The sequence below is a fragment of the Hymenobacter sp. HDW8 genome, from assembly GCF_011305775.1.
In the GTDB taxonomy this organism is placed as follows: domain Bacteria; phylum Bacteroidota; class Bacteroidia; order Cytophagales; family Hymenobacteraceae; genus Hymenobacter; species Hymenobacter radiodurans.
In genome coordinates this window covers 2,239,557-2,297,227 of sequence record NZ_CP049907.1, presented here as the reverse complement: position 1 = coordinate 2,297,227, position 57,671 = coordinate 2,239,557, and the positions used below count along the sequence as shown (strand labels likewise).

Genomic DNA, 57,671 nt, shown 5'->3' with positions numbered 1-57,671 from the left:
TGCACATTGTCGGCGGTAGTGTAGCGACGGTTGCCGTTAGCTTTCAACCACGTAAGCGGCCCAACAGCTGAACCCCAGGCGGCTGAGTCGGAGCTCATGGCATTGTTGGGCGTCAGATTGCTCGGGCCACCCGCTGGGCCAACATAAATAATGTCGCGCTGTCCCCGCACGGAGTTGGAGTTGGTAAGCGAACCAGCTACCAAGTTGTTCTTGAACACTAGCTCATTAGCCGCGATGCGGGCCGCCGTTACACCATTGTCAATCAGCACGCCGGTTGGGTAACCGATAATAACGGAGTTTAGAATGCTGGTAGAAGTGTTGCGGCGTAAATGGGCTCCGGCGGTGTATTGGTTGCTGATGTTTCCTATTCCGTTAGGGTTTAGGAGAGGACCAACGGCCGTAATGTTAGAGAAGACTGGTGCAGTCCGGGGCAGGTTATTGGAAGAATTTCCGTCGTTATCCGACTCGAAGGCTTTCGAACCCGATTGGTCGGCCTGCAGTGGGTCGCGCAGGGATACCCCAAACTGCACTTTGCCTGAGTAGCCAAAGTCGGTATCGAAGTCGTCATCAAAGGCGCGGTGCGACACCAGATACTTCGCGTTCACGGTGCCCCCAAACCATTCAAAGGAGTCATCGCCATTGTAGCTGATTTGGATATGGTCGATGGTGGTGCCACTGCCCACGCCGGCCAAGGTAAGACCGTTCACTTCGTTATTGGGCGAGAAGGCGATGCCGCTGAATTCGATGCGCACATACTGTAGCGTACCGGAGTTGTCGGCAGTATTGGTACCTCCATAACGGGTAGTAGGGCCGCCTTCAATAATAGGGCGGTCAACGGGGTTTACGGGCGCGTTGCCAGCAATGATAAGTCCACCCCAGTCGCCGTAGTTACGGGAGCCTTTGGGTTGGTTTGAGGTAAAGACGATTGGCTTAGCGGCTGTTCCTTTCGCTTCAATTTTGGCCCCCGGCTCAATTATTAAAGCGCCTTTGGTGTCCTTATCTCCTTTGATGATGGTGCCAGGCTCAATGGTAAGAGTGGCGCCGCTGCGCACATATACGAACCCTTTGAGTAGATATTTATTTGTCGCTGTCCAGGTGGTGTTGGTGGTGATTTCGCCCTGCACATCCACCGATTGGCCAGTGGGCGGGGTGACGGGAGGCGTTGTGCCGCCGGTGCCGCCCGTGGGGGCGGATTTGGGGCTGGTGTTGTGTTTTCCTTCTCGCAGGCTGCCAGAGTCAGCATCAGTGCTGCCGAGCAGGCCAGCGGGGTGATGCGTAATAGCTTTTTCTTACTCATACAAAAGGTGAATTGTTGGCTAATGGGAGTTAGATAAAGCGTTTGGGAGACTAGGGGAGGGGAGTGCGGGGCGCTTTGCCATCGAGGTTGAAGCGCAGGCCAACGGTATAGTATGTGCCGCGGCGGTAGCTGCTCAGGGAAGGATCGGCGTCTACCTCATACTTCTTGTCGCGGTTGAAATCCTGGAGCAGGTTCACGCGCTGATTGAACACGTCTTGAATACCAGCGTTAAGAGACCAGTTTTTGGAGATGGCCTTCGTAAGCGTGAGGTCTACGGTGTGGCGCGGCATCTCCACAACATCGGGGTACTGGTCGCTGCCAGCAAACAGGATGCGGGGGCCAAATACGTTATAGAGGGCGGCTAGCTGCCAGGTGTTATCCGTCGTTTGGTAATACAGACCCGTATTCACCACATAAGGCGATTGACCTTGCAACGCCCGCTTACGGTCCCAGGCAACTACGTCGGGGCCTAGTTTTACCTCGCTTTTGATCAGCGACGCATTGAATACGGCCGTCAGATTGGTGAAGGCATTAGTGCTGAAAGCCTCATCCAAGAAGTTTAGGTTCTTCTTGATGTCTAGTTCCAAGCCGTAGGCATAAGCACTTGGCGCATTAGCGAAGGAGTAGGCTAGGTTGGACGTAGCAACTACAATGTTCTCAATCGGATTGCGGAAGTTCTTATAAAAGGCCCCCACGTGAATTAGCTCCCCATCGGAAGGGTAAAATTCATAGCGCAGGTCCACGTTGTCGATGGTGGCAACTTTCAGGGGGCTTTCTGGGCTTAGATACAGCGACCCGTAGTTGAGGACGTTGAAATCGAAATCGTAGTAGAAGAACGGTGCCGACTCGCGAAACTCTGGCCGGTTCAGGCTACGACCATAAGAAGTGCGCACCAGGCTTGTTTCCGAAAAGTTATAGCTCAGATTGGCTGAAGGCAGCAGGAAGTTGGTGGTGTAGTTCTGGTTTACCGGCTGCCCATTCAGACCAGTCTGAATTTTCTGCACGTTGCGTTCAAATCGCGCTCCGGTCAGCAACTTAATCTTTGGCGTCACCGGCACATTCACCGATAAGTAGCCGGCCTCCAGCTCATTGCTAGCTCCGTACTGATAAGTAGAGTTGATGTCTTCATCCAGGCGAAAACCGCCTGATGCGATGTTCTGGGGGCAAATATGTTACCGATGTGCTGGTTGCGGATTGTCTGATCGGTGGCGGTGCTGTTGAGCGAATAGCCAAAAGCCCGCGCCTCAAAGTTCCGGTCGCGATACTCCAGATACGTACCTGCGCCTAGCTCCACTTCCCGCTCACCCAGCAGTAGTTTGTGCTTGCCGTTGACGTTGATGGTGTAGATGTCCTCATTCAGCTTCTGAAACAGACGACCTGCATTATTCACGTCTACCTGACCAGCGGCCGGCGTCAACACCGTCTCAATAGGAGTTTTCGACTCCGTGTTTCCCGCCGGCTGAACAGAGTAAGCTACCCGACGTAAATCGGGCTCGTTGCGGCTAGAGTAACCGTAGCCACCTACCCATTCGAGGCTAGTCTTTTCGTCGTTGAAGCTATGCGTGCCTGCCAGTTGGCCCGTGTAAGTGGTGCGGCCCTGATAGCCCATCGCGTAGCTTTTGCGTACCTGCGTGCCTTCATTATCGTAACCGTCGCGGGTAGTGAGTTGGTTGCGACCAAACTGATTGAAGAGGTTGCGAAACTCTAGCTTGTCCCCATTGTCGAGCATGAGGCTGAAGTTCTGCACTGCTCCCAAGCGGACGTTGTTGGTCGATTGATCATCGCGCAAACGGTCCGTGCGTTCACCGCTGGCATCATACACATTGCGGTCGATGCTGTAGTTCGTGAACGTATTAGAGTAGTTGAGCGAGGAAATACTACCGATTTCTAAGCCACCTATATTAATCTGATCCAGGTAAGAGGCGTTGAAACGCACATCCGGCATCGCCCGGGTTTTGAAGATCGGGAAGGTGTTGTCCAGTTGTTTCGCGTAGAAATCACGCTCGTACTGCTGGTAGGCCGAACCAAGTACCGGGAAGCCTCTCGGTAGCTCTCGCTGCCAAGCCCCAAAGCCCAGCCAGTCGGTATTGCTGCCCTTATCGGTATAAAAGGTGTTACCAGTCGTGCCGTTGCGGTAGCCGCCGGAGTAGTTCACCGTCAGCAGACGCTCATTGAGTACCGGCTTGCGCAAGTACACTTTCACCAAGCCGCCCGCGAAATCACCGGGTAGCTCCGGCGACGGGTCTTTGAAAACGAGTACTCGGTCGAGCAACGCACTCGGTACAATGTCGAAGGAAAATGATTTCTTGTCCGTCTCCGAGCTGGGGGCGGTTACATCGTTCAGCCAAACTGAGTTATATCGTTCACTCAGACCTCGTACCTGAATAAAACGATTATCTACGATGGTCACGCCCGGGATTCGGCGCACCACCTCAGCGGCGTCACGGTCTTGGGTTTTTACAATTTGCTCCGAGGATATACCGCTTACTACCTGAGTGGCCTCTCGGATTTCGGATATAACGGATACCTCCGTATTGGTGCGCCGCACGCCCCGCACAACTACTTCTCCGAGCTGTTTGGTGTCCTCTTCTAAGGTCGAGTTTACCGTCGCTGTTTCACCCGCTTTCACTACCACCTGCGGTATTTCGCGGTTTTTGTAGGAAACGGAAGTAATAATTACTGTGTAGGTGCCAGCGGGCACGTTCGAGAGAATGAAGCTACCGTCTACATTCGTTTGCTCGGCTAGCGTCGTGCCTGCCAGCCGGACTGTTCCGCCAATAACTCCTTCCTGGGTTGTGGCGTCCTTTATGGTGCCTTTAAGGATACCGTTTTGGGCAAACCCTACTGTTAGGGTAAAAACGGTGAAGAACAGGGCTATAAAAGCCTTTTTTGAGCAGATGTTTCCCATATCGGCCACAAAAGTACCGGGGGGCTATTAGCTCAATATTTCCTGCATGTTATATAATCGTTAACCACATCTGCTACTAGCCAATGAGTCGTTTCCATATCTCATCGTCATCCTTAATCTGAAGCAAGTCTCTAAAATAAGGTTTCTGAACTAGATGGTACCAGATAGAAAATCAGGAAGTTAGTAACGGATTGGTGCTGCCAATAGCTAGCTGGGCATCAATAGTGCGTTCTTTACATTTGTTCTCATTCATTCTTTTCTCCCGATTCTCCATCTATGCTTCAATCCATGACCGGTTACGGTATCGCGCGCCGCGAAACCGACCACTATTCGGCTACCGTTGAAATCAAATCGCTCAACTCTAAAACCCTGGACCTGAGCCTTCGTTTGCCGCGCTTTCTGCAAGACCGAGAATTAGAGATTCGCAATCTGGTGACCAAAAGTCTGGTGCGGGGAAAGGTGAATCTGAACTTTGACTTTGCGCGCCCTACCGCTGTGCGTAGCACTTCAATGGTTAGTCGGCCGGCCTTGATGGCGGCATTTGAAGAATTGAAAGCTGCTGCGCAGAACTTAGGCGTTCATGCTGGTGAGGAGACGTTTTTGGCCGCTTTGCGTTTCCCCGGAGTAATATTGTCGGCTAGTGAGATGCAGGCTGAGCCAGAAGAGGAAGTCGCCTGGGAAGAGTTATTGCCCTTAGTGCATGAGGCATTGGAGCATCTCAACCAGTTTCGCCACAATGAGGGACAAGCGCTGACTATCGAAATAGTCAGTTATGTCGATCGTATCCGTATCCTGCTCGCCGACATAGACCGGCACGATCCTACACGCATCGAAAACGTGCGTCAGCGCTTACAAACTCATCTTGGTGAGCTAACCAAGCATGAGCATTTCAATGCCATCCGCTTTGAGCAGGAGATACTCCATTATATAGAGAAGCTTGACATTGCCGAGGAGAAAGTCCGCCTCATTAGTCACTTACATTACTTTACTGAAACCGTCTACTTGCCCGAACTCAGCGGTAAAAAGCTGGCGTTCATTGCTCAGGAGATGGGCCGCGAAATAAACACAATTGGCTCCAAGGCTAATGACTCAACAGTGCAGCATTTGGTCGTTAGTATGAAAGAGGAGCTTGAAAAAATCAAGGAGCAGATCAACAATATTCTTTAAGAGATTTAGAACTATTGAGGAGTTTGGATACATGTAATTGCACTTTTATAATATTTATTAGTATATAAATTTACTAATAATTAAATGAATCATAATAGACGATTTATGACAGAGTTAAAAAATTTATTAATGGTCAAATCTTTGTTTAAAGCACAATTTCGAAGGTTACCTACTTGAATAAGTTCTAATAACATGCCTTTAATAATTATTTTTCCATGAGAGGCTTGCTTCTTCATAAATGGTTCGTAAATTGTGTTATCCAAACAGAGTTACTTCTGATTTCACGGATAAGTGCTCTATTTTGAGTTTCACATTTTTTCGGTTCAAGGCTATGAAAAAAGTCTTACTATTACCTGTTCTGTGCCTCTTCCTGCTCCTGACGGCAGCACGGCCAGCCGCTGAAGTTGAGCTAATCAAGAAGCGTGTATTAAGTGAGCGAGTTGAGATCCTGATTCCAAAAGGATTTGAGGTAATGAGCGAGCAGCAGATGGAGTTCAACTACGCAAAGTCGCAGAGCCGGCCGAGCATGATCTTCACTAACAGCAAGGAAGCTAGCCTAGCCTTCAACTACACCGATAATGCCGCCGATCAGGATATGATCGAGATGTATGCGGCTACGTTTTATAAAACCTATACGAAGCAGTTCAAAGACGCCAAATGGTTTGAGAATGGCGTGAAGGAAATCAACGGCCGTAAGGTTGGCTACATGGAGCTGATGAAGCCCGAGCTAGGCCATGAGGTTTACACCCTGATTTTTTTCACTGACGTGGAAGACAAACTGCTCATGTGCACTTTCACCTGCGCTGACCGTCAGAAGCCAGAGTGGGAAGCAGTGGCCAAGCAAATCATGGCTTCTGTAAAAACCAACTAGTACGCCTGTCGGCTTACGTATAAAGAACGCCGCCGCTCGGCTGGACTTGCACAATGTGAGTCTAGTCGAGCGGCGGCGTTCTTTGCTTTAACAATAGCTAGATAAATCGTTTGGTTTCTAAAGAAGCATTAGCTCTAGCAGCATGAGCATAATACCAAGCTGCTGAAGCTTTCATTTGTTGTTCTTGAGTGTACTTCGCGTTATTCCGCAGTAGCTCCCAGGCTATTCAAGAACGCGCTTACTAAACCAAAAACTCCAGTAAAAGCAGAGAGGGGCAGCGTCTCAGCACGATCTTCCACATCATGGTACGCTTTAATCCCACCTCGGGTGTACAGGAAGAAGGCAGGTACACCACGATCTGAAAAAGGGAAATGATCGGAGTTGGCTGCGCGGCCTCGGGCAGCAATGTCCGAAACGAAGTGATGCTTTTCGTTGAGGCGCGTTAGTGATTGGTAAGCAACAGGCAGCAGACGGCCATTCACTACAGTTAGGCCCTCATCACCAGTGCCCAGTAAGTCTAGGTTGACCAAAAATTTGATGTGCGTGAGTGGGACCAAAGGATGCTCTACAAAGTAGCGCGAGCCAACAAGTCCGGCTTCTTCTGCCCCAAACGCAATAAATACGACGGAATATGCGGGCCGATTAGCCGGTTGCGTGTAATATTCGGCTAGTTCCAACAGCATAGCTGTACCACTGGCATTGTCATTCGCACCCGGAAAGTAGGCCTGCTTACCCATACGCCCTAGATGGTCGTAGTGAGCAGTAACAACGAGAAACGAGTCGGGCTGGACGCGCCCAGGTATATAGCCCACAAGGTTTTGACTACGGTAATCGCGCTGAAGGTGAGCATCTACCTGAATCGTAGCCTGGGGGGCTTTTTTGGGCCAACGGTCAGCCAGAACAAGCAGGCGAGGCTGTGGTTCCTGTGATGCGGCCAGGAAGGCCGTAAGCTTGGAAATCAATGTCAGGCGGGCAGCGGCTTGGTTTAGGTGTTGGGTGAAAGCGTCGGGGAGGGTGCGCAGGCGGTCTGCATCGCGCTGGCGCAGGACCACAATTTTGCCCCCCAGATTCTGTTCCAACCAACGTTGCCCGGCGGTTTCATGGGTGAAGATAAGTGTATCTAAAATCAGAACAGGCCCCGAAATGCGGCCTCCACCGGAGGTAGGCTCAGCAATAAAGTCGACACCGGGGCGTAGATTTTGCCCCCCAGCCTGAAGCCGTAATGCTCCGGGGAAGGTATTGACATCAAGGGGGAATTGTTGGATGAAATCAGGCGCTAATGGCTGAAGCTTGAGCTGCCGGAAACGCTGGCGCAGGTAGTGGGCCGCTTTCTGATCTCCTTGCCGCACGTACCCTCTACCCTGCATATCCGGCCCCGTAAGACTGCGAATAGTCTGGCGGACACGTTCCATGTCCTGTGCCAAACCCGAGGCAGAATCATACAACCAGAGAAACGCCAGAAGTCCTATGTGCCGCGCACGCACCATAAACAGAGAGGCATTTCGTCGTCGGTTAGCCAACATAAGTAGCGTTTAAATACTGCTGACTTAGTCCTGATGCCCCTATCCTGTCCAATGTATAGGAAAGTAGCAGGGCATTTATTTCATCCAACGGCCAGCAAAGTGCGCGAAAAAGCCCCCCAGTAAGGCGCCGATACTGTCGCTGAGCAAATCCGACCATTCACCGTGCCGACCAAGGTTCATGCTGGACTGCAGAATCTCAATCAGACCGCCAAAGAGCGTGCTTCCAATAATAACTATGGGCATAGCCATAGACTGTAGCTTTGGAAAGCGACTCTGCCGCCGGATGGAGAAAAAGGTGAGCAACGCCAACACCGCAAATACGAATGCATGAGCAGCCGTGTCGAAAGAGAGTAGCTCCCAACGCGGCGTGATCGGCATATCCTTGCTCGGAGTAAGAGTCAGAAGCAAAATGAACGCCGCCCACGTCCCCGGTAAGGCCACATAGGCCCGGCGCGGAGATGCAGGCGGCGCTGAAGTAGACACTGCCAATGCAATAATAAATTAAGCGCCTACAAGCTCGCCGTATGCTTCAGATGTCAGCAACGCTTCTACTTCGGCGGGGTTAGCAACGGAGATCTTGATAATCCAGCCCTCACCGTAAGGGTCAGAATTAACGGTTTCGGGGCTACCGTCGAGCTGGCTATTTACTTCTAGTACGGTACCCGAAATAGGGCTAAACAGGTCAGAAACGGTTTTTACAGCCTCTACTGTTCCAAACACCTCATTCTGCGCTACCTCTTTATCAAGAGTGTCGATGTCCACGTACACAATGTCGCCAAGCTCTTTTTGGGCGTGGTCGGTAATGCCGATATAGGCTACGTCGCCTTCTATACGCACCCACTCGTGCTCTTTGGTGTACTTCAGATTTTCGGGAAGATTCATAAGGAACAAAATTGAAGAGGTGGAGACGGCAAAAGTAAGAGTTAAATGGTCAAATGACCAGAATGGTTTTAGTGCTAATCTGCTCTATCCATTCAGGCCGTTCAAGTTCCAACTCTCGGTAGACTATTGACCCAAGCTGTAGCGCAGTTGTATGCCACCCTCGGTAGACGACGTTTTGAAGGCGTTCTGCACGCGTGGATCCGAGATGTTGCGCGTAAAGAAGAACTGCAGATTCAGGCGCTGATTGAGCACATAGTCGATAGTTGGGCGTAGCTGGACCTGCCGGTTGCCATTTGTAGTCAAGCTAACTGGCCGCCCTAAGCTAGCCGTTTGAGTAGGATTGCCGGGGTCAACGACATCCAGAATAGTGCGCTGAATGGTGGTGTTTTCGCGAATGGAAAGATCGAGGCGCGCGGTCAACTCATTATTGAGTACGCGCTGGTTGTTGCCTGAGCCGAAAGGCAGTTTAAGCCCATTCGTGACGTAGCCAAAGCCAATCACTAACTCTTGTGTGTGCAGTTCTGTGATTTGCGCATTGGTAGTATTCAACCCAATATCACGCTCGGTGCGGTATTCTACCCGGCCCGTAACCTTCTCCAAGGTCTGAAAATCAACACCAATCAGCGGACTCAGTCGCTCAGCAATAGTCACCTGCCCAATAACGTAATAAGGAATAAACTGCTTCAAATCGTTGATTTTCGTTGATAGGTCTTCAGGCTCAAGCTTGTTTTCATATGTGCTGGCTGTGCCGTAGCTGCCTACGCTATAGATGGAGCTGTAAGCATGGCGCAGTGTGACAGAGCGGAAATAACGCTTCACGAAAGGCAACTCAGCCAGACCGTTGTAGTCAATGCGCCAGTTGGGAATCGGTATTTTGAGAAAGGGAGTAAACTTTCCATCATTCGTATTGCTCGATGACTTACCGCGGTAAGCATCCAAGAAGGCAGGCAAAAGCACATCTTGTGAGTTGTAGCCATACTTGCCCTCTTTGCTGATAGGCGTCGTCAGCCGCTGCTGAGCCGCCGTTAGCCGTTCTTGGATTGGCCCCCGGTTCTCGACAAAGCGGTTAAAGGCTTTAGAAATGGTGCCATTAGCCGTCCGGTCGCCGAAGAAGGTTTGAATCGAAACAATGGATGTGCTGAAAGAGCCCGTACCCAGGCGCCGCAGACGCGCCAAATCACCTGTAAAGTTGCCATTGGTGTCTTGAATGGGCAGAAGCGACACAGAATCGACAGCTAAGCGATAGAATACATCTTCATTTCGCACTCTCTGCCAACGGGCATCCAAGCGAATATTGAAATCGCGGAAAGGCTCCAGCGCAGTCTGTACGGTAATGTTATCAGTTCGTAGCGAGCTGAGCGGCGTATTCAACAAGTCGCTACGCTGAGTATACCAGCCACGACTAGCAGCACGATCATACAACTCGTCTAGGTCGTACTGGCGACCAAGCAGAAACGGTACACCGGGCGCATCGAAGTCACTGTTCAACCCGAAAAACTTGGTTCGGGGCAAGTAGCCGGGCAGTAAGGTTCCGTTGCTAAGCGTGTACGTGAAGTTGATAGAGCGAGCAGTCATCAGGGAGCGCAACACTGCCTTCAGGAAGCGCAACTCAGGTCCTTTGGCCGAATCTGCGGGAGCAGGAACGGCTCCATTGGCGGGCTGGGGGGCTTTTTGGGTAGCGGCGCGGGCCGTTGGTGGCTGCGCGTTATTAATAATATTGAGGAAGCGCACTTTGTTGTAGAGCTTCACCAAATCGATGCGGCCGTTGGCGCTAAAGGCACCATTATTTTGAATGGTATTACCCAAGTTGAGCGGGACGGTCGTGGTGTCGGCGAAGTTGGATGGGTTGACAGGGGCCCGTAACGCAGTAGAAGCTGCCTGCCACGTGTAGTTGGCTTCGTAGCGCGTGTCGGCAGTGAGCCAATCAGTGAGCGGAAACTTATCCAGTGGCAGCCGGTAGGTGAGGGCTATAGTCTGATTGAAGTTGGTGGTGCGGCCTCCCCTCTCAAACAAGTTGCGACGTAGCAATTCTCGGTTCCGCTCGGCTTCGGGACTGTCGCCGAGCGTTTGGCCGGGTCCTTCGTCAATCACGCCACGGTTGGTGGCGGTGTAGTCCAAAATGAGGCTTTTGGTCAGATCCCACTTCAGATCATAAATCCTATTGAAGAAGAAGCTCTTTAGGAATACACCCGGAATCCCCTCCGTCGTCGGCACTTGCCCAGGGATAAGCGTACGTTGGAGGAAACGCTCATTATACCGCCTGTCCAGGTCGGCGCGGAAGGCAAAACGGCTGGGAGTTGGCGTGAAGTTCAACTCCTGGAAAATCTTCAGATACGGTGAATCCAGCGCTTTTACATTAGCCAGCGGCGTATAGCTGCGGGGTGTTGTCTGATAGATATAAGCAAGAGCCCCATTATACGTGCGCGTGAAGTCGCGGTCCGTTACGATGTCGGTGTGGCGGCGCTCCGTCAGCGAATAGCTCAGGGCTAGGTTCTCGATATCGTAGGGACGCACCTTACGCTCCGTGTTGGTGCGCTCTTTCCGCACGTTCAGCACGCTGATGCTGCGGCTACTGGTTTGGTCTACTACTTCTTTTCGGTATGCCGAGCGTTCCGTCTCGTTATCAAACTTTTGCAACGACTGGGTTAGCTCCGTGTCTGGGTCGAGCGGGTCGTACTTCGGTACGCGGCTTTCCGTGCCAGCCTGAAGCAATACCGGTACGCGCAGGGCAAGCTTTTCGGGGAAGAATTTCTCCGCTGCTATCGTCGCGTTCAAGTCACCACGACTCACGTTGTCCAGAGAGCGTTGGCTGGGCCGATCTTGCAGGCCGCCAAAGCCCACCGAGGTGAAGCTGCCCGTAGCTGTAATATTAGCTAGGTCGGCCAGCTTGGTATTAAAGCGCGCCGTAGCGGCGTAGCCTGATTCGCGGTCGAAGTCGAATACCCGGAATTCATCGGCCCACAAGCACAGCGACTTCGGAGCGTTGTCGTCGGTGGGGTTAAGAAGACCAATCATTGCTCCCTGCACCGCGCTGAAATCGGGGTTACCTACAATCGTAATTTGAGCCTCAACACCATTTTGGCCAATGACCGTCTTCACGAACGGCACATTAAACGCCACGCCGGCCGCATTACGCTCCGCTTTGGCATCGATGAACTGTTGCAAAGAAATCTGCACCTCATTTTCTAAAGGCCAGATATCACGCTGACCTGTAAGACCGGGGCGCGATAATTTCAACGGTACCGAATACTCGTAATAGTTCTGAGTGTAGTCGGTGCCGATGCGAATGAATCCGCGGACCTGACCATCCTGAATGCTCTGGTCTTGGCTTTCAGCGTGCAGAAACAAGCGCAGCTGCTTATACCGTAGCATGTTGATGCTGATATTTTTATAGGCAGCCTTACCGTAGCCATCGCGCAGGCCTTCCACGCACAAGCGTAACGACTGCTCGTTCTGCTGACGATTGACGGTGCTGGAGCCGTATTCGCGGTCGCGCTCGATCCCGGGGGGCAAAACGTAAGGAATCTGGTCGGCACCCGCGGCCAGGCCGTTTTCTTCCAAGCTTACCGTGGAGATGTCGAAGGCATCAGCGTCGGTATCGGTGTTGATATTTGGGCGGCCAGGCTCAGCAATAGTCGTCAGGAAACGGCGCCACTGGTTTGCTACAAATTGGAGCTGCACTAAGCGCAGCACGGCCGGCTGCTGCCACTGGGTCATGTACATGCGCACAAAGCGGATGGATTTGAACCCGAAAGGCTGCCCATTCTGGGTGCCCCGCACGGCCGAATACTGACGCACCGGCACCCGAAACTGATACCACGATACATCGTTCCCATTCACCTGCTTGGTGATTTTGTCGATGATATAGTTCTGGCCTACTGCCAACTGGCCCGGCTGCAGTCGAATACGATACTCGTAGTAGCGTTCCTGGTCTGAAATAGCATTGTCGCGGTTGAGGTCTTCTTTGTCGGGAAAGGCAGTCGAACTCTGCTGCGCGTCGCCGTTCGAGTTGCCTTCCATGCCATTGAAATTCTTGTAGCGACCCAGAATCTTCACGTCGCGGCCCTCCGAATTGTAATAGCCATCGAGATGGTGACGGAACCGGTCAGCGGAAGGGTCAGCGAACTGAGAATACACCCCCTGAAAGAAGGCTTTCTCATCCGTATCATTCAAGCCATCAAGCCCAACATCTTGGAGCTCACGCCCGCCCGGAGCCGAGCTGAACGCGTCGGTGATAAACTGCTGGCGTGTTACGCGGCCCCAAGTGCCCTGCTGCGCATCGGCATTCGTAATGCTGGCGCCATCAGGAAGGCCATTTTCAAACTCGTGCCGGCCATCCTTGAGCACGTCTTCCGACACCGAACCCAGGTTCAGGTACAGATCACCACCTGTAGTATTGTTCTGGGGGCATTTTCGGAGTCATTAATTTGTCCGTTGGGCCCGGCAATGAAGGGGTCCATTAGCCAAAACTCCAGGTACTCTACGTTAGCGTTATCGAAATCCGTATCGAAGGTGATTTCGCGGCTGATACCACCATACCGCGCAGCATTAGCCGTTGGGGCTTGGTTGGCAAACTTGCGCTCATCCGTCGTTGATACTTCCGGTGTGTAGTTGTACTGGCCCCGCTCGCCCGGATAATACGCCATGTCGAAGCTAAACTCGAAGCTGTTGCCGGTGGCACCTAAGTCGCGGTTGGGGAAAATCTCGCTACGCTCAATACCACGCGTATAGTGGTTGCTCAGGCTTGGGTCGTTGCTGGAAATGTTCTGCGGCTTGCTTTGCCCGCTCGTGTAGTAGGTCTGATCGATGGTATACCAAGCCAGCTTTGCCCGGCGATAAGCCGACGAAAGGCCATCCGGATTTGCCCCCTGCAAGGGCAAAGGAGTAGATGCCAGGCGCCAGGCCGTAGTGCCATTCAGGCCCCCCAGCGAATAGGGTGTACGCGCCGTTTCAAAGTCATCGATGTAGGAAACGCCGTTCTCACCGCGGCCCAGCTGCGAGCGGCCCGGTACCAAGCGGGCAAACTCCCCACTAAAGGCTACCGACGAAGGCTCCTTCGTAGCAATCAGCGGCAGCATATCCAAGTACTTGGTCAGTACCCGCGAATCGCGGCGCATGTTCACGTCGAGGCCGTAGATGGTATTATTGCCTGGCTCGTCGCCAATGCTAACGCGGTTGATGCCCGGTGCCTGGTTCTCGCGCAAGTGCAGTACCGTGGCGCCAAAATTTATGTCTTGGTTCAGCCGATAATCAAAGCGCGCTCCTACCAATCGGCGCGGTTGAATCTGCACGACGGCGTCTTTTTCAAATTCTACCCGCAGTTCGTTGGCGGAGTTGAGGTAGCTGGGATTGAGGATTTTGACCTTCGCCTGATCGTAGAAAACCTGATAGTCACGCCCTTCTTCCAGCAGCGTGCTACCCGAGCGCACCCGCACCGAGCCCGGTGCCACCCGAATACCAGGCAACGCAATTTCGTCGGTGGCCGTGGCTTGGAAGCGTCCTTTAAGGAAGAATTTATCCTTCACCTGTACCTGTTGGGCGTCACTCTGCGTCTGCGTATACAGCTCACTGTACACGTATTTGTCAACTAAAGCAGTTTCGGTAGCTGTGAACTGGGTTTGTAAATAACTGCCGAAGGGCTCCACTACCGGAAAGATTATCTTGCCTTGTTCCGGGTCGATGGTAATGCCTGGGAAAAAGTCAAAGTTGCCGTCAGGGTTGCGGTCGTTGTTTGGGTTTACGTTATCCAAGTTCAGCACCTCAATCAGGGGCCGATTGGCAATCCGCTCGCCTTCCTTTAGCGAAATCAAGTCTACACCCGTTTGGTCATCCTTATAGACAACCTGAAGCTGAAAGTTGTCGCGGTTGAGCTGGCTAGCATTAAGGGGATAGATGTTTTTCATCATCAAATCCCAGGTAGGCAGGTTGCCGCTGGCCAGGTTCGGGTTACTCGGATTCGCTGCCGGATCGGCCAGGCCCACACCGGGATTGGTGGCCTTCAGCATTTTTAGGAAGATAACCTCGTCCTGGCGTACGTTAGCGTAGTCTTCTACGAGCTCGCCTACTTTGTACACCTCGCCGTTGTAGAGGTATTCATACGACACCCCCAGTACCTGCTCAGGCAACAAGGCAGTATTCAGGCTTAAATAACCAAGCTGAGCATTGAACGTGTACTCGCGTGGGTCCAGCTTACGAGCCCGCACCCGCTCAAAGTCCACGGTTTTCACCAGGTTCTGGCCAGCCAGGAAATTATCAACGGTTAGCTCACCGCGGGCTTGGGCTCCGCCATCCGCTAGGGTGTTGAACTCAGTGTTAGCGTTATTAGTAGCTACTACGCGCGGGCTAGGATTTTGGAACTGTCTGCGATATACGCGCGTCGGTTCGGCCAAGTCCATTAGCGTCACCACGTTGCGTAGGTTATCCGTCGTGCGGTTATCGTTGGTTACGTACACCTCCAAGCGCCGGATCTCTATACCCGACTGTACTGTAGGCAGGTTGCGCAGGGCTGCATCGTAGCGCTCACGGAAGAAATGCGACAGAAAAAAGTGCCGGTCGCGCTCGTATTGGCTGGCTTTCAGCTCGAATAGGCGGCTCTGAGCGCCATTCTGCACCCGTACCTCATCGGCAGTACCGCGCAGAGTACTCGCTACCGCCGTTATGCCCAGCTTACCAAACTGTAGCTGGGTTTTGATACCGAACAAATTTTGCCCCCCTTGCACTAGGGAGTTGTTTAAGGGCAAACTTACGTTGCCCAACTCCACCTTGCGAATGATATCGGTTTCGTAGCCCGTGTAATCGAGCTTCATATTATTCTCGAAATCGAAGGCCGCTTTGGTGTCGTAGTTAAACGTGAGGCGCATCTTTTCCCCAATCTGCCCCGTCACGTTCAGGTTTAGGTTCTGATCGTACTCGAAGTCGCCCACACGCTGCTGGCGTAGGGTAAGTAAGGGGTTACGGTTGCGGTTGAAGCGCGCTCCCGCCCGCAGAGTAACCGCACCCTGGGGCTTTATATCTACGTAGCTGCCGCCAAAAATGCGGTCAGCAATGGGACCCAAATAAATGCGCGGAATAAGGCGGCGCGAGCCCGTTACGCTTTCGCCATCCAAGCCCGCCGAGCGCGTGCGGAAATAGTCGCGCACCACACGCTGCTGCTGATAGCGCGAGTATTCCTCAAAACTCACCCGTGTCGGATCGCGAAAATCAATATCTGACCCAATGCTTTCCCGAATATCATAGTTCTGGAGGCTGTCATCAGGCGTCACCTCCACATTCACGTTCGAAGGCAAATCCAGCAGCAGCGGCGACCGACGGCGCTGGGGTGAAAGAGGGGAGCCAATCCGATCCTGGGGGGCAATTTTGGGCCGTCGGCTGGAGCGGTATATACTCGTATCGGGTAGAACGGTGCGAGGAGTATCGGGCACTATGGCCAAAGCCGACGGACTAGCCGCTGGTAGCCAATTCCAAAGTTGGCGCAGGGCAAACGGGTGGGCTCCGGTAGGTTCAGCCTGCGATAACCAAGTCAGCAATGAAGCGACAACGACTATAGAGGCGGCGAGGGACTTCTTACCGTGGGTCAAGGGAGACTAAAAAAGACGGGCGGGCGAGCAGCCGGAGAGTAAACTTAATTCGACTTCAAGGCAAATTTAATCAATTCCTCCACGCTCAGGTCATTACCGTGACGGTGCTGGATGGTCTCCAGCGTTTTTTCCGCCGCCGACCGGGCAAATCCCAACGTGACTAGAGCGGCTAACGCTTCGCTACGATTGGTATTGTGTGCTCGTGCCAGGGGTACCGTATCGATGCCCGCTTTAGCCAATAATTCGTCCTTGCGGAGTTTGTCTTTCAGCTCCAGCACCACTCGCTGGGCCGTTTTTGGCCCTACTCCTTTGATACTTTGAATAGACCGTACATCTTCCTGAATGATGGCCTGCCGAATAGCACCCACGCCCATGCTCGAAACCATCACGATGCCTGTGCCCGGCCCAATACCCGACACCGAAATCAAGAGCATAAACAGCACTTTTTCGTTTGGGTCGAGGAAGCCATATAGGGCTTGTATATCCTCCTTAATGTGCTGGTAGGTATAAATTTTTGCTTTCTCTCCTTCAGCTGGCAGCTTAGAATAAGTAGCCAATGAAATCCTGACTTCATAGCCCACACCACTAACATCCATAATGGCCAAAGCGGGGTCTTTGTAGGCAAGGGTACCGTCAAGGTATGCAATCATAAAAAAGGATTGAAGTTAGAATCTGTGTGTGCAACAATGCATTGTCACAACACACAAATGCTGGATTTACGTCCCCTAAAAAGCAAAGTATTTTAGCTATAACCCAACGCCATTAGTAACGCATGGGTGGGATAGTTGACTAATATATCTGAATGATAGGGATATATTTTACAGCGGTTTATTATAAGTTTGGGCATCTACCACGGCTATTGCTGTCATGTTCACAATTTCGCGAACCGAGGCGCCTAACTGTAGCACGTGCACTGGCTTGCGCATGCCCATCAGTACTGGCCCTATCACTTCAGCACCACCAATTTCCTGTAGCACTTTGTAGGCAATGTTACCCGAAACTACATTGGGGAAGATGAGGGTATTAGCCCCTTGTTCTGCCAATTCTGAGAAAGGGTAATGCTCACGCAACAGTTGGGGGTTCAACGCTGTGTTTGCCTGCATTTCCCCATCCAGAATCAGGTCAGGGTAGCGCTTTTTAGCGAGTTCGGTGGCCAAGCGAGCCTTATCGGGCAAAGTGCCGCGATTAGAACCGAAGTTGGAATAGCTGAGCACCGCAATGCGCGGCTCAGTATCGAAAAAGCGTACACCCCGCGCCGTCAGGCCAATGATATCGACCATCTCTTCAGCCGTGGGGTCGATGTTTACGGTGGTATCAGCGAAGAAGAACGGACCTTTGCGATGCTGGATAATGTACATACCCGCCACACGCTGCACGCCATCTTCTACCCCAATCACCTGCAAAGCTGGGGTAATAGACTGACCATAATCTTTGGTTAGACCAGTGATAAAGGCGTCGGCCTGCCCAGTTTCGAGCATCATGGCACCGTAATAATTTCGCTCACGCAGCAAGCGACGCCCTTCGTAGAGCGTAATGCCGCGCCGCTTCCGCTTCTGAAAAAGCAGCTCAGCAAACTCGGCCCTTTGATCATTCTCTTCCAGAATATCAATAATCTGACAGCCTTCCAGATCGAGGCTATTAGCGCGGGCTATTTCGTCAATTTTCTTGCGATTGCCGAGCAGAATAGGGAAAGCGATACCCTCATCGTGCAAAATCTGAGCGGCTTTGAGCACTTTGTATGTGTCGGCCTCCGCAAATACTACGCGCTTCGGGTTGGAGCGGGCAGCACTAGTGATGCGGTTCATCAGCTTCTGGTTCACGCCCAAACGAGCACGCAGATCATCCTCATAAGCATGCCAATCGGTGATGGACTGACGCGCCGAACCGCTTTCCATGGCAGCCCGCGCCACAGCCGGCGAGATGGTCGTAATCAGACGAGGATCAAGGGGTTTTGGAATCAGATAAGTTCGCCCAAAAGCCAGTGTATTGTCACCATAGGCTTTATTTACCATGTCGGGCACAGGCTCCTTCGCCAAGTGCGCCAACGCCTGAACAGCAGCCAGCTTCATGGCTTCGTTTATCTCGGTAGCGCGCACATCTAGCGCCCCCGGAAGATGTAGGGGAAGCCTAGTACATTGTTGACCTGATTCGGATGGTCGGAGCGACCGGTGGCCATGATCAGATCGGGCCGGGTGGCCATGGCTACTTCGTACTCAATCTCAGGGTTTGGGTTGGCCAACGCGAATACAATCGGATTATCGGCCATGCGCAGCAGCAGTTCGGGCGGCAGCACATTAGCCGCCGACAAACCCAGAAACACATCGGCGCCTTCCAAGGCTTCGGCCAGCGAAGTAATGGCACGCTGGGTAGCAAACTGCATCTGCAAATCCGCCAAGTCGGTGCGCTCTGCGTTGATAACGCCTTTAATATCAAATACAACAACGTTCTCGACCTTGAGCCCGAGCGCTAAATACAAACGCAGACATGAAATAGCCGCTGCCCCAGCACCACTGACAACAAGCTTAATCTCCTCAATTTTTTTGTCCACGACTTCCAGCGCATTGAGCAGCGCTGCCGACGAAATAATGGCTGTGCCATGTTGGTCGTCGTGCATGAGCGGGATGTTCATCTTCTCCCGCAACTCTGTCTCAATTCGGAAGCACTCCGGCGCCTTTATATCCTCCAGATTGATGCCGCCGAATGTGGGCTCCAAGGATTTTACGATGCGAATAAACTCATCGGGGTCGGTAGCGTCAATCTCAATGTCGAAGCAATCGATGCCCGCAAATTTTTTGAACAGTACACCTTTGCCTTCCATCACGGGCTTGGAAGCGTCGGGCCCAATGTTGCCCAACCCTAGCACCGCTGTACCATTGGAAATTACGCCTACCAGGTTGCCTTTGGCCGTGTACTTGTAGACCTCCTCTTTGTTGGCGGCAATGGCTAAGCAAGGCTCCGCTACGCCGGGCGAATAGGCTAAAGCCAGATCAAGCTGTGTACTGAGGGGCTTGGTGGGCACCACTTCAATCTTGCCCGCTGGGGTACGGGAATGGTAGTCGAGGGCTTCCTGTTTGTTGATTTTCAGCATTACCAAAGAGGGTCGGGTGAGAGGTGCCGGGCGGGGCAACCAATAAGCAAGTTGGGGCGAATTTGCCCCGAATCAAAGTTGAGGCAAGACAACTATATTCTAAAAAGCCCCCAGCGCAGAGTCTGAGGGGCTTTTTGGGAAACTGTAACTATAATATTATGACACTTACCGGGCAACAATCAGTTGCTGACCGGGCTTCACTGCGTCTGACTTCAAGTTGTTGAGCTTGCGCAGTTGGTCTACCGTTACGCCCTCGTAGCGGCGCGAGATGTTGTAAAGCGTGTCACCGGGCTGTACCAGATGAACCTTCTTAATGGTGGCGCGGCTAGCTGATGCTTTAGAGCTAGGCTTAGTTGAAGCGACGCGTGGCGCCTTCTCCTCGGCGGGCTGGGGGGCATTTTGGGCTAAGGCTTCCGTGTTGGCTGGCATATAGAAAACCAACTTCTGGCCCGGCGACAAGCCTACTGACTTCAATTGATTCCAAGCCATTAACTGCGCTACACTTACCCCGTTGGTACGAGCTAGCTTCTCCAGAAAATCACCTTTGCGTACGATGTATTCGGTCGGCAAGCTATCCTGCGCTACTTCGGCCGTAGCATCAAACGTGGTGCCGCTAGCTACTATTCCAGTGTCCACTTTAGCCGTGGCAGCAGCTGGCTTCAAAGCGACTGCCTTACTGTTAGGGGCTGTTACCTGTTGCTCCACAGCGGCTATGGTAGCCGAGTCTTTTTCCTCTTCAACTGCTTCGGCCACTGAAACTTGCGCAGGCTTTGTAGTTGTGGCTTTAGCTACGGCGGGGGGCGTTTTTACACCTAATAACGGTAGCTTTTCGGGCAACATCAACCGATTAGCTGCTACCATCTTTTTGCTTGGCGCGCCCTTTTCGGCAGTTGATACAAGAACAACTAGCTGTTGCTTTGGCACCAGTGCTTTACCGCGCTGTAGGCTGTTCCAGCGAGCTAGTTGAGCAGTCGTCACATCATAACGGGCTGCTATGGCTCGTACCGTCTCGCCGCGCTTTACCGTATGACGCACTTTGCGGTGACTTGGCTCGGCTGGGGTCGGTTTGGTAGTCGTTGCTACAGCCGTAGAGCTGAAGCCAAATCCTTGAAAATCTGGCAGGCGGGGCGCCAGGGGGGAGGGGGGAGGTACGGATACTTTGCAGAAATCTAGAAACAGGTTTCGGTCTTGCGCAGCTAGTTCCTGCCGTACCCGCACTGGGACTTTAAGGGAATAGTTGCGAAGCGTCTCGGGGATGTAAGGCTTGCGTAACTCGGGGTTGTAGCGCGAAACAGCTGCCGAATCGAGCCCGAATTGCGCCGAAAACTTGCGCAAATCCAGCGACCGGCCAGAAATGAGCAACGTGTCCATTGGCTCAGGATACTGATACCGCAATGAGTCTGAGTGCAGCCTATGTTCCCGCGCATATTGCAGGGTATAGAAGGTAGCCGTAAACGTCGGTACGTAGTTGCGGGTCTCTTTAGGCAGATACGAGTAGATAGCCCAGAAATCGCGCTTGCCCCCCGACTTAGCAATAGCCCGGCGGATGTTGCCAGAGCCGTAATTGTAGGCGGCTAATACAAGCTCCCAGTCGCCAAACATACGGTATAAGTCGCGCAGGTATTTGCAGGCCGCTTCCGTCGATTTTTCGGGGTCCATGCGCTCATCCACATACTCATTGCGGGCAAGCCGAAGGTCGCTGGCCGTAGGACCCATGAATTGCCACAAACCTAGAGCTCCTACCCGCGACTTAGCTTGCGGCAGCAACGCCGACTCTACCACGGCCAGATATTTCAGATCCTGCGGCAGGTTGTACTTCGCCAGATACTTCTCAAACAGTGGGAAATACAGGTTCTGACGCTCCAGAATGCGCTGGGTATACGTCCGGTTGCGCACCGTAAAATAGTCTACAAAACTCATAACTGAGTTGTTGAACGTATGCGGCACGTCAGTTTCCAGACAGGCAATACGATCCGCAACGAGGTCGCGAACGGCGGGGGGCTTTTGTAGCCAGCGAAGCCGAGCTGTATCGGGTAATATGGGTTCGATGAGCACCAGCGTGTCGGGCAGCAGCTCGATGGACACGCGAGTCGTATCGTCATTGGTGCGCTGAACGTCCGGTTTCGGATTAGCGAGCTTTTGGGCCACCGCTGGGCGGGCAACAGCTAGGGTCAGCAGAAATAGAACGGTAGTGCGCAGCAACGATTTTTTCATCAGGGCAAAACAGGCGTAAGCGATTCCGTTACAGATTTGGCGAAGGCCAGTAGATGTTCCTCGCGGAAAGCTCCGCTCAGAATTTGTAGCCCAATGGGCAACCCCGCCGCGTCGTGTCCGGCTGGTACCGATACGGCTGGTACGCCGGCCAGCGAAGCCTGTACCGTGAAAATGTCAGCTAGGTACATAGCTAGCGTATCCTGCTCGTTCTCCCCAATCCGGAACGCCGTGGTCGGCGTAGTCGGAAGCACCAGAAAATCATACTGGCGTAACAGTTCGTCCGTTTTCTCTTTGATCAAACGTCGAACCCGTTGCGCTTTCGTATAATAGGCGTCATAATAATCAGCCGATAATACGAAGGTGCCCAACAAGATACGGCGTTGTACCTCAGGGCCAAAGCCTTGCGACCTGGTTTTTTTATACAACGACTCCAAATCCGTTGCATCAGAAGCCCGATATCCAAATTTTACACCATCGTAGCGGCTCAGGTTAGAGCTGGCTTCGGCAGTAGTCAGGATGTAGTAAGACGGAACGATATAGTCGAGGTAAGGGAAGTCTACCGCTTCCACTACGTGCCCTTGGCCACGTAATACATCCAAAGCAGCTTCCGTAGCTGCCTTTATCTCTGAGTTTAAACCAGGGCTCTCTAGGCAGTCCCGGATGTAGCCAATACGTACATGAGGAGCCGCCTCCAGCAATTCACTGTACGCTGGTACAGGCTTCTGACTGACGGTGCTATCAAAGTTATCAGGGCCTGCCATTACTTCCAGCAGCAAAGCCGCGTCGTCGACGGAGTGCGTTAGCGTGCCTATCTGATCGAAAGAAGACGCGTAGGCAACTAGCCCGTAACGGGAAATGCGAGAGTAAGTGGGTTTAAACCCTACTATTCCGCAGAAAGCGGCCGGCTGACGCACCGAACCACCCGTATCAGAGCCAATGGAGGCTAAGCACAGATCGGCCTGCACGGCAACAGCTGAGCCACCAGACGAGCCACCGGGCACCCGATCCGGGTCAATAGCATTACGAGCGGGCCCGAAATAAGACGTCTCGTTGGAGGCGCCCATCGCAAACTCATCGCAGTTTTGTCGACCAATAATGATAGCATCCGCATCGAACAGGCGCTGCACGGCCGTACCCGTGTAAAGCGACTTGAAGCCGTCGAGAATATAGCTGCTGGATTGAAGCGAATGGTCTTTGTAAGCCAGAACGTCTTTCAGCCCGATAACCATACCCGCCAGTTTTCCGGCAGTACCGGCCGCCAGCTTGGCATCTACAGCGTCGGCCTGAGCCAGCGCCTCATCCGTGAACACTTCTAAGAAAGCATTCAAGTGGCTTTGTTTCTGAATGTTATCCAGATAATACTCCACGAGCTGACGACAGGTGGTAGTGCCTGCCGTCAGCTCGTCGCGAACTTCGGTAAGTGAATGAAAACGTCTCAAAGGATACGGGCAATCAATTGGTTGACTGGTCGAGGCGAGGCCGCTCGGGAGCAGGCTGGGGGGCAATTCCACCGTCCATAGGCGGTGCTACACTGGTTTCGGAAATAGGCTCTGCCGATGACATTGACGTAATCGTAGGATGCTCAGTAGTTGGCTGCTGTGGTGCTGCGTCGTAGCTAGGAGCAGTATAGGCTGTAGGCTGCTGATATGGTTGTGGCTGGTTCTGCTTTGGCAGACCCGCGTTTTCAATCTCGCTGCGGATTTCGCTAGAAGCGTCCTTAAACTCACGGATGCCTTTACCCAAGCCACGCGCCAGCTCCGGGATTTTGTTTGCCCCAAAAAAGATGAGAATAACAACCAGGATCAGCATGATTTCGCCGCCGCCGAGGTCGCCTAAGAAGAGGAAAAGAGGAGTACTCATGGCTACAGCTTATAGTCGTGGGTTGGTAGGATCATTCGGATTCACCGGCCGGTCCCGAAACTCAGGCTTTTCTTCTTTTGTGGCATCCTTAAACTCGCGGATACCTTTGCCTAGACCTTTGGCCAACTCCGGAATCTTGCGGGCGCCAAAGAGTAAAATGATAGCGAATAAAATCAGCAATATCTCGGTCGTACCGAAGTTGCCAATCAGAAAAAGTGAACCAAATGTCATAATGGAGAGGCGCTCAGGCCGTTTGAAGGAACAAACCAAGTATACGCAAGTCGATATGCGACAGGATTGGTAAAGGTACCGGTTAATTTTAAAAATCGCAGCCGATAGGCGCTTTAGCTGAGTGCGAGGTGGGGGGCTTTTTTAGTAAACCTAAATCCAATACCTGTGTTTCTGCCGTAGTAAAACGTTAACTGCCGTAAGCATTAAAATTGTTTAACGTGCAAAAGTCTGATTTCATCGTTTCAAATCTAAGTTTCATAGCCTAACTATGATTACTTTGTAATAGCTAAACGCCTTTGAAATCAGAGTAGTAGTGTCATTTTCCCCTATGCCCATTCTGTATGTCTGCTAAGCCAGCCTCACCCATCAGAGCTTCTTCTCTTCCTTTTGCCGCCTTGGGCAAAGAAAGCGAGGCCGTGCGGCTGGAAGTACTGCGCAATTATCAGATTCTGGACACGCCCCCCGAACAGGTCTTCGATGATCTGGCTCAATTGGCGGGCTTCATCTGTGGAACACCTATTTCATTAGTCTCACTAATAGATGCTGATCGTCAGTGGTTTAAGGCTCGAGTGGGTTGGAATGAGAGTGAAAGCACAAAGCGGGAAGTAGCGTTTTGTCAGCACACGATATTGGGAGAGGACGTATTTGAAATTGAGGATACCACTAAGGACCCTATGTTCTGCGATAATCCTCTGGTAACGGCTTCTCCCAGTATTCGTTTCTACGCGGGCGCTCCGCTAATTACGCCCGAAGGGGTTCCGCTAGGTACTATTTGCGCCCTCGATACCGTGCCCCATCGCCTCACCGATGCCCAGCGGAATGCCTTACGCATTGTGGCCCGTGAAGTCGTATCGCACCTAGAACTGCGTCGGGCGCGCCAGCAGCTAGAGCAGGAGCAACGCAAACTGGATGGCCTTCTGCGCATGGCCAACGATGCAGCGGAATCCTTGTATATGGGTAGCAAGGCCGAGATTTTTATTAAGCAGGATAATAAGCTTCTGCGAGTAGAAACAGCCGATATCCGCTATGTAGAAGCCCTTGGCGACTACGTAAATATCTATGTGGCCAAGGAGCGCTATACCGTATACAGCACGATGAAGGAGTTGGAAGCAAAGCTGCCAGCCCGTGATTTCGTACGGGTACATCGCAAATATATTGTTCGCCTTGACTGCATTGTGGCTATTGAAGCTGATTCTGCCCTCATTGCTGGCGCCCGTAACTGGCACTCTGATAGCGGAAGCAATACCTTGGCAATTCCCATCGGCAACTCTTATAAGCCAATTCTGATGAGCCGGCTTAATCTGGTGTAGCCTGAAAATAGAAGAGTATACCTGCTGCTTGCCTAACAGTTATACCTTAAAACGTAATATTCACCGAGCAAATAGAGAGGTTCGGCGAATAGAATTTTTATACAATTGAAAAGGGCTTACCTTTCGCCTTGTTATCGGAGTGTTTGACTTGAATATAGGGCTGGAAGAGATTTCTTGACTTACTATGCAGGTCCGATTTTTCGATAGCTAAGTTTGTTTTCATAGCTCAGAAAGGCACCGTGCACTGCACGGTGTTTTTTTATGCCTAGTTAGTTGCTGAATTAGAGGTGGGCTTGGCTTCTAAGTAATGCCATGGGTGTTTCTTTCCTAAATCCAAAACGTGGCTAGGATAAGCAGAAGGTAATGGAGTAGAAGGAATAGGTAAAGCTGATTCTGGTAAACGCGGGATTGTCCGTAGGTTTGCGACCGGTCAAATTTGCCCCCAGCTATGCCTACTACATCACCTGCCCTGCGTCCCGGCGACCGCGTCGCTATTGTGTGCCCTGCCCGTAAAGTTACCCATCAGGAGTTGGAAGCAGCTATCGCTATTCTGACTGCTTGGGGGCTGGAAGTGATACTAGGAGCTAGCGTAACTGCGCAGTACCATCAGTTTGCCGGCTCCGATGAAGTACGTCGCCAAGATATTCAGCAGCAACTCCACGACCCAAGCATTCGTGCCATTTTATGCGCCCGTGGTGGCTACGGTACTACGCGCATCATCGATCAGCTCGATTTTTCGCGCTTCACGGATAACCCCAAATGGATTGCGGGCTTCAGCGACATCACAACACTGAACTGCCACTTGCTAGCGCTGGGCCACGAGAGTATTCACGGCGTAATGCCGTTGCTCTTCGATCAGGCCGGTGGCGAAGAGGCACTGGAAAGTCTGCGGCGCGCCTTATTTGGTGAGCCTATCAGCTATTTTGCCCCCCAACATCCTTTTAATCGCTTTGGCAGTGCTACCGGTGAGCTGATTGGCGGCAATCTGAGCTTGCTCCAAACCATCACTGGTACTGCTTCCGACTGCTCGTTGGCCGGCCGGATTCTGTTTATTGAAGACATCGATGAGTATCTGTATAACATCGACCGCATGATGGTGCACCTCGACCGGACCGGTAAACTGGCTGGCTTAGCAGGCTTGCTCGTAGGGCATTTCACCGATTCTAACGACAACATCATTCCCTTTGGCCAAACACCCTACGAAATCATCCAAACCTATGCGGCTAAGTATGATTTCCCGGTCGCTTATGGCTTTCCGGTAGGTCATGAGCCCCTGAACATGGCCTTGATTTGTGGCCGCAACTCGCACATGGTAGTAGATGCAGCCGGCGTGCGCCTAAACTATGTAGATATGCCGCAGCCATAAGTAGTTAGAGGCGCAAATACCTTAGCTTCGGTGCCTCTTGGTTGTAGCTAAAGCAGTCGCCTAGCTGTTCATTAGGCTGCGTTATTCTACCTGCAATTGCAATAAAACTCATGCATCGTTTTCTAAACTTTGCTCCCTCGCGGCCGGTAGTACTGCAGCCTTATCAAGCGGGATGGGCACATGAGTTTGCTACGCTAGCCCAACGTCTCCGTGCCGCGGTAGGGCCGGGCCTAGTGAAGATTAATCATATTGGTTCTACCGCTGTGCCTGGCCTATGCGCCAAAGATGTGCTCGATGTGCAACTCCAGGTATCAAGCATAGCAGATGCGGTCAGCCTTACACAACAACTTCGCGCTGTGGGGTTTCAGAAAGGGGAGAGCCTGATTTATGACATGTTTCATGGATTGCCGGCACATTCCCCCGAACTCCACAAATTCTATATGCGCGAACCTTTAGGTGAGAGGCGCATGCACCTGCATATTCGGGAGGCGGAGCGATTTAACGCCCGCTACGCGCTTCTCTTTCGTGACTATCTGCGGGCCCAATCCTCAGCCCGGGACGAATACGGTGAATTTAAACTTCGGGCGGCAGCGTTATTTCCTCATAGTATCGAGGGATACCTGTTCTTGAAAGAGCCGGTTTTCCATCTCCTCTACTACGCAGCCGAATTATGGGCTGAAAAGGTCCAGTGGAAGCCTGCGGACGAAAACGACTAGGTGGCCAACTATAAATAGTTGATCTGCAGCATGTTGATTGACAGTATGTAAAAAGCCCCATCTGTAAGTGGGGCTTTTTCTTTTTTTAGCTTTCTACGACCGCTATTCAGCGTATATCGTCTGCAACACTGTTTGTCCTACGGCCTTAAGCGTCCGCCGGTCGATGATGCTCATGTTATCCTGCGTGGTGTGATGGTAGGCCGGGAAATAATCGTCGCCAATGGGCAAATGGTCGATAATATCAATGGTGCGTACGCCCGCCTGATTGGTATACACATGGTCGTCGGTAATACCAGGGCTATCTTGGAAAAGGAAAAAATCGGAGTAGCCGAGGCGAGCGGCTGTATTCCATACCTTATCTACCACGTCGCGGGCTGCCTCACGGGAGAGTTGTTCACGACTAAACTTGGCGTTTTGAGCCCCTACCATATCCAGCAGAACGCCATAATTTGGCTTGTAGCCAGTTGGCAACAGGTTTTTTGACCAATACTGCGAGCCTAAGCACCACGTATCGGTGCCTTGAGCGGCCAGCTTGTTCTGGAGCTTGCTCTGCGTAGCGGTGTCGTAGCCATAGTCCTCAGCATCGAAGAGAATAAAATCGACTCCGACAGTCGGAGCCGTGCTATCTGACTGCTGACTCAGCACGCGGGCCATTTCCAGGGCTACTGCCACGCCGCTGGCTCCGTCACTGGCTCCATCCAGTGAGGCATTCGGATTTTTTTTGTCTTTATCAGCAAAGGGGCGCGTATCCCAGTGGGCGAAAACTGCGACGCGGCGGGCAGCCTGGGGGGCAAATTGGGCAACGATATTGCGGGCGCGCAACATGGTACCATCCCAGGCCATGGCCTCAAATGGCTGCTCACGTACTGTCAACCCCATTTGCTTGAACTCCGCCACCAACCAATCGCCACAGGCCACGTGGGCTGGCGAATTGGGTACTCGGGGGCCAAAAGCTACCTGCTTGGCCGTAAAAGCAAAAGCCGAATCGGCATTGAAGGCAGGGGCGGCGCGCATAGCGGGCTCTTCTGGATTGGTGGCGGTTTCCTGGCGGGTTCTGTCGGGGCAGCCGGTGAGCACTAGCAGCGCAACTACAGCAACGGGAGCAAGGCGAAAGAGCTTCATAAGGGGCACAATATCAGCAAGATTAGCTTGGCGCGCAGTCTATTAGTCGAGAGGCAGACAGTAGGCAGCGCTGACTTCTGTTTGCTGGTAGATAATAATTAAAGAAACGTTGGGGGGCTTTTTTATTGCCTTCCAACGTTTCCAGTAGAAGCATCAGGTATACCGTTAGTCTTCGCTGTAGGCCCAGTCGACCCCAGTTTTCATGTCTTTTATAACGATGCCTTGCTGCTTAAGCGCCGCCCGAATCTGGTCTACCTTATCGTAGGCTTTGGTGGCTTTAGCTTCCTGGTAGAAATCCAGAGTCAGGTTTAGAAGCTGTTCGGCATTGGCGCGCGGTTCATCCTGCAGGCCCAAAATCTCGCTTACCAAAGTGCGGTAAGCAGTAGATGCTTCTTCCAGTGCCGCTTCGCTTACCGTAGCCAGTGTCGGTAGGTTAGCAAAGAACCCATTGAACTTGCGCAGCAGATTGAACAAGCTGGCGATGGCGCGCGCCGTATTCAAATCATCGTTGAGCCCCACGAAGCAATCGGCGACGAGCTTACGCAGTTCGGCGTCGGCTTTCTCGGTGTCTTGTTGGCGCTCCGTTCCTTCGGGCAGTTTCAGCTTTTCCAGAAGGCGCAGCCCATTCATGAGCTTGCGGTAGCCTTTGCGAGCCGCCTGCATTGCCTCGTCCGATACATCGACGGGGCTACGGTAGTGCGCCTGCAACAGGAAGAAGCGAACCACCATAGGCGAGTAGGCCTGCGTAAGCGTAGCCGTGGGCCCCTTGAACATGCTGCCGAGCAGCACGAAGTTGCCTAGGCTTTTGCTCATCTTGGTACCGTTCACTGTTATCAGATTGTGATGTACCCAAAAGCGCGATTCGTCGGTGTGCGTGTGGCTGCCCTGGCTCTGCGCTATCTCGCACTCGTGGTGCGGGAACATCAGATCCAGACCGCCACCGTGAATGTCAGATAGCTGTCCGAGGTACTTGCGGCTCATCGCCGAGCATTCAAGGTGCCAGCCGGGAAATCCCTCTCCCCAGGGTGAAGGCCAGCGCATAATGTGCTCAGGCGACGCTTTTTTCCAGAGCGCAAAATCTAGAGGGCTCCGCTTTTCGTCCTGCCCAGCCAGCGTGTCGCGGGTACCGGCCAACTGATCGTCGATACTACGATTGGAGAGCTTGCCATACCGGTCCTGCTCAGCATTATAGCGGGGCACATCGAAGTACACACTGCCGTTCACTTCATAGGCAAAACCATTGGCAATGATTTCCTCTACCATGCTGATCTGCTCCGTGATGTGGCCGCTGGCTTGGGGCTCAATATCGGGTGGTAAGCAACCCAGCGCCAGCATATTTTGGCGGTAGAGATTGACGAAGTGCTGGGCAATCTGCATGGGCTCTTGCCGCTGAGCGCGGGCGGCCTTTTCCATCTTGTCCTCGCCCTCATCGGCGTCACTTTCGAGGTGGCCTACATCGGTGATGTTGCGTACGTAGCGCACAGTGTAGCCAAGGTGGCGGAGGTAACGCGTGAGCACATCAAAAACTACGGGGCCGCGGGCGTTGCCCAAATGGGCCTCACTGTACACGGTAGGACCGCATAAGTACACGCCAACGAAAGGCGACCGTACAGGTTCGAATGCCTCTTTGCGGCGGCTGAGGGTGTTGTAGAGGGAAAGCGGGTGGTGCATGCGGTAAAAGTAAGTACTTACAGCGTGGTAAGCTTAAGGGATAGCAATTGGTACGTGGTTTAATGGTTATCGATCAACCAGAAACAAAAGCTGCATTTCTAGCCTCAGAGACTACTTTATTGGTACAAAATTCTTTCAGCTAGTATATAAAGTTCAATAGGTAGTTTAAACCTGAAGCAGATAGTAATAAAATATCGGCCTGTGATTGGTTCTTGTTAAGCCTAAAAAAAGCCCCCCACACCGCTATAGACATCATAAAGACCATTCTGCTTGGACGCAAAACAATCTTCTCCGAGCCATCGGTCGCTTCACTTCAGGCGGTAAGTGCCCGATGTAGGAAAGTGGTCGGAGTAAGGAATTTCGTAGTGCACCTGAAATTCTTCTACTAGCCAGCGCGGGCCAGCAAACTGGTGGTCGATGCGCACGAAGGGCAGGCGGCCATTATAAGTAGAGCCCACGCCCGTACCGACGGTAGTCCAAGCATTTTGAAAATGGTCGGCGAGCTGATCGTAGGTGTAGCTGTACGGTACATCATTCAGGTCGGCGCAAAGCAAAATGGGGTAGCGGCACCGTTCAAAACGTCGCATGAGTGTATCGATCTGCACGCTGCGCGCAATGAGACCACGCTTGTAGCGGCGCAGCAATCCGCGGCCTTCCCGCTTCAGGCCTTCCCGGCTCGAATAGCTATCGACAATGGCTTTCTCCTCCATACTCATGCTTTGGAGGTGAAAGTTATACACCCGAATCGTGTCGCCGGCGGGCAGCCGGACGTCGGCAAACATGGCGTGATTCTGCGTGAGCTTGCCGAAGGAAATAGTGCCTCGCTTTACAATCGGAAAGCGCGAAAAGATGGCCAGACCAAACTCTGCCCCAATGCTATTGGTCAATGTTTTGGACACAAAAGCCCCCCGGCCGGCTTGCTGCCCAATTTTATCTACCGAACGGAATACCTGGCCGTCCTCCCGCGAACCGCGGGGCTCGTTGTAAAACTCCTGCAGACACAGCACATCGGCGGAGTTATCGGCCAGCCACTGGATCATCTTTTTAGAAGAGGCCAGATCAGGGTCGCGGAGCTGCGGGTACACGTTGAAGATGCGCACGTTGGCACTCAGCAGCCGCAACTGCCGATCAGCTTTGCCGGTAGGTGCCTGGGCCGTATGCAGCGGATGCAGCGCCACGCCTCGTTGAAAATGCGGCCAGGTTAGCAAGGCGGCCAGCAGGGGCAGCACCGCCACGCGCCAGTCGCGCAGAAACCAATAAACGACAGCAAGCAGATTCAGCGCCAGCGCCACGGGCAAGGTAAGAGCTCCAAACGACGCTGGCCAGAACGTATGAGCCGGAATCTGCACGCACCCAATGGCTATTAAAAGCCATAGCAAGACTAGCAGAGTGCACTTGAAAGCGAAGGAGCGACGCACGAATAGTTAACCCTTAATGACGGAGCCCCCAAAGGTAGCGCATGCACTGGGAAAGCCGCCGACACGCATCCGATATTAAGCAATGCACTGGGGGGCAAATTTCCGCTTCTGACCAGACTTGAACTAGCTGAACCAGCCTCAATAAATCGTAGCTTGCGCTATCCTTATTTAGCTGACAATATGCTGTATTCTACTGTTCGCTTACTTCTATCTACCGTTCTGCTTGCAGCTTCTGTCGTAGTGCCAGTGCAGGCCAAGCCTGTTGCATCGGCCCCAACTACCAAATCATTAGAGTTTGTAGAAAATCGGGGTCAGTGGGATGCCCGCGCGCACTATATGGCCGAGCTACCTGGCGGGCGACTGTTCCTCGAAAAAACAGGTTTCACCTACGCCTTCGCTGATCCTCAGGCCTTACGCCACCACCAGGAGCACACAGCCTCTGGCAGCGGACCTGCCTCGGAAAAACTGCGCGCCCACGCCTACCGCGTCACCTTTGAAGGCGGCAGTTCAGGCACCGTTCTTACTCCCGATGAGCCAACGGCCGGTTTTCGCAATTACTTTCTGGGTAACGATGCCAATCATTGGGCCTCCAAGGTGCGGGGCTTTCGGCAGGTTAACTATGGCAATGTGTACCCACGCATTAGTGCCAAAGTGTACGAGAATGCGGGGGGCAATTTGGAGTACGATTTCACCGTGCAGCCGGGCGGTAAGCCATCCAACATCCGTCTACGCTATACCGGCGCTGAACGCCTGAGTCTGGAAAATGGTCAACTCGTGGTGCAAACCAGCGTGGGTACCGTCACGGAGCAGACACCAAAAGCTTGGCAGGAGATAAACGGGCAGCGCATACCAGTGGCGTGTGCCTTTATGCTGGAGAAAAACGTAGTCAGCTTCCGATTGGGCACTTATGACTCCCGCCAACCTCTCATCATCGACCCCACAGTTATTTTCTCCTCTTTTACCGGCTCCACGGCCGATAACTGGGGCTACACAGCTACCTACGACGCGCAAGGCAACATGTACTCCGGCGGTATCGTGTTTGGGTTGGGCTATCCGGCTTCTCCGGGAGCGTTTAGCCAAAGCTTTGGCGGAGGAGTTGATGTCGCTATTATCAAATACAACACAAGTGCGCGCGGCAGTGCCGCCCGCTTGTATGCCACGTACCTGGGGGGTAATTTGATTGACGCTCCGCATAGCCTGGTGGTGAACAGTCAGAACGAGCTGATTATTCTGGGCTCCACGGGTTCCAGCAACTTCCCCGTTTCCCGCACCACGTTCGACGATTCCTTCAACGGCGGGCCCCGGGTTGATCCACAGGCCGGCGGACCAGGAATGAATTATGATGCGGGAGCCGACATATTTTTGGCCAAGCTCAATAGCACCGGTAGCACGCTGGTAGCTTCCACTTTTATCGGCGGAAGCGGCACAGACGGTATTATTCAAGGTAATACAGGCCTGACCCAAAACTATGGCGACGAATTTCGGGGTGATGTAATTACCGATACGGAAGGAAACGTGTACATCGCCTCTACCACAACGAGCACGAACTTTCCCGCCCGCAATAGTTTTCGCAATGCTCCCTTGGGGGGCAATTCTGATGCGGTTATCTTGAAGCTGTCCGCCGATTTTCGCACGGTGGTTTGGGCAAGCTACTTGGGAGGTTCCGGGGCCGATGGCGCCTATTCTATCCAGATAGACGACGACCGCAACGTATATGTAAGCGGCGGCACCACCAGTACGAACTTAGCGGGTACTAGCGGTCGATATCAGCCCCAGCTACGGGGTGGCGTCGATGGGTTTGTGGCGCGCATCAGCAGCGATGGCTTGGCTTTAACGCACGCTACCTACGTGGGCACTCCCGAAACGGACCAAACGTACTTCCTGCAATTAGACGCTGTTGCCAACATCTATATATTAGGTCAGACGCGGGGTAGTTTTCCCCGCACACCTGGTTTGTATGGTGTGGATAACGGCCGTCAGTTTGTGCAGAAGCTTGACAATACGCTCACCACGAGTTTGTACTCGACCACCTTTGGCAGCGGCCGTGCCGCCCCCGACTTATCGCTGACAGCTTTCTTAGTTGATGATTGCGAGCGTATCTACGTGAGTGGTTGGGGAGGTAGTACTAATTCCAACGGCGGTAATACGCAAGGCTTGCCTACTACCGCCGATGCCTCGCAGCGCACCACCGACGGCTCCGACTTCTACATCGTCCAGTTTACGCCTGGCATGAAGGCCATAGAATACGCCACTTTTTTTGGTCAGAATGGCGGCCGGGGCGAACACGTCGACGGCGGCACTTCCCGCTTCGATAAGCGCGGTGCCATCTACCAAGCCGTCTGCGGGGGCTGTGGAGGCAGTTCCGGCTTTCCCGTGCCACCGGGGGCCAATTATTACAGCACCACCAATAATGCAGGCAACTGCAATAACGCCGCGTTCAAAATTGACTTTGCGGCCCAGGTTGTAAATCCGGGGCCCAATCGTACGGTGTGCTACAACGCCGGGCCGCAACGCTTGGGCGGCACCCCAGCTGGTGGCATCTGGAGCGGCCCCGGTGTTACGGCCATTGCTGGTGGAGGGTATCAGTTTACCCCAAGTGCTTCCTTAGTGGGCCGCAATACGCTAACATATACTGTGAACACTACGGGCGTGTGCCTGAGTACCAAGCTGCTGCGGATGACGGTAACCCCCGAAGCGGCTATCACATTTGCCCCCCCGGCCATCGTGTGTAGCAATACCACAGCCGTGCCGCTCACCGCTACACCCGCCGGTGGCACCTTCAGCGGACGGGGTGTTACGGGCAGTACGTTCAACCCAAGCACGGCTGGCGTCGGTACCCATGTTCTAACTTATACGCTGGCAGATACGCTCGGCTGCGGCACCCTATCCCGCACCATTGTAGTGGATGCCCAGCCCACCGTATCTGCCGGCCGTGATACCACGCTTTGCTCTGATCAGACAAGGGCGTTCCGTCTTTTGCGTGCCTCACCGGCCGGGGGCGTCTGGAGTGGTACCGGGGTGACGGCCGATGGAATGTTCACCCCACCTAACACTAATAATCTGGGGGGCATTTTTAGCATCGACTATACTGTAACTGTAGGGGTTTGCAAAATCGTCTCTACTCGCAAAGTAATCATCGCGCCCACTTCATCCACCAATGTAAGCCTTAATACGCCTGAGTGCCAGGCGGCCCCCGAGTACACAGGCTTAGCACCCTTCACGATGCAATTTTCGCCCATATTGGCCGGTGGTAGCTTCAGCTGGGATTTCGGCGACGGTATGACTTCTAATGAGGAGTCGCCTAGCCATGTATATGAAAACCCCGGTACGTACCCCGTTCAGCTTACGGCCCGGTACGCGGGGTGCACTGTCGTCACGCAGTTTGCGGCCGTACGAGTAGGAAAGGTGCAAATGCCGAATATTTTCACGCCCAACAACGACAACCTAAACGATACATTTGCCCCCCGCATTAGCTGCAAGAACGCCCATCTGACGGTATTTACCCGCTGGGGTAGCAAAGTGTATGAAGCGGACAATTATCAGAATGACTGGGGCGGCGACAAGCTACCTGATGGTGTGTACTATTATCTGCTGCGCGACACAGAAGGCAAATCAGCGAAAGGCTGGGTGGAGATAAAACGCTAGGCTACTACCGCTCAAATCATGACATCGACGCAGCCTTGCATTCAGCCGAATATTGTACTATCTTTGCACCAGCAATGAAGTTAAAAAGAGGGGACGAGTCGTCCCCTCTTTCTTTTGTCACCTAGTTCAGTCTTTATGCACTTTGACCGTACCCAACTGCTCGAAATGCTCCAGGAAAGCTTATCTGGCCCGGAGTTATTCGTTGTGGGCCTTACTGTGTCCGACTCTGCCGTTCGTCCCAAGATTACGGCTATCCTGGACAGTGAGCAGGGTATGGGTATTGAAGAGTACGCTCGTGTAAGTCGCCGCTTGGCTCACCGCATCGACGAGGCATATGGCGAAGAAGCCAGTTATACTCTGGAAGTTACCTCCCCCGGGGCCGACCAGCCGCTAACTGATTCTCGCCAGTACACCCGTCACGTGGGCCGCAAGTTGCAGCTAAAACTCACGGATGGCACTGAGAAGATTGGTGCCCTCGAAGCGACTGAGACAGAAGGCATTCAACTGGCTGAGGAAATAAAAGAAAAGAGTAAAACGAAGACGCTGCCCACCGCATTTATCCCCTTCTCAACTATCGCGGAGGCTAGGGTCGTGATTTCATTTAAATAGGAATGCAGGTTTTCTTGAATGAAGCCTCTCACCCGGCTTTATTCAACTTCTGGGGGGCAAATTTCCAGCCCTAGCAACTGCTGCTTAACCGATAATATCTGCTTAAATTGTAACTGCTGCTTGCTTTTCGCATCTGCGCAATCTCTTTAAATCTGCAAAATCTGTGATTTATGAACAGCAACGTGCTAATTGAATCGTTCGCCGAGTTCGCCCGCTCCAAGAACATCGACCGTCCCACGATGATGAGCATTCTGGAGGACGTGTTTCGCACGATGATCCGGAAAAAGTACACGACTGACGAGAACTTCGACGTAATTCTAAACGTGGACCAAGGTGACTTGGAAATTTGGCGTAACCGCGAAATCGTGGACGACAACTCCGAGGATATTTGGGATTTTGATAAAATTCCGCTGACCGAAGCCCAGAAAATCGAAGCCGACTTTGAAGTAGGCGAGCAAGTAGCCGAAGAGGTGAAGCTTGAAGACTTTGGTCGCCGTGCGGTGCTCATGGCGCGTCAAACGTTGATTCAACGAGTAAAAGACTTAGAGCGCGACCATCTCTACCAGCAATACAAAGACCAGGTAGGCGAAATCGTGACCGGCGAAGTATATCAGGTTTGGAGCCGTGAGGCGCTTATCTTAGATAAAGAAGAAAACGAACTGGTACTGCCCAAGTCGGAGCAAATACCGAAAGACCGTTACCGCAAGGGTGACAACGTGCGTGCTGTAGTGCACCGCGTTGAAATTATCAATGGAACGCCCAAAATCATCTTGTCGCGGGCTGCACCAGCCTTTTTGGAGCGTTTGTTTGAGCAGGAAGTGCCCGAGATTTATGATGGTCTAATCACCATCAAAAATATTGTACGCGAACCCGGTGAGCGGGCAAAAGTTGCTGTAGAAAGCTACGACGACCGTATTGACCCGGTAGGTGCTTGCGTAGGTATGAAAGGTGCTCGTATTCATGCCGTTGTGCGTGAGTTAGAGAACGAGAATATTGACGTTATCAACTACACAGATAACTTAGAGCTATATATTCAGCGGGCATTATCGCCTGCTAAGATTGGCTCGATGAAAATCAATGAACAAACTGGTAGGGTTTCCGTGTTCTTAAAGCCCGACCAAGTGAGTTTGGCCATTGGCCGCGGCGGTGCCAACATCAAATTGGCTAGCCGTTTGGTAGGGATGGAAATTGATGTGTTCCGCGAAGCCGGTGACTACGACGAGGATATTGCTCTCGACGAGTTCCAGGACGAAGTAGAGCCTTGGATATTGGCTGAATTGAAAAAAATTGGCCTTGACACGGGCCGCGCCGTATTAGCCGTCAGCAAGGAAGATATCGTGCGCCGCACGGAACTGGAAGAGGAAACTGTTGAAGAACTCTTCCGCATCATCAAGCAAGAATTCGACGACAACGAAGAACAGGAAGAACAAGCAAATTCCGGCGACGCGCAATGAGTGCGCGGCGGCCGGTCCGGCAAGGGCGTTGAATTGTGCCAAGCGGCGCTATTCAACGCCGTTCGGCAAGATTTAATGTAGTACCTTTGCACCTCAATACGAGTATCGTTCGCGAGCACAGAATGGCGGAAGTAGCAACTAAACGGCTGAATCAGGCGGCCAAAGACCTGAACGTTGGATTGTCCACTATCGTGGATTTTCTGGCGGGGAAAGGGCACCAGATCGAGAACAAGCCAACGACCAAGCTAACGGCCGAGCAGGTTTCCCTGCTTGACAAGGCTTTTGAGTCGTCGGCCCAAGATAAGATCGAAGCTGCCAAGCTCAGCCAGGCCAAGCGCCAGAGCGAGATGGAGGCTTCTGCCCATGCCCGCCCCGAACCCGTGGCCCCTAAGGCCAATGGTACCTCTGCTGCGCCCGCCCCAGCCGAGGCACCTGTAAAGCCAGCCGAAGAAACCCGGCCAACCGCGCCGGCTCCTGCACCTGTGGTTGCAGAAGCCGCGCCTGCCCCGACTCCGGTTGCGACTCCCGCTCCAGCGCCCCCAGTCGACGCCCCAAAGGTGCCTGGCTTGAAGGTGTTAGGAAAAATAGAGCTAGATGCCAAAGGACGGCCTGTGCCTCCGCGGCCAGCCGCCGCTCCTACGCCTCCAACTCCTGCTCCTGCTGAGGCAGTAGCCGCGCCGGCCCCGGCTGTAGTTGCTACACCGGTTCCAGCTCCAGCACCAGAACCAACGCCCGCACCTGCGGCACCAAAAGAAGTTGTTGCGCCTGCGCCTGAACCAGTTCCTGTAGCCGAAGTAAAACCTGCGCCATCTCCAGCACCAGCTCCGCCAATTGAAGCTCCAGTTGCTGCAGCACCAGTGGCTGCGCCTCCGGCACCTGTTACTCCAGATGAGCCAGTGGTACCCACTGTTGAAGACAGTACAATCGTAGCTAAAGCCGATCAGCTGAAAGGTCTGACGGTACTAGGTAAGATTGAATTGCCTATGGATGCTTCACGCCGTGGTGGTCGAGGCGCCCGTCCTGTTGCCTCTTCGGATGTCCGCAAGAGTGGTATAAATCAAGATAATAAGAAAAAGCGCCAGCGCATTGCTATGCCCGGCTCACCTGCTACTCCTGGCCAAGGAGGTCAGGGCGGTCAAGGTGGACAGCAAGGCGGTGGTTACCAAGGCAACCGTCCGAATACGCCAGGCCAGCCGCGCCCAGCTGGTGGCCAAGGACAGGGTGGTCCTCGTCCCGGTGGTCCCGGTCCGCGTCCAGGTCAGCCAGGACAAAATCAAAATGTCCCCCGGCCTGCTCCCGTTGCTAATAACCCTGAGCAGAACGACAAGCAGATTCAGGAGCAGATCAAGGCTACGCTGGCGAAGCTCAGCGGCGGCCGTGGTGGCAACCAGAATAACCGCGCGAAGTATCGCCGTGATAAGCGTGCAGGGGTTGCGGAAGACCGCGAAGCCCAGCGCGCTCAGAACGAGTTGGATGCTAAAACGCTGAAAGTAACTGAGTTTATTTCGGCTAATGACCTTGCGTCTCTCATGGACGTGTCAGTAAACGAAGTAATCAAAGTATGCCTGAGCATGGGCATGTTCGTTTCCATTAACCAACGCCTCGACGCGGAAGCCATCACTGTAATTGCTGATGAATTTGGCTATGACGTGGAATTCCTATCGGCTGAGGAAGAGGAAACGGATGTTACCGTTGAAGACAACGCCGAGGACTTAGTACCTCGTGCGCCGATTGTTACCATCATGGGTCACGTTGACCACGGTAAGACGTCGCTGCTGGACTATATCCGAAATGCGACTGTAGCCAAAGGCGAAGCAGGTGGTATTACCCAGCACATTGGTGCTTATGATGTAATGACTGCCTCTAATAAGCGTGTTACCTTCTTGGATACGCCGGGTCACGAAGCCTTTACGGCCATGCGTGCCCGTGGTGCAAAGATCACGGACATTGCCATTATCGTAATTGCGGCCGACGACTCCGTGATGCCGCAAACACGAGAGGCTATCAATCACGCGCAAGCTGCTGGAGTGCCGATCGTTATTGCGATGAACAAGATTGACAAGCCAGGCGCTAACTCCGAGAAAATTCGGGAAGAGCTGTCGGCCATGAACATCTTGGTAGAAGAATGGGGTGGCAAATACCAGTCACAGGAGGTATCAGCTAAGTCGGGTCTCGGCGTAGAAGATTTGCTGGAGAAGGTATTGCTGGAAGCCGAACTATTGGAGCTGAAAGCCAACCCTGACCGCAATGCAGTTGGTACTGTGATTGAAGCTATGCTGGATAAAGGCCGTGGCTACGTAACCACAGTGCTGGTGCAAACTGGTACGCTGCACGTTGGCGACGTTGTGCTGGCTGGTCCGCACTACGGCCGCGTAAAGGCTATGACCGATCACCGCGGTAAGAAAATGAAGTCAGCTGGTCCGGCCACGCCGGTGCAGGTACTTGGTCTGACCGGTGCTCCGCAGGCTGGTGATAAGATTCAGGTGATGGAGACCGAGCGCGAAGCTCGTGAACTTGCTACCCAGCGTCAGCAGCTCTCGCGTGAGCAGAGCATGCGCACCAAGAAGCATATTACCCTCGACGAGATTGGTCGCCGTTTGGCTATCGGTTCGTTTAAGGAGCTGAACGTGATTGTAAAAGGTGACGTGGACGGTTCGGTAGAAGCACTGTCGGATTCGCTGTTGAAGCTCTCTACTCCTGAGGTGAAGGTGAATATCCTTGCCAAAGGTGTGGGAGCCATTTCCGAATCGGACGTACTATTGGCTTCAGCTTCCGACGCCATCATCATTGGCTTCCAGGTTCGTCCTTCGCAAAGTGCCCGTAAATTGGCCGAGCAAGAGCAGATCGATATCCGTCTGTACTCGATTATCTACAATGCTATCAATGAGGTAAAAGATGCCATGGAAGGCATGTTGGCCCCATCGGTGCAGGAGATAGTGGTAGCCAATGCCGAGGTTCGTCAGGTATTCAACATTACCAAAGTAGGCTCTATTGCCGGCTGTATGGTGACGGAGGGTACCTTCACTCGCAGAACCCGAGTACGCGTCGTACGCGATGGTATCGTGGTGTACGCTGGCGAAATTCAGGACCTCAAGCGTTACAAAGACGATGTGTCGGAAGTGCGCCAAGGTTATGAGTGCGGTATTTCGGTGAAGAACTTCAATGATCTGCGTGAAGGCGACAACATCGAAGGATTTGAGGAAAAAGAAGTAAAGCGGACGCTGTAAAAAATAGTGGACAGAATATACGTCAACAAAAAGCCCCCTAACATACCGTTGGGGGCTTTTTGCGTTTAGCCAAAAGCCTCAACGCTCGTCGCAGAATCACGTAGCTTTGCGGCAGATTACTTTACTTATCGGCTGGCGCCACTCTGCCAACTGCCCTTACTACTCTATGAGAGCTTTTTCGCTTCTACTGTGCCTTACGCTCTGGCTGAGCTTGACATCCCTAACCTTGGCCCAAACCGCTAGGCGGCCCGCAGCCAAGCCAGCAACCAATAAACCGGCTTCAAAGCCAGTGCCATCAACTGCGGAAACATCCGCTGATGACGAAATTCCGCCCCTTGATACTCGCTTCCCGGAGTTATTTACGCCCGAGAGTACGCCCACCTTTCGCAAAGGCTATTCTATTGTAAACTTGGGAGTTGGGCTGCTGAGTCCGAATAATGGCTATGATTTATTTGGTAGCCTGAAGAGCTCACCGGCAATCACGCTGTCTTATGAGCGGGGCGTGGTAGAGGGCATCGGGCCGGGCACTATTGGTCTGGGGGCATTATTGGCTACAAAGGCTACCGCTACGACTTTCCCAACACCGACGCAGACGCCACCTGGACCGACATCGTCTTAATGGGGCGTGGTACTTATCACTACAATTTCACCACCAACCCTCAACTTGATACGTATGGCGGGATTAGCTTAGGCGTACGGGCTAACTTCTATAAAAACGAGGTTTCCCCTGATCGTGACCGGTACACTGGCGACGGCTTGCACTTAGCATATGGACTGTTTGCTGGAGCGCGCTACTATCTTACCGAGCGGTTTGGGGCTTTTGGAGAAGTAGGCTACGATATGTCTTACCTGAAGCTGGGGCTCACTTATCGATTTCAGTAAGTCAATATCAATAAGTCGATAAAAAAGCCCCCAGATTTACTCTGGGGGGCTTTTTTATTAGATAAAAGCTAAAGAGGCTAAAAAAATAGGAATCCCTTGCGCTTCTTATGTTTCAGCGGCTTGCCTTTGGGGTCGATACCGGGCGCGGCCCGCGACAGGCCGCGCTTCTGCTTGGCCGTTCCAATGCGCTTGTCTTTGAATTTCTTGACCGTGAAGCCACCCGTACCTTTGTCATACTGACGAGCCGGACCAGTGCCGCGGCCGAAGCTAGTGTTAGCCGTGCTGCCTCCGGAGCGGGCCTCCAGAATCTCCAGTTGCTGATCACGCTTCGCGTCATCAGGATTCATATTCATGCGGCGCTGCATGCGCGCTACGTCAGCTGACCCGTCCTTCGATTTCTGCTTACGAGGCTTTGCTCCGGCCTCTTGATCGGGTGCCGGGGGAGTAACCTGAGCGTAAGCAGGCGCAATGAACAGACCGGAAAGTGCCAGCACTGCGCCAGCCAGGAAGTTTTTCATGCAAAAAGGTAAGAGAGGAATAGCTACTAAACGACTGATGGGCAACTTTCGTACCCGACCCGGCAACGGGGGCTGTGTAAAGTTAGTTTCAAACGCCAGAAACTTGTAAGCGAAGCTACTAGCCTGCATTTCGTTGCATTAGTTGAGTTTCTCCAAGCAGCAAAAGTTGCCGTACAAAACCGTGGTACGAAAAAGCCCCCCAGCATAAGATTGTCTCTGCACTGGGGGCTTTTTCGTACCACGATGAGTAGTCTGGATTAGGAACGACGCAAGGAGTCGCGAATTTCCATGAGCAGCGCTTGATCTTTTGTTGGGCCAGGTTCTACGGCTACCACCTCCGTGGGCTGACGGAACCGATTCGCAACGCGCACAATCAAGAAAACGCAGAAGGCAATAATGAAGAAGTAAATGACTGCGTTCAAAAACAATCCAAAGTTCAGCGTCGCGGCACCTGCTTCTTTCGCGGCTTCAATGGTAGCGTACGACTTGCCATCAAGCGCTACAAACCAGTTTTTGAAGTCGACGCCGCCCGTAGCCAACCCCAGTATAGGCATGAGAATGTCTTCCGTTAAAGAAGTGACAATTTTGCCGAAAGCCGCGCCGATAATGACGCCTACAGCCAGGTCGAGTACATTTCCTTTGGCTATAAATTCCTTGAATTCAGAAATTACGCTCATAGATGAATAGTTAAGTGAGAAAGGTTTGAATAAATATATAAGTATTTATTTAAATCAGCTCGACAGTTCCTGTCAGCAGACATAATAGTGTCCGATACCAGAAAATAGGCCCCCAGCGGTTTTGCTTTATCTTTGCGGCCATTCTGTTTTGCCCTGCTTCACCACCATGACTACTTTCGACAACCTACTTCTCGACCTCGATGTCGCCTCGGGTATTCTGACCATTACCCTAAACAGGCCCACCAAACTCAACGCTTTGAATAGTGCCACCATCAGCGATATTCATGGCGCCATGCAGCAGGCCCTGGATGATGAGCAGGTGCGCGGAATTATTCTGACGGGTAGTGGCGAAAAGGCATTTGTGGCAGGCGCTGATATTGCTGAGTTGGCGGGACTAAATGAGATTAGTGGTCGTCGCTTCGCTGAGCAGGGGCAAGATGCTTTTGCTCTGATTGAGGACAGTACGAAGCCCGTTGTTGCCGCAGTCAATGGCTTTGCTTTGGGCGGCGGTGCTGAACTGGCGATGGCCTGCCACCTGCGGGTTGCGAGCGAAAATGCTCGCTTTGGCCAGCCTGAGGTGAACCTAGGCTTAATTCCGGGCTACGGGGGTACCCAGCGCTTGGCGCAACTTGTGGGTAAAGGAAAGGCCCTGGAAATGATGCTCACCGGTGACCCTATCAAAGCCGATGAAGCCCTGCGCTTTGGTTTGGTGAATCATGTAGTGCCGCAGGCCGAACTGTTGGGCTTTTGCCAGCTGCTACTTATGCGCATCCTTAGCAAAGCTCCTTTAGCGGTAGGCTTGGTCATCGACTGCGTGAATGCTTTTTACGACTCCGAGCGCCACGGCTATCAGACAGAGGCCAACGCCTTCAGCCGGTGCTGCGGCTCCGACGACTTCCGCGAGGGCACTAGCGCTTTCCTCGATAAGCGCCCGGCCGCTTTTACGGGAAACTAAGCTAACATGAGCGTCGCCAAAAAGCTGGCCAGCCAAACGGCTGTGTACGGCCTGAGCAGCATATTGGGGCGGGCGCTTACGTTCGCTCTAGTGCCGCTGTACACCGCTCGATTTGTGCCCGGCGAGTACGGTATTGTTACGGATCTGTATGCCTACGTGGCCTTCCTGAATATCGTATTCACCTACGGTATGGAAACGGCGTATTTTCGTTTCGCCAATCGTCCGGGTACCGACCGCCGCCACTTGTATAGCCAAGTAATGAGCATGCTACTTGTTAGTAGCCTGTTGCTCAGCGGATTTCTGGTGCTACTATCAGGGCCGTTAGCCGACGCGCTCCGCTACCCCGATCGTGCCACTTATATCGTGTGGCTTGCCTTGGTGCTGGGCCTTGATGCAATAGTGGCCGTGCCATTTGCCCGTCTGCGGCTGGAAAACAAAGCCAAGAAGTTTGCTGCCATTCGCTTCACCAATACTTTGGTGAATGTGGGCTTGTCGCTATTTTTTATCGTTTTCTGCCGCGATGTGTACGAAGGGCGCATGCTTCCAGAGCTACGACCTTTGGTGGAGCGCATTTACAATCCTGAGCTGGGAGTAGGGTATATCTTTCTAATCAACTTGATAGCCAACGCCTTGTACGTTCCCTTGCTCTGGCGTGAGCTGCTGGACTTCCGCTTCCGCCTGAATCTGGCGCCGTTGCGGCCCATGCTGCAATATGCCTACCCGCTTATGCTGATGGGTTTGGCTGGTATGGTAAACGAGGTAATCGACCGGATTCTGCTCAAATACTGGCTCCCCGGAGGCTTTTACCCTGGCCAAAGCAACCTGACCGCTGTGGGGATTTATGGCGCTTGCTATAAGCTGGCCATCTTTATGTCGCTGGTTATTCAAGCTTTCCGATACGCGGCCGAGCCTTTCTTCTTTTCCCAAGCTGCCGATAAGAATTCACCAGCTACGTTTGCTGTCGTTCTAAAGTGGTTTACGCTCTGCTGCGCCGTTATTTTCGTGGTTATCAGCGTTTTTATTGAAGACTTTGGCTTATTACTGCGCAGCCCTGAGTACCGAACGGGCTTAGCAGTAGTGCCGGTTTTGCTGCTGGCGAACTTGTTTCTGGGAGTGTATTATAACTTATCCGTCTGGTTTAAGCTCACCGATAGAACCTACTTCGGTACCTATATCAGCGTTGGTGGGGCCATACTCACTGTTGTGCTCAACCTGCTCCTCATTCCAATACTGGGTTATATGGGCAGTGCCCTTGCCACGCTGGCTTGCTACTTTATGATGGCCGCTATCTGCTGGTGGCTGGGCAACCGCTACTTTCCTATTCCTTATCCGGTGCTCCGTATCAGCGCGTGGCTACTAGTGGCTGTTGGGTTGGTTACCGCCACGTGGTTTATCAATATTGAAAACTACTGGCTACGACACGCTTTTCATTTGTTGGTGTGCCTAAGCTTTGTGGGGGGCATTTTCTTAGTGGAGCGCGCCGACCTGACGCGTAAGCCCCGACCCCAGGTTAAGCAGGCGTAGCGCAACATCCAGAAATCAGAAAAAGCCCCCCAGGCGCAACCCTGACTCTCAGACCATCGCTCTCAGACTTCACTTTTAATAGCGAGCACCTTATATTCGTTTGTCTGTCACTTATTCCCTAGTAATCATTCAATCTGCCATTCGGTCTATATTTGTCGCATGCTGATTCCTGTTATTAATCGCTCTACGCACCCGCTACCGGCCTATCAGACTGCTCATGCTGCGGGTATGGACGTGCGCGCTTATCTCTCAGAACCCATTACCCTGCGCCCCTTGCAACGTGCGCTCATTCCAACGGGGCTTTTCATGGAAATTCCGGTGGGCTACGAGGTGCAGGTGCGCCCCCGCAGTGGCTTGGCGTTCAAACACGGTATTGGCATCGTCAATAGTCCCGGCACCATCGATGCTGACTACCGCGGTGAGCTGAAAGTGTTGCTGGTCAACCTCTCAGATGAGGAGTTTGTGGTACAGGACGGCGAACGCATTGCGCAATTAGTGGTAGCACGCCACGAAACTGCCATTTGGCAGGAAGCCGATACGCTAAGCGAAACCACGCGCGGAACAGGTGGCTACGGTAGCACTGGCGTTCATTAGAACGAACGGCACGAACGTTAACCACCTATAGAAGCAACCCAACTACAGTATTTCAGTTAGTATACATTCCGATCAACTCAAACCAGCAACCACAAACTCCCTACTTCATGAAAATCATCGTCCCGATGGCCGGCATGGGCAAGCGCATGCGCCCCCACACTCTCACCGTTCCAAAGCCTCTCATTCCGATTGCAGGCAAGCCCATCGTACAGCGCCTCGTGGAGGACATAGCGAAAGTGTGTGGGGAGCAAGTTGACGAGGTGGCATTTATCATCGGGCGCTTTGGTGAGACGGTAGAGAAAAGCCTGGTTAAAATCGCCGAGTCAGTTGGGGCCAAAGGGTCTATTTATTATCAGGATGAGCCGCTGGGCACCGCTCACGCTATTCTGTGCGCCAAAGATTCGCTCAGCGGACCATTGGTGGTGGCTTTTGCCGACACGCTATTTAAGGCTGACTTTACTCTCGATAGCTCCGCTGCGGGCACCATCTGGGTGCAGCGCGTCGATGATCCCAAGCCTTTCGGCGTGGTGAAACTGGACGATCAGGGGCAGATCACGGACTTCGTAGAAAAGCCCACCGAGTTTGTATCAGACCTAGCCATTATTGGCATCTACTACTTTCAAGACGGCGACTATCTGCGCGATGAGCTACAGTATTTGCTCGACAATGATATCAAGGACAAAGGGGAATATCAATTAACCAATGCCCTCGAAAATATGAAGAATAAGGGTACCACGTTTGTGCCTGGCCGCGTAACTGAGTGGCTCGATTGCGGCAACAAGGACGCCACGGTGTTTACCAACCAGCGCTATCTTGAGTATCTGCAGGAGCGCGGCGAAAACTTAGTATCTGCATCAGCTACACTTACCAATTCTATTGTCATTCCGCCAGTGTATATTGGTGAGAATGTGAAAATTACTGATTCGGTGGTTGGTCCGCATGTATCGTTGGGCAACAATTCTAATGTGCGTCAGGCCGTTGTTTCTAACTCCATTGTGCAGGAATCGGCCACCGTATTGAACACCAATGTGACCAATTCTATGATTGGTAATCATGCTACCGTCACTGGTGTGCCTCATGATTTGAGTCTTGGCGACTATAACACACTGCGTGTGTGACATTTTTCGCCTCTCGGACGTTAGCAGTAGCGCGGACTCATGTTCCGTTGATTTGTTTAGTGCGAAGCCTGCTTCGTTTTAGTACCTTCTGAACAGCGGATTGTCAGTCCGCGCTCCTGCGTCCATGAGTCGTATTTCTGCCTTTGTTTTTCTGCTGATCAGCCTACTGTTTGCCGTTCCGGCGTGGGCGCAGCAATCTGCACCTGCCAAAGCGGATGCGCCTAGTAAAAAGTCTGAAAAACCGGATAAGCCGCGCAAGCTTAGTCGGCGAGAGAAGAAAGAACTCAGCCGCCGCGCCGAAGTAGAGGCCGCCCAGCTCCGGGTAGGCGCTAACTTGTCGGATCGCGACCGGGACATGAGTGAGTCCTACTTTGTGGATGGGGTGAAATATGTGCTGCTGGAAGACTATAACAAAGCACTGGAGCGCCTGCTAAAAGCGTATGCGCTCAACCCCACCAATGCGGCTATTAATTACAAAATAGCTGAGACGAACCTGCTGAGCGGGAACCTGAAAGACGCGACCAACTTTGCGCAGGCCGCCGTCAAATATGCCCCCCAGAATGCCTATTACTACTTGTTGCTGGCGCAGGTCTATACTTCGCAGAAGCAGTTCGACAAGGCTACACAGGTTTATACCAGCCTGATTAAGGAAGTACCAGATTCCGACTACTACCTGTTCAATCTGGCTGACTTGTATATGGCGCAGGGCAAGTTGAATGAGGCGCTGGCTACCTTTGAGCAAGCGGAGAAGAAATTTGGCCCCCTGGACGAGGTTTCTTTCAAAAAGCAGCAGATTTATCTCAAGCAGAATAATCTGGAAAAAGCTCTCCAGGAAGGGGAGGCTCTGATAAAAGCCAACCCGGAGGAAGTACGCTATGTGTTGGCGCAAGCGGAGATGTATGCTTCCAATAACCGGATGCCCGATGCCATTCGGTTAAGTGAGCAGGCTCTGAGGCAGGACCCCGATAATCCGCAGGCCCGCATGATTCTGGCCGATATATACCGCATACAAGGCAACGCAGTGGAGTCGGCCAAGCAGATCAAATTGGCCTTTGCCAGTCCAGCGCTGGACATTGATGATAAGGTGCGTATCCTGGTCGATTATATTAAGCAGCTACCCAATCCAGCAATTGAACAAACAGCTCTTGATTTGGCGGTTATTACCACCAAAGTTCACCCAAAGGAGGCCAAAGCGTTTTCAGTAGCTGGCGATTTACAGACCATTACGGGCCATAAGGCAGCTGGGCGAGAGGCTTATTTGCAGGCCATCCAGCTCGACGATTCCAAGTTTCTGCTCTGGCAGCAAGTCGTGCTGATTGATGCAGAGCTAAACCAAACGGATTCATTGTTACGTCACACCGAGCGTGCCCTGGAATTGTTTCCCAACCAAGCCGCTATGTGGTTTTACAATGGGGTAGCTCATATTTTGGACAAGAAGCCCGTAAAAGGCGTGAAGTCGCTGGAATATGGCCGGAAACTAGCTACCGACAACCCTGAGTTACTGTCGCAATTTGACACGCAGCTGGGCGACGCTTACCACGAGCTGAAAGAATACGCCAAATCGGATGCCGCGTATGAGGCAGCATTAAGCTTTGATGCTAACAATGCGCAGGCGCTGAACAATTACAGCTATTATTTATCGTTGAGAGGCGAAAAGCTGGACAAGGCAAAGGAAATGTCAGGCAAGCTAGTCAAGCAGTTTCCCGATAACGACACCTACCTGGATACCTACGCCTGGGTATTATACAAACTCAAAGACTACCAAGGGGCCAAGCAAGCGCTAGAAAAAGCCCTGAAAACGACCACCGATGCCACTGTGATCGAGCATTATGGTGATGTGTTATTTCAACTGGGCGAAAAAGACAAGGCCGTGACTCAGTGGCAACGTGCCCAGAAGGCCGGCGGCGCATCAGCGTTCATCGTCCGCAAGATCAAAGACCAAAAATTGTATGAGTAACCGCTTTTTGCTGCTTTTTCTAGTCGCTACTATTACACTCGGAAGCTGCGCCCGCAAGGCAGTTCCCACCAAAATCGTCATACCACCGACTAGCAACGCAGTTCGGGCCAATAACGTAGAGTTTCGATATCTCTCGGCCAAAGGCAAAGCGCAGATTGAGCAGAATGGTAATAAGCTCCCCAATGCGAACCTGACGCTACGGATCCGTCGCGACAGTGTTATTTGGATATCAGTATCGGTGGCAGGCTTTGAGGGCGTGCGCGCTTCTATTACCCAAGACTCAGTGCGGGTACTTAATAAATTGCAGCGAGAATATTACGTCGGTGATTTTGCCTACTTGAGTCGCCAGCTTAATGTGCCGGTTTCCTTTGCTCAGGTACAGGCTTTGCTGCTTGGCAACTACCTTCCTGCCACCAATGGAACTGAGCCTACGATAACGACGGAGGGAGCTATGCAGCGCATACAATACAACCAAGCCAGCTTATTTATTGAGCAACTTATTGAAATGAGCTTGGGTAAACTCCAAAAGCTTAGCGTGCGCGATGAAGCCAGCAAAAATAATCTGTTGGTTGACTACTCTGACTTTCGTGCACTAACTCCTACTAATCAGAGCTTTGCTCATAGTACGATGCTCCAGGTGCAGCAGGCCAACGGTCAGAACAAGTCATCGGCTGCTATTAATTACCGCAACGTGGACGTGGACACCGAGCGGCTAGATTTCCCGTTCTCGGTACCTTCGGGCTATGTACGCAAAAAGTAAGCGCTGGCTATGCTGGTGGCTGATCGTATTAATGGTAGCGCAAGTAGCTCCATCACTGGCTCAGCAACGCAGTAAAAGCACGGCTACGCGCAAAGCCCCCGCCCGGAAAAGCACCACCAAGTCGAAAGCACAATTGGAGCGTGAGCGCCTAGCTAACCTGCGCCGGATTCGGGAAGCCAGCCGCATTCTGAGTCAGACGCAGAAGCAGAAGGAAGCTTCTCTGGGCCAGCTGAACGCACTCAAAGAAAAGCTGGACGTACAGAAGGGCGTTATCCGCAATATTTCCTCGGAGCTGAAATACATCGAGTCGGATGTGCGGCAGACGGAAACCCAGGTGCAGCAAACGCAGCAAAGCCTGGAGCAGTTGAAGAGCGAATATGCCCGGCTAATTTATGCATCCTCCAAAACGGCGAATAGCTACAACCGCCTCATGTTTTTGTTTGCGGCCGAGTCGTTCAATCAGCTCATGCTGCGCATGCGCTATGTTCGACAATACTCGGAGGTGCGGAAGACTCAAGCGGCTCAGATTACGAGCGTGCAGCAGCGCCTCAATCGCCAACTCACGGGCCTGACGGAGAAGAAGCAGGAAAAGAGCAGCTTACTTACTACGCAGTTGGCGGAGAATCGTAACCTCAGTACTCTGAAGGTGCAACAGGACCAAGTGGTTACGAAGCTAAGTCGCCAAGAGGAAAACCTGCGCCAAGAGCTAGCCAATCGTCAGGAAGCCGTCAGAAAGCTCGATAATCTGATTGCGCAACGCGTGCGCGAAGAAATAGCCCGCGCCGCCCGGGTAGCGGCGGCCAAAGCAGCCGCCAAAGCGGCAGCCGAGCGTGCCGCCGCCGGTAGCAGCAGCCCCGGTAGCACAGCTCGTACGAGCCCGGCAGCCGAAGCCGCCGCTACCCGTGTCGACCGCATTACGCTCACGCCTGAGATTGCCAGCATTTCCTCTTCATTTGCCGAGAACAGGGGGCGCATGCTGTGGCCTGTAGCACGCGGATTTATTTCTCAACACTTCGGGCGCCACGCGCATCCAGTGCTCAAAAACGTAATTGTGGAGAATCGTGGCGTCGATATTCAGACGAGCGCCGGAGAGGCAGTGCGCGCTGTTTCGGCTGGTAAAGTGCTTACTGTTACTAGTATAGCAGGGATGAATAACATCGTAATGGTGCAGCACGGCGAATACTTCACGGTGTACGCCAAGCTACGTAGCGTAACGGTAAGTGAGGGTGACCAAGTGCAGGCCAAGCAGTCAATTGGTACCGTGTACACCAATTCGGAGGGCACTTCGGAGCTACAGTTTCAGGTGTGGCGCAACAGCTCCAACCTGAACCCCGAAAGCTGGCTGGGACAGAAATAGAACCGGGAAGCGGTTGATTAGCTGCTGGCTCAGCCGCCGTGTGTTGGTATTTTTGCCCCCCAGTAGCTAGTAAATGCCCCAGGCGCATTACTGCACAACCGTCTGCACGTAGAAGCGCTCGAGTAAGTGAGTGATTTGGGCGGTTTCGATCAGAAAGCCATCGTGGCCGTAACCAGAATCCATTTCGGCATAAATAGCACCAGGTATGTAGCGGGCTAGAAGCTGCTGCTCCGTGAGCGGAAACAACACATCTGATGTAATGCCGATGACCAGCGTACGAGCCCGTATTCGGCCCAGCGCGGCAGCCACCCCTCCGCGACTGCGGCCCACATTGTGCGAGTCCATGGCTCTGGACAGCGCCACGTAGGTATAGGCATTGAAGCGCGCCACCAGCTTGTCGCCTTGATACTGTTGATAGGAACTGGCCCGAAAATCAGTGATTTTATCTTCATCGGGCTCGTGCTGCGTATTTCCGTAGGCCTCGTAGCTGCGGTAGCTAAGAAGGGCCACAGCACGGGCCGCTTTTAAGCCAAATTGCCCCCCAGTCGGTGTGGCCGAGAAATACGTGGGATCGGCGAAAATGGCCAGGCGCTGCGCCTCATTGAAAGCAATACCCCAGGGCGAGTGCTGCGCATTGGTAGCCAGCACAACCAAATGCTCAAACACGGTGGGTTGCTGAATAGCCCACTCTAAAGCCTGCTGCCCACCTAATGAACCGCCAATCAGCGTGTGAATCTGACCTATGCCCAGATGCTGGCGCAACGCTTCGTGCGCCGCTACCATATCGCGCACTGTAAGCAGTGGAAAAGTATGGTATGGTGGTTCCCCAGACTCGGTTGGTGTGAGCGGGCCGGTGGATCCGTAACAAGAGCCCACGATGTTAGCGCATACAATGAAGTGATTTGCCGGATCGAAGTGGCAATTATGACCAAATAAACCCGGCCACCAGCTAAGGACATCGGCGTTGGCCGTAAGGGCATGACACGCCCATACCACATTGTCGCGGGCGGCATTGAGCGTACCGTAGGTCTGGTAGGCTATCTGCACCCGAAGCAAAGTCGCACCACTTTCGAGCTGAAGTGGCGCTGGAAGAATAAAGGTCTGATAATCAGTCATGCGACGCTAGCGAATTCCGAGCCTGGAGGGAATCATTGAGGCTGCTACTACAGCAGTTAGACTCGTGACAAATAGTAAAGCGGATTTTCAATAGCTCCCAAATCGAGTGAGGCTGCCCCAATAAGTAGGCTGATTCGGGAGCTATTGAAGGATGGGCAAGGCGGTATCTTTCTTCCATTTCTGCCTTGTCACCCCGCCAAACCGTAGGACTTGTAAATGGAGCATTAGCCGCTGCAACGGCCTTACTCAGTGCCTTCTGCTTGCAGCAGCTAGACTTCCAGTACTACGGGATGCTCGATGGCTGGCTCCGGGATTGCCTCACCTTCAGTTTGCTGACCCTGGGGGGCTTTTTCCGCTACCGCGTCGAAGGCGTTTTGCAAGTCAGCTTTGATGTCTTCGATATGCTCCAGTCCAAGCGAAATGCGCAGTAAGGTGGGCGTCACGCCGGCTGCTACTTGCTCCTGATCAGAAAGCTGCTGGTGAGTAGTAGCGGCAGGCTGAATAATCAACGTTTTCGCATCGCCCACATTAGCTAAATGGCTCACCAGCTTTAGGTTGTCGATGAAGTGCGTGGCCGTATCCTTGGTGCCTTTGATGCTGAAAGTCAGAACGCCACCCGCGCCGCGCTTCAGATATTTCTGGGCTAGAGCGTTATAGCGGCTGCTTTTCAAACCCGGATAGTTCACGGCTTCTACCTGCGGATGCTGCTCTAGCCATTCGGCCAGCTTTTGCGCATTTTCCACCGTCCGATCTACGCGCAACGACAGGGTTTCAAGGCCTTGTAGTAGCAGGAAAGAGTTGAAAGGACTGATGGCCGGACCAAAATCGCGCAGGCCTTCTACCCGCGCCCGAATGATAAAGGCGATGTTGCCAAATGGGCCGCCTTTGCCGAATACATCATTGAAAACTAGGCCGTGATAGCCTTCCGAGGGCTCCGTAAACTGCGGAAACTTGCCATTACCGAAGTCATACTTACCGCCGTCGATAATCACGCCGCCTATGCTGGTGCCGTGGCCGCCAATCCATTTCGTGGCCGATTCTACCACGATGTGCGCGCCGTGCTCCAGGGGGCGAAACAGGTAGCCGCCTGCGCCAAAAGTGTTATCTACAATAAGCGGCAGATCGTGTTTGTCAGCAATGGCCGCAATACGCTCAAAATCGGGAATACTGAAGCTGGGATTGCCAATCGTTTCGAGATACAGCGCCTTGGTCTTGTCGTCAATCAGGGCCTCGAAGCTTTCAGGCGTGTCGCCATCAGCAAAGCGGGCTTCGATACCTAAGCGCTTGAAAGCGACCTTAAATTGGTTATAAGTGCCACCGTACAGGTGCTGGGTACTTACAAAGTTGTCACCGGTCTGCAAAATGTTGTTCAGAGCCAGAAACTGGGCTGCTTGCCCCGAGCTGGTTGCTAAGGCGGCCACACCACCTTCTAGCGCCGCTACGCGTTGCTCAAACACATCGGTGGTAGGGTTCATAAGGCGCGTATAAATATTGCCGAACTCCTTGAGGGCAAACAAATTGGCACCATGCTCCGCGTTTTTAAACACGTAAGAAGTAGTCTGGTGGATAGGAACGGCGCGCGAACCAGTAGTAGGGTCAGGTTGCTGACCAGCGTGCAATTGCAGGGTTTCGAAGTGCAGGTTTTGTGTGGACATCTTAGTGCTGATTAGAGTTAGATTAAATTAGGAAGAGATGACAGAGCGCAGATAATCAGGCATATGGGCCCGCAGGAAGGCGGAGCGCTGAACGTGATCCACAGCCGAAGCTGGACTAAGACCTGACGGGGTAGGTAGAATACCCACGGCGCGACACGGTCTTTAGGAATGATGGAAAGGGGAGGGGCGCTAAACCGGAAACTGGATTAGCAGCAGCACGCGCAACAACAGCACATTCGCGTAGCCTCACAACTGCCAATGGCAGGAGCCAAAACGCGGAAACCCGCCAGCCAACCAATGCGCAACGATGCGACCGGGGCAGACGGGTGAAGCAAAATGGAAAAAGCAGTGTTTTTCATGGCACTCAGCTTATATCTCCCGCGGGCAACATAGCCGAACGGGCAGGAATTGGCACCTTTCAAAACAATGAAGGTTGCCAGCGGGTCAGGGAGCCTGTTCTCTCGCCGCTTCTGTATAAAATCTGAAAAACTGTCTCGTCGATAACGAGAAGTACCGGACTGGTAACTGCAAATGTACAGTTCGAAATGAGAACGCCAAATGCACAGCAATATTTTTTACTCCGTGCTAACTCGCTGGCTAACAAATAAAAAAGCCCCCAGCAAGTTGCTGGGGGGCTTTTTTATTTGTTAGCTTTAGCTCAGGGTGTGCTTACGCTTGGGGTAAGGTCAACACCTGACCTACTTCGATATGATCGGGGTTTGAACCGATGGTTGACTTGTTAGCGTCATAAATCTGATGCCACTTAGCGGCATCACCGTAGTGCTTCTTCGCAATTTTAGAAAGCGAATCGCCGCTAACTACTGTGTATTGCGTGCCTTGGGCAGCAGTAGGAGCAGCGGGCTGGTTGGCGTTGCCAAAGAAGTCTGTATTAGCCTTCTGGTTGGGATTGGCAGCCGGCTGAGCAGGCTTTTCGTCGCCTTTATTGGTTAAGAAATCGAACATTCCCATAGTCGTGGTTGATTAAGGAGAAAGGAAGGCGCATGTGCTTGATAGCTATGCTGTCACGTCGTCTTACGCCCCTAGTGCAAATAAGTTGCAGCCGTCAAAAAAGCTCCACAGTAGTTAACTCTTTCCGGTGCGACGCGTAAGAAGCGCAACATTGCTTTGCTGGAATATAGTACCAGCTGAAGTTGCTCCTTTCCATTTTTAGTTAACCCTAAGATCACTCCCTATGAAAACCATTGCACTTCCTTTCCGCTACCTAGCTAGCCTCATCATGCTGCTGTCGCTGTTCACGGCTGCTTGTAGCCAGAAAGACAAAGTTGGCGAAACCAATATGCTATATGGCACGGAAAGCAAAGTCTGGAAAACGGACAAAGAAACCACTGCCAGCGGCGACAAGGTGGCCCAAACTGATGCTGATAAGGATACCGAACTGCGTTTCTACGCCAACGGTAACTTTAACATGACGTCGCCCCAGCAATCGTTGCAAGGTAAGTACACCTTCGACCAGCCTGGCAAAAAAATCACCCTTACCCCCGACGGTGGCACCACATCCATGACTTTCGACGTGGTGAACTTGACGGATGATAAAATCACGTTGCGCGGCGTAAACGGCGAGCAAATGATGCTTGAGTCTGAATAATTGAATTCGCTTTATTACAAAAAAGCCCCCCAGCAATACACTGGGGGGCTTTTTTGTGCTCTATGAGTTCATGATTTCCTGCACCCGGTTTCGGCCGAAGACCCGGGCTATCCAGCGGGGCAGGAAAATGGCCCCCAGCACCAGATAGAGATAATAGGTAACAATACGATACAGCAGGACCACAAAATTGGTCATCGTAGGTGTGCCGATAAACTTGCCGAAAAAAGTAGGGAAAGCACCTTCCGCAATACCTGCTCCGCCCGGTGTAATGGCTACCAGCAGCACAACCTTATAGATGAGGTTGCGGCTGAAAATCAGCCCAAATTCTCCCCAGCTTAAGTCAACAAAGGCGGCAATAATACAGCCGATTACCAAGTAGCGAGCCGTCCAAACGAAGGCAGTGGAAAGGGCCGCTTCTACCCAGTACCGAATGGCGTTGCCGCGGAGCTGCGCTGAGGCCCATACCATCTCGTTGCCATGTTGATACGCTTTGGCCCGCCAACGCCGCAAGCCCTTCAGGGAGAACAAACGTATCAATAACCGCTTCACTGACTGCGGATTAATGAAAAGTGCATACAGCATGACCGCCGAGTACAGCGTAACCAGCAGATAGCTAATTACAAAGGCTATTTGCAGCGTAGTTACAAAGCCTCCTTGAAGCGCCTCGTGTGGGTACAAAGCATTGCCTGCCAGCCACACTACCAGCGGCACCGTTACAACATAATACACGTTGTCGAGCAGCGCCGTAACCATTACGTATGCAAGCGATTTGCCCAGCGAAATACCTTCTTTGTTCAGCAGAAACGGCGCTACGGAAGTGCCTCCTACGGCAGAGGGGAGCACGCAAGAGGCAAATTCCCAGATCATAATCACATCTAGGCTCTGGCGCCAACTTAGTACCTTCTCCGAGATATGCCGAATGCGGTAAATGTAGCCCCAGTCGCGGGCCACCAGTACGGCTACCATCACCAAGAGCCAGTGTAGCTTGGCATTCGCTAAGGGCGCCAAATCGCCAGGCTGGTAACTGCGCCAGAACATGAAGCCCACGACGCTCAAGCCAATAAGGACCGGCAGAACGATGCGAGAAGGCTTTAGCTTATCAAGAAGTTGCTTTTCCTGACTGTCCTGGGTGAGCGGCATGGGCAAGAGACGGGTGGAGGGGTAAAAGTAGGCAATAATGAGAGTGACCCCTACCAAATACGAGTTAAGTATTGCCTCGAACGATGGGAACTCGTCTGTGTCGAAATAGGTGGAAGCCAGGGGACCTACTTGCAACCTATATCAACAACCGACCCTAACGAAAAGTCGTACCTTTGTTTGGTAACTTCGGCAGGAAACTTGGACGGTTCCAACCTTTTATATTGCTAGTAGGTTATTGCACTATATTTTACTTTTTGCCCCTCTAAAAAATGATTGTTGAACCCGGTGAACTGCTGGCGGCCATTGACTCGCCTGATGACCTCAAGAAGCTCAGCGAGGACCAACTAGTCCAAGTAAGCCAGGAACTGCGCCAGTTCATTATTGACTCGGTTTCGATATATGGGGGGCATTTCGGTGCCTCATTGGGCGTTGTTGAGTTAACAGTAGCTCTACATTATGTCTTTAATACCCCCTACGACCAACTAGTGTGGGATGTAGGGCACCAGGCATACGGCCACAAAATTTTGACTGGCCGGCGGAATCAGTTTCCCACCAATCGTCGCTATGGCGGCATGTCAGGTTTCCCTAAGCGGAAGGAAAGTGAATATGATGCTTTTGGCGTAGGCCATAGTAGCACCAGCATCGGGGCTGCTTTGGGCATGGCAGTAGCTTCTGAATACAAGAATGAGAAGGACCGTCAGCACATTGCTGTCATCGGCGACGGTGCTATGACGGCCGGTATGGCGTTTGAAGCGCTTAATCATGCCGGTGTAGCTAAGTCCAATCTGCTGGTTATCCTTAATGATAACTGCATGAGCATCGACCCTAATGTGGGCGCGCTCAAGGAATATCTTACCGATATCACCACTTCCCGTACGTATAACAAAGTGCGAGACGAACTTTGGAACGTGCTTGGTAAGCTCAGCAAGTTTGGTCCCAATCCTCAACAAATTGCCCGCAAAGTAGAGCAGGCTATGAAGGCAACGCTGCTTAAGCAAAGTAATTTGTTTGAGGCGCTCAACTTCCGCTACTTTGGCCCCGTCGATGGTCATGATGTGCAGCATTTGACCACTATTCTGCGCGACCTAAAAAGCATTCCAGGTCCCAAAATTCTGCATTGTGTAACGGTTAAAGGTAAAGGTTACGCACTAGCTGAAAAAGATCAAACGCTGTGGCATGCTCCCGGCCTGTTCGATAAAATCACGGGTGAAATTCATAAGAAAACCTACGATACCCCTCAGCCGCCCAAATACCAGGATGTATTCGGCCACACTATCGTAGAGTTGGCTGAGCAGAATGATAAAGTGATGGGCGTAACGCCCGCCATGCCCTCTGGCTGCTCTCTGAATATTATGATGAAGGCCATGCCTGACCGTGCCTTCGACGTAGGTATAGCTGAACAGCACGCCGTTACATTCTCTGCGGGCCTCGCCACGCAGGGGTTGGTACCCTTCTGTAATATCTACTCGTCTTTCATGCAACGGGCCTACGATCAGGTAGTACACGACGTGGCTTTGCAGAATTTAAACGTGGTGTTTTGCCTCGACCGCGCTGGCTTTGCTGGTGCTGATGGCCCTACGCACCACGGGTGCTACGATATTGCTTATATGCGTTGCGTTCCTAACATGGTAGTTTCAGCACCCATGAACGAGCAGG

The 57,671-nt window shown here is 52.6% G+C and carries 42 protein-coding genes, 1 pseudogene and 1 riboswitch (2 of these 44 cut by a window edge); of the genes and pseudogenes, 20 read left to right on the top strand and 23 right to left on the bottom strand.

The window, feature by feature from the left end:
- From G7064_RS09560 to G7064_RS09550, 3 genes are all read right to left on the bottom strand, one after another.
- On the bottom strand, positions 1-1,124 hold the 5' portion of the coding sequence (locus tag G7064_RS09560; protein ID WP_205711198.1) for a T9SS C-terminal target domain-containing protein. The gene continues 238 nt to the left of window position 1, outside the view; only the first 1,124 of its 1,362 coding nucleotides appear in the window; the start codon lies at positions 1,122-1,124; its stop codon lies beyond the left edge, outside the window.
- Between the two features lie 223 nt (positions 1,125-1,347).
- A complete protein-coding gene (locus tag G7064_RS09555) occupies positions 1,348-2,355 on the bottom strand; it encodes a TonB-dependent receptor domain-containing protein (RefSeq protein WP_240935846.1) in 1,008 nt (335 codons plus the stop codon).
- A 2-nt stretch (positions 2,356-2,357) separates the two neighbouring features.
- The gene (locus G7064_RS09550; protein WP_166073386.1) at positions 2,358-4,205 is read right to left on the bottom strand and encodes a TonB-dependent receptor; all 1,848 of its coding nucleotides are present in this window, start codon (positions 4,203-4,205) and stop codon (positions 2,358-2,360) included.
- Between the two features lie 276 nt (positions 4,206-4,481).
- Between G7064_RS09550 and G7064_RS09545 the strand changes: the two genes are divergently transcribed.
- Entirely contained in the window at positions 4,482-5,372 is an 891-nt protein-coding gene (locus tag G7064_RS09545; protein WP_166073385.1) for a YicC/YloC family endoribonuclease, read from the top strand.
- A 331-nt stretch (positions 5,373-5,703) separates the two neighbouring features.
- The gene (locus tag G7064_RS09540) at positions 5,704-6,243 is read left to right on the top strand and encodes a hypothetical protein (RefSeq protein WP_133271551.1); all 540 of its coding nucleotides are present in this window, start codon (positions 5,704-5,706) and stop codon (positions 6,241-6,243) included.
- A gap of 200 nt (positions 6,244-6,443) precedes the next feature.
- On the opposite strand, the gene G7064_RS09535 is transcribed toward G7064_RS09540, so the two are convergent.
- The 11 genes and pseudogenes from G7064_RS09535 to tatA all read right to left on the bottom strand — a co-directional run bounded on the left by G7064_RS09535 (position 6,444) and on the right by tatA (position 23,618).
- The gene (locus G7064_RS09535; protein WP_166073384.1) at positions 6,444-7,766 is read right to left on the bottom strand and encodes a M28 family metallopeptidase; all 1,323 of its coding nucleotides are present in this window, start codon (positions 7,764-7,766) and stop codon (positions 6,444-6,446) included.
- Positions 7,767-7,841: 75 nt separating this feature from the next.
- Complete coding sequence (locus tag G7064_RS09530; protein ID WP_166073383.1) at positions 7,842-8,144, bottom strand: VanZ family protein; 303 nt, start codon at positions 8,142-8,144, stop codon at positions 7,842-7,844.
- Between the two features lie 123 nt (positions 8,145-8,267).
- Positions 8,268-8,648: a glycine cleavage system protein GcvH gene (gene gcvH / locus G7064_RS09525; RefSeq protein WP_133271554.1), complete on the bottom strand. Its 381-nt coding sequence runs from the start codon at positions 8,646-8,648 to the stop codon at positions 8,268-8,270.
- Between the two features lie 123 nt (positions 8,649-8,771).
- Entirely contained in the window at positions 8,772-13,007 is a 4,236-nt protein-coding gene (gene sprA / locus G7064_RS22730) for a cell surface protein SprA (protein ID WP_262888646.1), read from the bottom strand.
- 11 nt (positions 13,008-13,018) lie between these two features.
- A complete protein-coding gene (gene sprA / locus G7064_RS22725; RefSeq protein ID WP_166073382.1) occupies positions 13,019-16,225 on the bottom strand; it encodes a cell surface protein SprA in 3,207 nt (1,068 codons plus the stop codon).
- A 44-nt stretch (positions 16,226-16,269) separates the two neighbouring features.
- Positions 16,270-16,875 carry a Holliday junction branch migration protein RuvA gene (ruvA, locus tag G7064_RS09510; protein ID WP_133271558.1) on the bottom strand — a complete coding sequence of 202 codons (606 nt, stop codon included), beginning with the start codon at positions 16,873-16,875 and terminating at the stop codon, positions 16,270-16,272.
- Between the two features lie 168 nt (positions 16,876-17,043).
- A pseudogene (locus tag G7064_RS09505) lies at positions 17,044-19,313 on the bottom strand (NADP-dependent malic enzyme).
- 165 nt (positions 19,314-19,478) lie between these two features.
- Positions 19,479-21,527, bottom strand: a complete 2,049-nt coding sequence (locus G7064_RS09500) for a LysM peptidoglycan-binding domain-containing protein (protein WP_166073381.1) — start codon at positions 21,525-21,527, stop codon at positions 19,479-19,481.
- The gene (gene gatA, locus G7064_RS09495; protein WP_166073380.1) at positions 21,527-22,966 is read right to left on the bottom strand and encodes an Asp-tRNA(Asn)/Glu-tRNA(Gln) amidotransferase subunit GatA; all 1,440 of its coding nucleotides are present in this window, start codon (positions 22,964-22,966) and stop codon (positions 21,527-21,529) included. The genes G7064_RS09500 and gatA overlap by 1 nt, the downstream gene beginning before the upstream one ends.
- 13 nt (positions 22,967-22,979) lie before the next feature.
- Complete coding sequence (locus G7064_RS23025) at positions 22,980-23,387, bottom strand: twin-arginine translocase TatA/TatE family subunit (RefSeq protein ID WP_166073379.1); 408 nt, start codon at positions 23,385-23,387, stop codon at positions 22,980-22,982.
- A gap of 9 nt (positions 23,388-23,396) precedes the next feature.
- Complete coding sequence (gene tatA / locus G7064_RS09485; protein WP_166073378.1) at positions 23,397-23,618, bottom strand: twin-arginine translocase TatA/TatE family subunit; 222 nt, start codon at positions 23,616-23,618, stop codon at positions 23,397-23,399.
- A gap of 341 nt (positions 23,619-23,959) precedes the next feature.
- Between tatA and G7064_RS09480 the strand changes: the two genes are divergently transcribed.
- The 3 genes from G7064_RS09480 (at position 23,960) to G7064_RS09470 (ending at position 27,010) form a co-directional block, all read left to right on the top strand.
- Positions 23,960-24,928 (top strand): GAF domain-containing DNA-binding protein, encoded by a 969-nt coding sequence (locus G7064_RS09480; RefSeq protein WP_166073377.1) that lies wholly within the window; start codon positions 23,960-23,962, stop codon positions 24,926-24,928.
- Positions 24,929-25,376: 448 nt separating this feature from the next.
- Positions 25,377-26,294, top strand: a complete 918-nt coding sequence (locus G7064_RS09475; RefSeq protein WP_166073376.1) for an LD-carboxypeptidase — start codon at positions 25,377-25,379, stop codon at positions 26,292-26,294.
- Between the two features lie 110 nt (positions 26,295-26,404).
- Positions 26,405-27,010: a GrpB family protein gene (locus G7064_RS09470; RefSeq protein WP_166073375.1), complete on the top strand. Its 606-nt coding sequence runs from the start codon at positions 26,405-26,407 to the stop codon at positions 27,008-27,010.
- A 102-nt stretch (positions 27,011-27,112) separates the two neighbouring features.
- Here the strand turns inward: G7064_RS09470 and G7064_RS09465 are convergent, their stop codons facing one another.
- The 3 genes from G7064_RS09465 to G7064_RS09455 form a co-directional block, all read right to left on the bottom strand.
- The gene (locus tag G7064_RS09465; RefSeq protein ID WP_166073374.1) at positions 27,113-28,132 is read right to left on the bottom strand and encodes a M28 family peptidase; all 1,020 of its coding nucleotides are present in this window, start codon (positions 28,130-28,132) and stop codon (positions 27,113-27,115) included.
- Positions 28,133-28,297: 165 nt separating this feature from the next.
- Positions 28,298-29,803 (bottom strand): cysteine--tRNA ligase, encoded by a 1,506-nt coding sequence (cysS, locus tag G7064_RS09460; RefSeq protein ID WP_166073373.1) that lies wholly within the window; start codon positions 29,801-29,803, stop codon positions 28,298-28,300.
- Between the two features lie 308 nt (positions 29,804-30,111).
- A complete protein-coding gene (locus tag G7064_RS09455; protein WP_166073372.1) occupies positions 30,112-31,182 on the bottom strand; it encodes an endonuclease/exonuclease/phosphatase family protein in 1,071 nt (356 codons plus the stop codon).
- Between the two features lie 219 nt (positions 31,183-31,401).
- Here G7064_RS09455 and G7064_RS09450 point away from each other — a divergent pair, with 219 nt between their 5' ends.
- The 6 genes from G7064_RS09450 (at position 31,402) to G7064_RS09425 (ending at position 41,038) form a co-directional block, all read left to right on the top strand.
- On the top strand, positions 31,402-34,866 hold the full coding sequence (locus G7064_RS09450) for a gliding motility-associated C-terminal domain-containing protein (RefSeq protein WP_166073370.1): 3,465 nt from the start codon (positions 31,402-31,404) through the stop codon (positions 34,864-34,866).
- 135 nt (positions 34,867-35,001) lie between these two features.
- Positions 35,002-35,475, top strand: coding sequence for a ribosome maturation factor RimP (rimP, locus tag G7064_RS09445; RefSeq protein ID WP_240935845.1), 474 nt, complete (start codon positions 35,002-35,004; stop codon positions 35,473-35,475).
- Between the two features lie 170 nt (positions 35,476-35,645).
- Positions 35,646-36,929 (top strand): transcription termination factor NusA, encoded by a 1,284-nt coding sequence (gene nusA / locus G7064_RS09440; protein ID WP_166073369.1) that lies wholly within the window; start codon positions 35,646-35,648, stop codon positions 36,927-36,929.
- A 122-nt stretch (positions 36,930-37,051) separates the two neighbouring features.
- The gene (gene infB, locus G7064_RS09435; RefSeq protein ID WP_166073368.1) at positions 37,052-40,156 is read left to right on the top strand and encodes a translation initiation factor IF-2; all 3,105 of its coding nucleotides are present in this window, start codon (positions 37,052-37,054) and stop codon (positions 40,154-40,156) included.
- Positions 40,157-40,322: 166 nt separating this feature from the next.
- Positions 40,323-40,775 (top strand): hypothetical protein, encoded by a 453-nt coding sequence (locus tag G7064_RS09430; RefSeq protein WP_166073367.1) that lies wholly within the window; start codon positions 40,323-40,325, stop codon positions 40,773-40,775.
- Positions 40,775-41,038 carry a hypothetical protein gene (locus G7064_RS09425; RefSeq protein ID WP_166073366.1) on the top strand — a complete coding sequence of 88 codons (264 nt, stop codon included), beginning with the start codon at positions 40,775-40,777 and terminating at the stop codon, positions 41,036-41,038. Before G7064_RS09430 ends, G7064_RS09425 begins: the two co-directional genes overlap by 1 nt.
- Before the next feature lie 77 nt (positions 41,039-41,115).
- On the opposite strand, the gene G7064_RS09420 is transcribed toward G7064_RS09425, so the two are convergent.
- Positions 41,116-41,556, bottom strand: coding sequence for a hypothetical protein (locus tag G7064_RS09420; protein WP_166073364.1), 441 nt, complete (start codon positions 41,554-41,556; stop codon positions 41,116-41,118).
- A 257-nt stretch (positions 41,557-41,813) separates the two neighbouring features.
- Positions 41,814-42,233, bottom strand: coding sequence for a large conductance mechanosensitive channel protein MscL (gene mscL / locus G7064_RS09415; protein WP_133271575.1), 420 nt, complete (start codon positions 42,231-42,233; stop codon positions 41,814-41,816).
- A 166-nt stretch (positions 42,234-42,399) separates the two neighbouring features.
- Between mscL and G7064_RS09410 the strand changes: the two genes are divergently transcribed.
- The 7 genes from G7064_RS09410 (at position 42,400) to G7064_RS09380 (ending at position 50,498) form a co-directional block, all read left to right on the top strand.
- Positions 42,400-43,188 carry an enoyl-CoA hydratase/isomerase family protein gene (locus G7064_RS09410; RefSeq protein ID WP_166073363.1) on the top strand — a complete coding sequence of 263 codons (789 nt, stop codon included), beginning with the start codon at positions 42,400-42,402 and terminating at the stop codon, positions 43,186-43,188.
- A 6-nt stretch (positions 43,189-43,194) separates the two neighbouring features.
- Positions 43,195-44,712, top strand: coding sequence for a lipopolysaccharide biosynthesis protein (locus G7064_RS09405; protein WP_166073362.1), 1,518 nt, complete (start codon positions 43,195-43,197; stop codon positions 44,710-44,712).
- A 159-nt stretch (positions 44,713-44,871) separates the two neighbouring features.
- Complete coding sequence (gene dut / locus G7064_RS09400; RefSeq protein ID WP_133271578.1) at positions 44,872-45,306, top strand: dUTP diphosphatase; 435 nt, start codon at positions 44,872-44,874, stop codon at positions 45,304-45,306.
- Positions 45,307-45,413: 107 nt separating this feature from the next.
- Complete coding sequence (locus tag G7064_RS09395) at positions 45,414-46,424, top strand: sugar phosphate nucleotidyltransferase (RefSeq protein ID WP_133271579.1); 1,011 nt, start codon at positions 45,414-45,416, stop codon at positions 46,422-46,424.
- Positions 46,425-46,548: 124 nt separating this feature from the next.
- On the top strand, positions 46,549-48,381 hold the full coding sequence (locus G7064_RS09390; RefSeq protein ID WP_166073361.1) for a tetratricopeptide repeat protein: 1,833 nt from the start codon (positions 46,549-46,551) through the stop codon (positions 48,379-48,381).
- Positions 48,374-49,141: a DUF4292 domain-containing protein gene (locus G7064_RS09385; protein ID WP_166073360.1), complete on the top strand. Its 768-nt coding sequence runs from the start codon at positions 48,374-48,376 to the stop codon at positions 49,139-49,141. The genes G7064_RS09390 and G7064_RS09385 overlap by 8 nt, the downstream gene beginning before the upstream one ends.
- Complete coding sequence (locus tag G7064_RS09380; protein ID WP_240935844.1) at positions 49,125-50,498, top strand: murein hydrolase activator EnvC family protein; 1,374 nt, start codon at positions 49,125-49,127, stop codon at positions 50,496-50,498. Before G7064_RS09385 ends, G7064_RS09380 begins: the two co-directional genes overlap by 17 nt.
- Before the next feature lie 87 nt (positions 50,499-50,585).
- On the opposite strand, the gene metX is transcribed toward G7064_RS09380, so the two are convergent.
- The 3 genes from metX to G7064_RS09365 form a co-directional block, all read right to left on the bottom strand.
- The gene (gene metX, locus G7064_RS09375; protein WP_166073359.1) at positions 50,586-51,614 is read right to left on the bottom strand and encodes a homoserine O-acetyltransferase family protein; all 1,029 of its coding nucleotides are present in this window, start codon (positions 51,612-51,614) and stop codon (positions 50,586-50,588) included.
- 269 nt (positions 51,615-51,883) lie between these two features.
- Complete coding sequence (locus G7064_RS09370) at positions 51,884-53,269, bottom strand: O-acetylhomoserine aminocarboxypropyltransferase/cysteine synthase family protein (protein ID WP_166073358.1); 1,386 nt, start codon at positions 53,267-53,269, stop codon at positions 51,884-51,886.
- Between the two features lie 366 nt (positions 53,270-53,635).
- Positions 53,636-53,750, bottom strand: a riboswitch (SAM riboswitch).
- 188 nt (positions 53,751-53,938) lie between these two features.
- Positions 53,939-54,232 (bottom strand): LysM peptidoglycan-binding domain-containing protein, encoded by a 294-nt coding sequence (locus tag G7064_RS09365; protein WP_240731603.1) that lies wholly within the window; start codon positions 54,230-54,232, stop codon positions 53,939-53,941.
- A 229-nt stretch (positions 54,233-54,461) separates the two neighbouring features.
- Here G7064_RS09365 and G7064_RS09360 point away from each other — a divergent pair, with 229 nt between their 5' ends.
- The gene (locus G7064_RS09360; protein ID WP_166073357.1) at positions 54,462-54,875 is read left to right on the top strand and encodes a hypothetical protein; all 414 of its coding nucleotides are present in this window, start codon (positions 54,462-54,464) and stop codon (positions 54,873-54,875) included.
- 60 nt (positions 54,876-54,935) lie between these two features.
- Here G7064_RS09360 and G7064_RS09355 read toward each other — a convergent pair whose 3' ends face one another.
- Positions 54,936-56,072, bottom strand: coding sequence for a lysylphosphatidylglycerol synthase transmembrane domain-containing protein (locus tag G7064_RS09355; protein WP_240935843.1), 1,137 nt, complete (start codon positions 56,070-56,072; stop codon positions 54,936-54,938).
- 212 nt (positions 56,073-56,284) lie between these two features.
- Between G7064_RS09355 and dxs the strand changes: the two genes are divergently transcribed.
- Positions 56,285-57,671: the 5' portion of a 1-deoxy-D-xylulose-5-phosphate synthase gene (gene dxs / locus G7064_RS09350; protein ID WP_166073356.1), read on the top strand. It continues 554 nt past the right edge of the window; 1,387 of the gene's 1,941 nt are visible here — the first part of the coding sequence; the start codon lies at positions 56,285-56,287; its stop codon lies off the right edge, out of view.

What these genes read in the sequence shown, in the direction of transcription:
- G7064_RS09550 (WP_166073386.1), bottom strand. Translation starts at nt 4,205, where the DNA reads ATGGGAAACATCTGCTCAAAAAAGGCTTTTATAGCCCTGTTCTTCACC.
- G7064_RS09545 (WP_166073385.1), top strand. Translation starts at nt 4,482, where the DNA reads ATGCTTCAATCCATGACCGGTTACGGTATCGCGCGCCGCGAAACCGAC.
- G7064_RS09540 (WP_133271551.1), top strand. Translation starts at nt 5,704, where the DNA reads ATGAAAAAAGTCTTACTATTACCTGTTCTGTGCCTCTTCCTGCTCCTG.
- G7064_RS09535 (WP_166073384.1), bottom strand. Translation starts at nt 7,766, where the DNA reads ATGTTGGCTAACCGACGACGAAATGCCTCTCTGTTTATGGTGCGTGCG.
- G7064_RS09530 (WP_166073383.1), bottom strand. Translation starts at nt 8,144, where the DNA reads ATGCCGATCACGCCGCGTTGGGAGCTACTCTCTTTCGACACGGCTGCT.
- gcvH (WP_133271554.1), bottom strand. Translation starts at nt 8,648, where the DNA reads ATGAATCTTCCCGAAAATCTGAAGTACACCAAAGAGCACGAGTGGGTG.
- ruvA (WP_133271558.1), bottom strand. Translation starts at nt 16,875, where the DNA reads ATGATTGCATACCTTGACGGTACCCTTGCCTACAAAGACCCCGCTTTG.
- G7064_RS09500 (WP_166073381.1), bottom strand. Translation starts at nt 21,527, where the DNA reads ATGAAAAAATCGTTGCTGCGCACTACCGTTCTATTTCTGCTGACCCTA.
- G7064_RS23025 (WP_166073379.1), bottom strand. Translation starts at nt 23,387, where the DNA reads ATGAGTACTCCTCTTTTCCTCTTCTTAGGCGACCTCGGCGGCGGCGAA.
- tatA (WP_166073378.1), bottom strand. Translation starts at nt 23,618, where the DNA reads ATGACATTTGGTTCACTTTTTCTGATTGGCAACTTCGGTACGACCGAG.
- G7064_RS09480 (WP_166073377.1), top strand. Translation starts at nt 23,960, where the DNA reads ATGTCTGCTAAGCCAGCCTCACCCATCAGAGCTTCTTCTCTTCCTTTT.
- G7064_RS09475 (WP_166073376.1), top strand. Translation starts at nt 25,377, where the DNA reads ATGCCTACTACATCACCTGCCCTGCGTCCCGGCGACCGCGTCGCTATT.
- G7064_RS09470 (WP_166073375.1), top strand. Translation starts at nt 26,405, where the DNA reads ATGCATCGTTTTCTAAACTTTGCTCCCTCGCGGCCGGTAGTACTGCAG.
- G7064_RS09465 (WP_166073374.1), bottom strand. Translation starts at nt 28,132, where the DNA reads ATGAAGCTCTTTCGCCTTGCTCCCGTTGCTGTAGTTGCGCTGCTAGTG.
- cysS (WP_166073373.1), bottom strand. Translation starts at nt 29,803, where the DNA reads ATGCACCACCCGCTTTCCCTCTACAACACCCTCAGCCGCCGCAAAGAG.
- G7064_RS09450 (WP_166073370.1), top strand. Translation starts at nt 31,402, where the DNA reads ATGCTGTATTCTACTGTTCGCTTACTTCTATCTACCGTTCTGCTTGCA.
- rimP (WP_240935845.1), top strand. Translation starts at nt 35,002, where the DNA reads ATGCACTTTGACCGTACCCAACTGCTCGAAATGCTCCAGGAAAGCTTA.
- nusA (WP_166073369.1), top strand. Translation starts at nt 35,646, where the DNA reads ATGAACAGCAACGTGCTAATTGAATCGTTCGCCGAGTTCGCCCGCTCC.
- infB (WP_166073368.1), top strand. Translation starts at nt 37,052, where the DNA reads ATGGCGGAAGTAGCAACTAAACGGCTGAATCAGGCGGCCAAAGACCTG.
- G7064_RS09430 (WP_166073367.1), top strand. Translation starts at nt 40,323, where the DNA reads ATGAGAGCTTTTTCGCTTCTACTGTGCCTTACGCTCTGGCTGAGCTTG.
- G7064_RS09425 (WP_166073366.1), top strand. Translation starts at nt 40,775, where the DNA reads ATGGGGCGTGGTACTTATCACTACAATTTCACCACCAACCCTCAACTT.
- G7064_RS09420 (WP_166073364.1), bottom strand. Translation starts at nt 41,556, where the DNA reads ATGAAAAACTTCCTGGCTGGCGCAGTGCTGGCACTTTCCGGTCTGTTC.
- mscL (WP_133271575.1), bottom strand. Translation starts at nt 42,233, where the DNA reads ATGAGCGTAATTTCTGAATTCAAGGAATTTATAGCCAAAGGAAATGTA.
- G7064_RS09410 (WP_166073363.1), top strand. Translation starts at nt 42,400, where the DNA reads ATGACTACTTTCGACAACCTACTTCTCGACCTCGATGTCGCCTCGGGT.
- G7064_RS09405 (WP_166073362.1), top strand. Translation starts at nt 43,195, where the DNA reads ATGAGCGTCGCCAAAAAGCTGGCCAGCCAAACGGCTGTGTACGGCCTG.
- dut (WP_133271578.1), top strand. Translation starts at nt 44,872, where the DNA reads ATGCTGATTCCTGTTATTAATCGCTCTACGCACCCGCTACCGGCCTAT.
- G7064_RS09395 (WP_133271579.1), top strand. Translation starts at nt 45,414, where the DNA reads ATGAAAATCATCGTCCCGATGGCCGGCATGGGCAAGCGCATGCGCCCC.
- G7064_RS09390 (WP_166073361.1), top strand. Translation starts at nt 46,549, where the DNA reads ATGAGTCGTATTTCTGCCTTTGTTTTTCTGCTGATCAGCCTACTGTTT.
- G7064_RS09385 (WP_166073360.1), top strand. Translation starts at nt 48,374, where the DNA reads ATGAGTAACCGCTTTTTGCTGCTTTTTCTAGTCGCTACTATTACACTC.
- G7064_RS09380 (WP_240935844.1), top strand. Translation starts at nt 49,125, where the DNA reads ATGTACGCAAAAAGTAAGCGCTGGCTATGCTGGTGGCTGATCGTATTA.
- metX (WP_166073359.1), bottom strand. Translation starts at nt 51,614, where the DNA reads ATGACTGATTATCAGACCTTTATTCTTCCAGCGCCACTTCAGCTCGAA.
- G7064_RS09370 (WP_166073358.1), bottom strand. Translation starts at nt 53,269, where the DNA reads ATGTCCACACAAAACCTGCACTTCGAAACCCTGCAATTGCACGCTGGT.
- G7064_RS09365 (WP_240731603.1), bottom strand. Translation starts at nt 54,232, where the DNA reads ATGTTCGATTTCTTAACCAATAAAGGCGACGAAAAGCCTGCTCAGCCG.
- G7064_RS09360 (WP_166073357.1), top strand. Translation starts at nt 54,462, where the DNA reads ATGAAAACCATTGCACTTCCTTTCCGCTACCTAGCTAGCCTCATCATG.